Here is a 54669-nt window from a genome sequence, read left to right on the forward strand (position 1 = left end):
GCACACGCAGCGCGTCTTGATCGAATTCGATCGTATAGCGTGCGTCGCCTTCGGTATCGTTCAGCAGACCCTGCAAGCGCGTCATGGCGGACAGCGGCAGGCGGCCTTCGAAACTGCGCCGTGCCGCGACCATGCGCCAAGCATCCAACATCTCGGGCGTATTCGCGGACATAAGCCGCTGAATGTTAAGGACTGCGCGCCGAGCTGTCAAACCTGTCCCATCGCCACAGGATAAGGGATTGCCGGACGCGGCCCCGCTCGGCAGACTGCCCGCCCCTTTCCCCGGTCCGCCACGATGCCCCTGCTGCTCGCCTCGACCTCCCGCTACCGCCGCGAACTGCTGGAACGGCTGCGTCTGCCCTTCCATGTGGCCCGCCCGGACGTGGACGAGACGACCCTACCGGATGAGGCCCCGGCCGCGCTGGCGGCCCGCCTGGCCCGTCTCAAGGCCGCTGCGATTGCCGCCCACCACCCCGAGGCCTGGGTCATCGGCGCCGACCAGGTGGCCGAGGTGGACGGCCAGGCCATCGGCAAGCCGGGCCATCGGGACACCGCCATCGCCCAGCTGACCACGATGTCCGGCCGGGCCATCCGCTTCCACACGGCGCTGTGCCTGCTGCGCGAAGCCCCGTTGCAGGAGGGAACCCCGGCGGAAAGCACCCTCCACGAGGCCAGCGACGTGACCACGGTGCGGTTCCGGGCGCTGTCGGCCGAGGAAATCGAACGCTACGTGGATGCCGAGCAGCCGTTCGACTGCGCCGGCAGCTTCAAGAGCGAGGGGCTGGGCATCACCCTGTTCGAGGGGATCGACTCGCAGGACCCGACCGCCTTGATCGGATTGCCGCTGATCGCCCTGTCGCGGCTGCTGCGCGCGGCCAGGTTCCATCTGCCCTGAGGACCGCACCGGCGCCGCGTGATGGCGGGCGCCGGTCGGCGCGTCAGGGCCGGATGTCGATCGGCCGCTCTTCCCAGTCCTCGACGCTGCCGTCGTTGCCGTGCAGGCGCAGGCCGAGCCAATGACGGCCCGGCGGCAACGCGGAGGCGTCGATCTCGGCACGGAAGCCGACCCGCGGGTGCTGCGGATCGTTGGAGATCCGCCAGAACGCGGCGACCCCCGGTTCGGGCCGCCCGTACTCGGCCTTGGCCACCGGCTTGCCGTCGATCAGCACGTCGACCCCCTTCAGGCCCACGCCTTCCTTGAAGGCCCAGCCCTGCACCGGGACGCGCGGCGGCACGCCCGCGCGCGACACCGGCGTGTCGATCCACGCCATCGCCGGCGCCACGCAGGGCCCCTTCGCTTTTTCCTTCGGCAGGGCGAACAGCAGGAAGCGCTGGTGACCGTGGTCGATGTTGACCACGCGGGGCGGCGGCAGCGGTCCGACCTGCCGGCACAGCGTGTGGTAGTAGTCCAGCAGGTGCTTGTACTGCACGTCGCCGTGGCCGATCACCAGCAGCACCGGGGTATCGCGGGTGCCATCGTCCTGCAGTTTCCAGAGCTGCAACTGTGGCGCGCGGCCGTGCTTGCGGTTGAGCGGATGATCCAGCACGCGGATGTCCGGATCGTCGAGCGCGAAACCCAGTTCCGCACCGACCTTGAAACTGCCGGCCAGCAAGGTAGTTTCGCCAGGCAGGCGGGTGCGCTCCTCGCGCACGGCACGCGCGAGATGCGACCAGCCGGCGAAGTTGTAGGGGTAGTACTTCTCCGCGGCGAAGCGTTCGCGCCAGGTCGGTACCGATGCGATCAGGTAGTAGGCGAGCATCGCCACCACGCCGACACCGGCCAGCGCCCACAGCGCGCGCCGCCAGAAGCGCGGCCAGGTCCCGATCAGCGCGGGCACCGCCAGGATCAGCGCCAGGTAGCCGGGCAACGGCCAGTGGAAACTTACCCGTTCGACGTCGGCAAAGAAGCCCAGCACGAAAAAACCCAGCGTCGACGCCATGCCGAGCAGGCCGAAGTAGCGCCATTGCGGTGGCGTGCCGACGGTGGTGCGGCTGGCGCGTACGCCGGCGATCATCAGGGCCGCGAACAGCAGCGGCGTGACCATCAGCGCCTGGATGACCACGAACCACCCGCCAGTGGGCTGGAATGACCAGGGATGGCGATCGACCAACTGGAAGCGCAGGCCGGCGTCGGCGTACTCCAGGTTCCAGGCCAGCAACGGCGCCCACGCGGCGACGCCCACCGCCAGCGCGATCCAGATCCGCGGATCGCGCAGCAGGCGGCGCCCCTCCGGCAGGCACAGCAGGGCGACGAAACCCACGCCGATCACGCCGAGGAAGCGGTAATGGCTGAGCGCACCGATCGCCAGGCCCAGCGCGAGCTCGGCGGCGGAGATCGCATCGATCTCGCGCAGCAGGCGCGCGCCGGCATCCAGGCAAAGCACCGCCGCCAGCGCCATCGGTACATCCGGCAGCGCCAGCAGTCCCAGGGTGCCGGACAGCGGCATCAGCACGGTCAGGGTGCCAGCCTGCCAGCCGGCGGTTTCGTCGAACCAGCGCCGGGTGATGTGTGCGATCAGCCAGGGAATCAGCGCCGCCATGATCAGGAATGGCGCGCGCAGGGCGAGCCGATGCTGGCCGCCCAGTTCGGTGCCGAGCCGGGTGAGCCAGGCGGTGAGGCCGGGCAGATCCGAGTAGGCCGCGGCCAGGTGGCGCCCCTCCTGCCAATAGAACGCCTCGTCGACGAACAGCGGCAACCGGGCCGCGATCACGACCTTGATCACGGATGCGACCAGCCACACGGCCAGAAACACTTTTCTCGCATTTGCCACGTCCTGCATGCCGCTACACTTCCTCTTCATCCCGACTGTCAGGTCCAGAGCACACGATGCCCACCCCACCCACGCCACCTATGCTATCCGATGCCCTGCGCGACGCCCTGAAGCGCGCGCAGGAACAAGTCAACGCGCTGGTGCTGGGCAAGGCATACGAGGTGCGGTTGGCGTTCGTGGCGCTGCTGTCCGATGGGCACCTGCTGATCGAGGACCTGCCCGGGCTCGGCAAGACCACGCTGGCGCACGCGCTGGCCGCCACGCTGGGATTGGGTTTCCAGCGCGTGCAGTTCACCTCGGATCTGCTGCCCGCCGACGTGCTGGGCGTATCGGTCTACGACGGCGCGGCGCGGCAGTTCCAGTTCCATCCCGGCCCGGTGTTCACCCAGGTACTGCTGGCTGACGAAATCAACCGCGCGCCGCCGCGCACCCAGAGCGCGCTGCTGGAAGCGATGGCCGAACACCAGGTGACGCTCGACGGCGTCACCCACGGCCTGCCGGATCCGTTCTTCGTGATCGCCACCCAGAACCCGGTGGATCTGTCCGGCACCTATCCCCTGCCCGACTCGCAGCTGGATCGTTTCCTGCTGCGGCTCAACCTGGGCTATCCCGGCGCGGAGGCCGAGCGCGCGCTGCTGGCCGGCGAGGATCGGCGCGCGTTGATCGCCCAGACGATGCCGCTGCTGAGTTCGGAGGACGTGATCGCACTGCGCGCCGCGGTGAACCAGGTGCACGCCAGCGAAGCCCTGATTGTCTACGTGCAGGCGCTGCTGGCGCGCAGCCGGCATCATCCGGGCGTGCGCGTGGGGCTGTCGCCGCGTGCCGGCATCGCGCTGTTGCGCGCGGCCCGCGCGCATGCGCTGTTGCTAGGTCGTCAGCATGTGTTGCCGGAAGACATCCAGGCCTTGTTCGGCGTGGTGGCGGCGCACCGGCTGGTCGCCGAGGCGGAAGCCGATTCCACCGTGGCGCTGGCCAAGGCGATCCTGCACGCGGTGGCGGTGGACTGAATCCATGGCGATGACGCTGAGGCAACGCGCGAACCGACGCCTATCGCGGTTCGCGCGACCGCGCCAGCCCGAATCACTGCCGATCCGGCTGGACCGTCGTCGCGTCTACGTGCTGCCTACGGGGTTCGGCCTGTTCTACGCGCTGCTGGTCGGCACCATGCTGGTCGGCGCGCTGAACTACAACAACAACCCGGCGCTGCTGCTGGCGCTGCTGTTGGCTTCGGCGGGACTGGCCAGCCTGATCGTGGCGCACCTGCAGTTGTCCGGCCTGCGCCTGGATGCCCTGTCCGCCGAGCCGGTCGCGGCCGGGCAGCCGTTGCGGGTGCAGATCGCGCTGTCGGCGCGGGATCACCGCGCGCGCCGCGGGCTACGCCTGGCATGCGAGGACGTGACCGGCGTGGTGCCGCCGATGACCGATGCGGTGGTCGCGGAATTGAATCTGCCCACTCACCGGCGTGGCTGGCTGGATCCCGGTCGCCTGCGGATCTGGACGACGCAGCCGCTGGGCCTGGCGCACGCCTGGGCCTGGTTCTGGCCCAGGCAATCCCTGCTGGTGTATCCGGCCCCGGAAGCGCATGGACCGCCGCTGCCCGAAACTGGCGGCGGCGGCACTCGCGCGCGACAACAGGCCAGTGGCGAGGATGTGCACCACCTGCGCGCCTATCGCACCGGAGACCCGCTGCGCGCCATTGCCTGGAAGCCGTCCGCGCGCCGCGACCAGTTGCTGGTACGCGAATTCGAGCAACCGGTGGGCGTGGAGGTGGAACTGGCCTGGAGCGCGCTCGCCGCCTTGCCGGGCGAGCAGCGCATCCGCCGACTGGCGCACTGGGTGGATCTGGCCGAACGCGAAGGCCGCCGTTACCGGTTGCGCCTGCCGGGAGAAACCGTGCTCGGTCCTTCGCAGGGACCCGCGCATCGGCATGCCTGCCTGCGCGCACTGGCGTTGCTGCCCGATGCATAGCACATCGGCCCGCCCCGCTTCGCCGCTGGACCGCGCCAATCGCCTGTGGGTGCTGGCGGCCACCGCTCTGTGCATGCTCGTATTGCTGTTGCAGTTGCCGACCGGATTGGCGTTGGGCACCGCCGCATTGGCCGTGGTCATGACCGGCCTGTCCTGGCGGCGACCGGTGCCTGGCCTGCTGCGGTTTCTGTTGGCGATCGCGATCATCGGTGGCGTGCTGACGGTGATGGGCATGCGCTTCGGCCGCGACACCGGCTGCGCGCTGCTGGCGGCGATGCTCGCGCTCAAACCCGCCGAAACCGTCAGCCTGCGCGACGCGCGCAGCCTGCTGGGTTTCGCCCTGTTCGCGCCATTCTCGGCGTTCCTGCTGGACCAAGGCCCCCTGACCCTGCTGTTGGCGACGCTCGGGGTCAGTGCCGCCCTGCTGGCCTTGTCACGGCTGGCCGATGCGGACGTACCGGCGGGAGGCGCGCCCGCCCTTCCCGCCCGCCAGCACCTGAGGGCGGTCGGGCGCTTGCTGCTGCTCGGCCTGCCACTGATGCTGGCAACCTTCTGGCTGTTTCCGCGTTTCCCCACGCCGTTGTGGGGCGTGCCGGAACGCGCACTCGCGCAACCGGGCCTGTCGGATCGGATGTCGCCCGGCGGTTGGCTGGATCTGATGGCCGACGACACGCCTGCCCTGCGCGTGCAGTTCTTCGGTGCCACGCCCACGCCGGATGAAATGTACTGGCGCGGACTGGTGCTGTGGGATTTCGACGGCCGCGACTGGACCCGCGCGCGCGGGATGCCGCCGCTTTCGGCCAATGCCACGTCCTCGCAGCCATCGCCGCGCTGGGACTACGAAATGATGATTGAGGCGACCGAGCAGCGCTGGCTGGTGGCGCTGGATCTGCCGCTGGCGGCGCCGGCCGATGCCCGCCTGGATCGGGATAGGACCTTGGTCACCCGGCAGCGCATGAACGGCGTGACCCGCTGGCGCGCACAATCGGCGCCGCCGGCCAGCTTCGACACGGATCTGCCACCACTGCTGCGTGAACGCGCGTTGATGCTTCCGGAAGGACTGAATCCACGCACCCGGGCGCTGGCGGCGCAATGGCGCCGCGAAGCCGGCACCGATGATCTGGCCATCGTGCGCCGCGCCATGGCCTGGATTCGCCGCGATTTTGCCTACACGCTGGAAACACCGTTGCCCGGCCGCGACGGCGTCGACGAGTTCCTGTTCGACCAGCAGCGTGGTTATTGCGAGCATTTCAGTTCCGCGTTCACCACGCTGATGCGCTCGGCCGGCATACCGGCGCGGGTAGTGGTGGGCTATGCCGGCGGCTATCGCAACCGTTTCGGTGACTATTGGGTCGTGCGCAAGATGGATGCGCATGCCTGGAGCGAGGTATGGCTGCCACAGCGTGGCTGGGTACGGGTGGATCCGACGGCCGCGGTCGCTCCCGAGCGAATTTTCGACACCCTGGAGGATCGACTGGGTGCCGCCGGCAATGGCGCGTTGCAACGCAATCCGCTGTTCGACGCCAGCGACTGGCTGCGGCGTGGCTGGAACGATTTCGTCCTTGGGTTCGACGCGCGTCGGCAGCAGGACCTGTTGCGTCGCGTTGGCCTGCCTCGCCTGGATACGACCGGCCTGGGCTCGGTGTTCGCCTTGACCGCGCTGCTTGCCCTGGGCGCCATGGCCTGGCTGCTGGCGCGGGGCGAGCGCGAACGCGATCCGCTGCTGCGGGCCTGGCATGCGCTGGGCGCGCGCTACGCCAGGCTGGGACTGGCACGGCAACCACATGAACCCGCGCTGGCATGGGCACAGCGGGTGGCGGCGAGCCATCCCGCCGCAGGCGCGAGCCTCGTTCCGCTCAGCCAACGTTTCGCCGAAGCGCGCTACGCTGCCGCCGTGAGCGACATTCCCGCGCTGGTCCGCGACCTGCGCCGCCATCGGCCCTGAAGGAGATTTCCATGAAGCTTCGTCACCTCTTGCTTGCCGGCGCGGTGGCGGCCCTTGCCGCCTGCGCCACCGCCCCGCAGCCCCTGCAGGGCACGTTTACCCCGGTCACCCCGCGCGATGCCGTCGCCGGCGCGCAGGTGGGTTCTCAGGTCCGCTGGGGCGGCCGCATCATCGACACCAAGCCCGGCCAGGACAGCACTTGCTTCCAGTTGGTCTCGCGCCCGCTCAACGCCACCGGCCGGCCGATGGAATCCGCGCCCGACGCGACCGACGGGCGCTTCATCGCCTGCCGCTCCGGTTTCTATGATCCGGCGGTGTTCGCACCCGGTCGCGAAGTGACCTTCGTCGGCCGCATCAACAGCTACGAAAACACCCGCATCGGCGAATACGACTATCGCCTGCCGAAGGTGGACGCCGACGTGGTCTATCTGTGGCCGGAAGTGCGCGAGGTCGAAGTCCGTCCGTCACCGTTCTACGACCCGTTCTGGGGTCCCTACTGGGGCCCGCGCTGGGGTTATTGGGGCTGGTGGTGAACCGGCCTGTGACCTGACCGGTCACCCGATGCGAAAACGCCGCTCGATGAGCGGCGTTTTCTTTTGGTGTGTTCCCGCGTCCAGAAAGCGCTGCGGTCATCGGGATGCTCTCCGTCGTCATTCCGGCGCAAGCCGGAATCCATTTTACGGAACAGCGAATCACCGCGGATGCACCGGACTCCACGCAGACATGGATTCCAGCCTGCGCTGGAATGACGAATTCGGACATCGGCAAGGTGGGCGGAAACCGGGGAACCACATCACCGCAACTCAGCGACCCGGCACACCGAAATGCCCCAGCGGAGCGCCGGCCAGCAGGTGCAGGTGCAGGTGGAACACGGTCTGCCCCGCATGCTCGCGGCAGTTGATGACGACCCGGTAGCCGTCCTGGGCGAAGCCTTCCCGGCGTGCGTACTCGGCCGCGGCCAGCACCAGCTTGCCGACCAGCGCGGCCTGCTCCGGCAGCAGGTCGTCCATGGTGGGAATCAGCACGTGTTTGGGAATGAACAGCACATGCACCGGCGCCTGCGGTGCGATGTCCTTGAAGCCGAGCACGTCGTCGTCTTCATGGACGATGGTGGCGGGAATCTCGCGGCGGAGGATCTTGCCGAACAGGGTGTCGTTCTGGGTCATGGCGATAAGTTCGGGATTCGGGATTCGGGATTCGGGATTCGGGATTCGGGAAGGATAGCGCCCCTCCGCCCGATGCCGCGAATCCCGTCAGCATGGCCCTGCTATGGCATCTCGCTGCGCGAGCCGAAGGCGTGCGAGAGGGTGCCGCGATCCACGTACTCCAGTTCGCCGCCGAGTGGCACGCCGTGGGCCAGCCGGCTCGGCTTGACGCTGTGCTGGCGCGCCAGTTGCGCCAGGTAGTGCGCGGTGGCCTCGCCCTCCACGGTGGGATTGGTGGCGATAATGAGTTCGCTGACCTCGCCCTGCTTCAGGCGCTCGCCCAGTTGATCCAGCCCCAGCTCGCGCGGGCCGATGCCGTCCAGCGGCGACAACCGGCCCTGGAGGATGAAGTACACGCCGCGATAGCCGGTGGCCTGTTCGATGGCGAGGCGATCCGCCGGTGATTCGACCACGCACAGCAGATGCCGATCGCGGCTGCCACTGGCGCAGATCGCGCAGATTTCGCCTTCCGTGAAATCACGGCACTGCCCGCAATGGCCGATCTGGTCCAACGCCACCGCCAAGGTCCCGGCCAGGTGCTTGCCGCCCTCGCGCTCGCGTTCCAGCAGGTGATAAGCCATGCGCTGGGCGGTCTTCTGGCCCACGCCCGGCAGCACGCGCAGGGATTCGATCAGTTGTTCGAGCAGGGAGGTGGTCACGCGATGGTTTCGTAGCGGGCCCGCTCGCACAGGGGGTACGCGGCCATGAAGCCGGCGATCCGTTCCCGCATCACGTCGACCGAATCGCCGTAAAGGTACAGGGCCGTTTCCGCGGGCCCTTCCCAATAGCTCTGGATGCTGCCGGCACCTTCCAGCAGGCGCTCGATTTCCGACCAGACGTGGTTGACGTCGGATTCGGCGTAGACCTCGGGTTTCAGCTCCGTACCGTTCAAATAGATCGCCAGCCCCTCGAGCTTGCCGAAGGCGACCTGTTGCTGCACGCCTGCATGCTCGAACTCCAGCCGGGATCCCCGCGGCGCCCCCATCTGCTCCAGCAGGCTGCAGATCTGGGGAACCGCCTTGTCCATGTCGTGCACGTCCAGATCGATGCCGCAGTACTCGATTTCGCCGCTTTGCGCCTGCATCGTGCCGCCCCCGGTGACCTCGGCCATCCCGGACTCCTCGAGCGCTTCCTGCAGCGGATCCTCGTAGAGCTCGGCCCTGTCGAGTGGACGAAGGCGCGCATTCAGATGGGCATAGACGAAGGTTGCCGGCGGCGACATGGGCATGCGAATCGACGTGGGGAATTCAGTGGTTCAAAACGGCAGCTTCATGCCCGGCGGCATCGGCATGCCGGCGGTCAGCGCGCCCATGCGCGACTTGGATTCGGTGTCGATCTTGTTGGAGGCATCGTTGAAGGCCGCGGCCACCAGATCCTCCAGCATTTCCTGGTCACCCAGCAGCGACGGATCGATGCGGACCTTGCGGCATTCCTTGGCGCCGGTCAGGGTGACACTGACCATGCCGCCGCCGGCATTGCCGGTGATTTCCAGCTTGGCGATTTCTTCCTGGGCGCGCTGCAGGTTCTCCTGCATCTTCTGCGCCTGCTGCATGAGTTGGGCGATGTTTCCACGCATGTGTGCTTACTCTTCGAATGGACGGATGGAATCCGGTACGACCTTCGCGCCGTGTTGCTGGATCAGGCGCTGCACGTCCGGGTGGTTCATGAAATCCTGCTCGGCGGCGGCCTGCTGTTCGCCGCGCTCGCGATCGGTGCGCTGGCGCAATGTTTCCGACGCCGCCGGCGCAGCCTGGAATACGATCTTGGGCGCGGTTCCATAGCGCTGGGCGATGGCGTCGCCCAGATCGCGCAGGGAACGTTCCGAGCGCAGGTAGTCGAAGCCGGGATCCAGCGACAACTGCAGCACGCCGCTGTCGTAGCCGACGAAGCCGGCATTCTCGACCAGTTGCCGGGTCGCGCCCTTGAGTTCGCTGCTGCCGGCGAAATGCATCCAGACATCGGCGTTGGTGATGCCAATGTCGGAGGAAAAGGCGAAATCGCGATCGGCCGCGCGGTCTTCCGCTGGCGATGCCGCCACCGGAGCCGGAGCGGGAGGAGCAGGCGGCGGCGTCATCGCCTGGGACGGAGCGATTGCCGTCGGCGTCGGGCTCGGAGCCGCGCGCGGCGGCTCGACCGGCCAGGGCGGGGTGTCATCGTTCGGTGCAGAGGCCGGCCGGGTGCTGCCTGCCGTGACCGGGGCCCGCTCATGCGCAGGTTCGGCGACAGGCGCTGCCGGCCTTGCCGGCGCCGCTTCGCGTACGGGTGCGGCCGAGACCGATGCGGGTGCAGGGGTGGATTGGGTCGCCGGGGCGGATTCGACCCTGCCCTCGCCCGCCGGTGCCGGGCGGAACGCCAGCATCCGCAGCACGCTCATCTCGAAGCCGGCGCGCGCACTCGGCGCTAGCGGCAGGTCGCGGCGCCCGCCCAGGGCCATCTGGTACCACAGCTGCACCACTTCCGGGCGCAGCCGCGAGGCAAACCGTTCGGCGTCCCCATGGTCGCCGTCCAGACCAGCGCCGGGCACCAGCTGGCGCACCTGGATGCGGTGCAATGCTTCGGCCAGCGCTTCCAGCACGCCGTCCCAGTCGGGAGAAAAGTCGGCCAGCGCGGCGACCACCTGCAACAGCTTCTCGCCATCGCCTTCGGCCAGGGCCTCCAGCATCGCGCCGACCTGGGTGCGGTCGACGGTGCCGAGCATGGTGCGCACGCCCTCGTCGCGCAGCGCGCCGCCGGCGTAGGCGATGGCCTGATCCAGCAGCGACAGGCCGTCGCGCAGGCTGCCATCTGCGGCGCGGGCGATCTGGCGGATCGCGCCGTCATCGGCCTCGATGCCTTCCGCGCCCAGGATCTTGGCGATCTGGCCGGCGATCTGCGGCTCTTCCAGGCGCTTGAGGTTGAACTGCAGGCAGCGCGACAGCACCGTCACCGGCAACTTCTGCGGGTCGGTGGTGGCGAGCAGGAACTTGACGTGTTCCGGCGGCTCTTCCAGGGTCTTGAGCAGCGCGTTGAACGCCGCCTTCGACAGCATGTGCACTTCGTCGATCAGATAGACCTTGAACTTGCCGCGCGACGGCATGTACTGCGCGTTCTCGATCACTTCGCGGACGTCGTCCACGCCGGTGTTCGACGCGGCGTCGATTTCCAGCAGGTCGATGTAGCGGCCGGCGTCGATGTCCAGGCAGGCGGCGCATTCGCCGCAGGGATCGGCGCTGGTGCCCTTTTCGCAGTTCAGCGACTTGGCGAAGATGCGGGCGATGGTGGTCTTGCCGACGCCGCGGGTGCCGGTGAACAGGAAGGCATGGTGGACGCGGCCGGTATCCAGCGCGTTGCTGAGCGCGCGGACCACGTGTTCCTGCCCCACCAGTTCGGCGAAGCGCTTCGGACGCCACTTGCGGGCGAGGACGAGATAGCTCATCGGTGGATTTTGCCACACCCGGTCTCGGCCCAGGCCGGTTCCCGGCCGCTACACTGCCGGCCAGGACGGACGCCGGACGCGTCCACGACAAGGATCCGCATGTTCCATCGCTTTTCGGCCATTCCGGCCGCGCTTTGCCTGCTGCCCGTGGCGTCTCCCGCGTATGCGGACGGCCCGACGGTCGACAGCCAGGTCAAGGCCCTGCATATCGCCGTCCGCGACGCGTTGCCGCCGCCGCGCGACCCGCAGGTGCTGGAGGAAGGCCATTTCTGCCGGATGCAGGTGATCACGCCGAAGACCTCCGCCGGCCGCGCCGTCGCGGCCCGGGGCTGGTACGTCACCAGCGAGGTCCCGCTTGCCGGCCATACCAGCGTGGGCGCGTTCAGCCGGGGCGGCGAAGGCACCAGCGGCACCTGCTTCATCGCCGACGGCAACATTTTCGTGTTCCGCGGCCCGGCGCTGGCCGCCATCGTCTACGGCGATGCGTCGGATGAAGACAGCGGGGGCCTGATCGGTGGCGTCACCGGAACCACCCTGCCTGACCGGGTCCGGATCACCGATCGCACGCCGCCCGATATCGCCCACGCCGATCTGCAGTTCGGCGCCGACACCATCACGGTGGTGCCGGTGGCTGAACGGGAAACGTTCTGCGGCCGCCTGGAACTGCCCAATCTTCGCGGCAAGGAGATCCCGGAAGTCCGCAAGCTGCTGGCCCGGCAGGGCTGGCGCCCGGATCCGCCCGAAGCTCCCGAGGAAGCCGGATACGACGCCGCCAATGGTTATCGCGCCGAGGGAATGCCGGAATTCGAGACCTGTTCGGGCACCGGATACGGCTTCTGCGCGGTGAACTATGCGCATGCCGGCGGTGCACGGTTGCACGTGACCACGGTCGGCGACGAACCGCCCACCGTGTCGGCCTATGACGTCGAGTGCGCCTCCCGATGAGCCCTCCGGATGCTTTTGCCCTGCCCGGGGAAATTCCGTAGAATGCCCGACTCCCCGCGGGACCGGCAGGTTCCTCGGGGACCCGGAGAGGTGTCCGAGTGGTTGAAGGAGCACGCCTGGAAAGTGTGTAAGCGTCTAAACCGCGCTTCGGGGGTTCGAATCCCCCTCTCTCCGCCAGATCACGCAAACCCCTGACTCGTCAGGGGTTTTTCGTTTCTGGCCCCGACCGGGTGCAGGACACAAATCGGGACACATCTCCCGATGCGCATTCCCCATCATCTGGTTCGTTCCTCTTCAGGGCTCTGGTCGTTTCGTCAGCGCGTTCCTGCTGACCTCCAAGAGCTGCTAGAGCGTCGCCTCATCAAACGCACCCTGCGCACGAGCGACCTCGGCGAGGCCCGCTTGCGCGCCCTTCTGCTGGCGTCCCGGTATGCTCAAGCCTTCATCAAGCTAAGGGACCGGCGGATGGACAAGCTGGGGAAGAAAGAGGCCGAGGAATTGCTCGCCCGGCTGACGCAGACCGAGGGCCTCAAGGACCTCACCCTTCATCGGACGCGAGCCCCTGACGGAAGCGTTACCGAGCGCTGGCAGATCGACTCGGACGAGGACCTGCGCCTCTTTCAGCAAGCCCAACGTCAGTCGAACGACCCCTTGCTGGATGCGGTCAACTCTCCCCTGTCAGCGCGCGACTTCGCCGCGGCCCGGGCGAAGATCACCCCAATCACCCTGGCGGACGCTCGGGACGGGTGGCTGGCCAGCTTGCAGGGCAGCACGCTCCCTAAGACCCTCGTGATCAAGAAAACCGCCGTGGAGGCCCTGGTCCGCTTCCTGGGAAGCAAGACCAAGCTGCACACGGTCACTCGGACGGATCTGGCACGCTGGTATCAGCACATGCGCGACGGGGGTGCCTCTACCCCTACCTTAACCAACAAGCAATCGTATGTAGGCGGTCGCAGTGGCTTCTTCGAATGGGCCCAAGCATCCGGCTATTTCCCCAAGGGCGACAATCCGGCGGCCGGCCATGTCTCGTATTCGATTCGGGAGAAGCGGGCCCGGAAGAAGTTCGGGTTTAAGGCCTATGACGCACACCAAGTCCAGGCGCTGTTCGCTCCGGCGGCCTTCGAGGGCTTAGCGCTGTCCGCCCGCTGGGCTGCCGTCATTGGGCTCTACACCGGCGCCAGGGCATCCGAGGTCGGCCAACTCCTGACCGGCGACGTCATCGAGGAAGACGGCCTGCTGTGTATCCGGGTGTCCGACGAGGGCGAGCACCAGAAGGTCAAGACCGAAGTCAGCCTTCGGACCGTGCCAGTCCATCCAGACTTGTTGGCGCTGGGCTTCCGAGAGTGGGTCGACGGCCTTCGTGCCGCTGGCGCCGAGCGCCTTTTCCCTGCCGCCAAGGCAGACGCGAAAAACGGCCAAGGGAACTGGATCACCAAAGCCTTCGGCCGCCACCTGGAACTGGTGGGAAAGAACTGGCCCGCAGGCAAGCGAGGCTTCCACTCGCTGAGAAAGACCGTGATCCAGTCGCTTCAAGGCGCGGGCGTGCCATCCGAACTGCGCGCTCAACTCGTGGGACACGAACTCGACGACGAGCACCACTCGACTTATAGCCGCGATTTCACTGTGCGTGAAAAACTCGATGGCCCTGGGCCCACCACACCGGGACTTTCCGCGCTTGGTTTCGGATTGAACCTGCCTGCGCTCGCTCAATTGTTACTCGACACCGCACCGAAGCCACGTGCTGGACGCAGGCGCTTGGTAAATAGTTGAACCTGCGGACTAAAGAGAAAAAGTGTGAAAAAGTTCCGGAGCACAAGCTTGCGCAAATCGTAAATGCTGTTTGGCTACGAGTCCCTCCCCGCAACAGGACTGCCCATGCCAGACGCACAAATCCGTATCGCTGCTCAACTCTTAAGCGGAAGCCTCCACCGAGTAAGGGGCCTCAGCGCAGATGAGCGATCTGAAGATCTTCGACTCGCACTTGAACTGGCAGAGGAGCTCCTTCGGCAACGCGGGCACGGCGTTCCGACTTTCGAGAACTCACCGCCCACGTCCGAACTCGGTCCCAGGCTCTCATCAACGAAAGAGCGCGTCATCGAACGCGAGCCGCTCGCCCCCCTCGATACGCTTCTCGCTAACCGCCGTGGGCGAGCGCTAGAGGGCCCTGAGAAGCCAGGGCGCAAAGGACCCACGCTCCACTGAGCTCGCTGCGCCCTTCTCCATAAGGACGCCCCGCTTAGCGGGGCGTTGTCATTCAATGTAAACGAGGCGAACGTGGTGGATGCGTCTTCTGGCTCGCCTTGAGCTTGGACGCATCGAGGGGTCCGAAGGCGGGCGCGAGGGCATCGGACTCGATGGGATAGCTCTTCAGCATCTGCCCGCTCCACTCCTCCACTGCTTCTACAGCGCTCACTAGCCGCTGTTCGCACGCGGCTTCGGCCTCGGGTGACCGGGCCTCCCTGGCGGCCTTTAGCGACGCCAAGCGCTGCTCGATGGCGGCCAGCCTGCGTCCGCGCCGTCTTGCCCAGTCCTTGTCCATCCCGTCGGAGGGCTTCGGGTTGGATTCGACGAACTCTTCCAGAGCGTGCTCCGCGCGGTGAAGCAACTTCAACGCGTGGCGCTCGGCGATTTGCCGCCGCTTCCATTCCGTCGCCCACCGTTTCAGGGTCTTGAGCCGCTTCACGAGTTCCCGCAGGTCGGTGCGCAATCTCGAATGCTCAGCAAAGGTGGCAAGGCGACCGGCGTGATCTTCCAAGAAACGACGGGTGTTCTTGAGCAGATCGAGGACCGCCGCTAGAGCTTCATCGAGCCACAACTGGACTGCCTCACCGAACAGGTCCCGTGCCGAAGGACCTGGCGACCGAGGAGGCACCGCGATCTGTCCGACGGTCAGACCCGCGATCCCGTGGACTCTGCGCATCTGCCCGCCGCCGGGTAGCATCAGGTCGACACCCTGGCGGTTAGCTTTCTGGCGATCATGGCGGGCCTGCTCCGGACCGTGCCCATCCGTCGATTCCATTGCCCTACCCTCATGCTCAAACGCCTCGAGGAGCTTCTCGAACTCCTCATCGTTCTCGTCTTGGATTCCCGCATTGAGTGCGGCGCGCTCGGCGTCTTCGCCTCGCCGGGCCAAGGCCGACGCGTTCTTTCCGACATGTTGCGTGGGCCGGCGGCTCAACAGCGCAGCGGACACTATGTCGCCTCGGGCCATGGCTGCTGCGGCTTGGGCCTCAAGGCTTCGGTGATCCACTTGGGCGCCTACCTGCGCAGCAGCGAGGTGAGCATTGGTCACCCTAGCCACCATTTCCCGCACCCATTCGACCTCTGACTTCCCGGAGGGGCCACCATCCAATTCGCGGGTCTTGTCTGCCAAGCCTTCGGCATCCAGGCGGCGCGTAGTGGAGAGGATGTGCAGATGCCAGTTCAAACCGTCTCTGGCGTCAGGGGAATGGATACTCGCTTGGGCGGCGAACCGGTAGCGTTGCACCAGTGCTCGGGTGATCTCCGCGGCAAGGGCCGACCTTTGGCCGTCATTGAGTTCGTGCGGCAACGCCACCTCGAACTCCCTTGCCACTGTCGCATCCTTTCGGCGTTCTGCGTGTTCCGCAGCCGACCACAGCCGCGCCGGAACCATGGACCACTCGGGCGCGTCGTCAGGGACCACGCAGCGGGTCTCCACGACACCACCGCGCCGGCGGTAGTCGTGTCGTGAACCCGTCTTTTCGTCAACGAGCAGCAGGCCGGCGCGGTAGGCGGCTGCGGCGACAGACGAATGGCCTTTGGCGCGGCTGAAGGTTTTGACGCGAGCGTGGTAGATGGCCATGGGAGCTCCTGCTTGTGCTCCGCTCTTTATGCCTTGGGTTCAGATTTTCGCAAGCCGCTTGCGGCTTGGGGTTCCAGGGGCGAAGCCCATGGCGCACGCGTCACGGAGTGACGCCTAAGTGCGCTCTTGCTTACCAATTTTGCGTCTCGCTCTTCAGGTTTTCTGATTCTCGCGATGAACCAATCTCAAGACTAGAGATAGCTTGACGATAGCCGCTTTCCTGCTTGACTTAGTTTTACGAGAGAGGAGCAACGCATGACCACCACCAATCACTATCACGATCAAATTCAACGAGCGACGGAGCGACTGGCCAAGCTTCAAGCGCGCGAACTTTTAGCGCAACAGCGCCACGCGGCAAAAATCAAAGAAATGCAACGTCGCGAAGAAGGTAAGCGCCGCACGCGGTTGGCAGATCTCGTATTTCTTGCTGGGGCTGAATCGCTAGAGGATGCAGAGCTGGTGGGCGCACTGTTGAAGCACGTGGAAAATCGGAGCGACTCCGCGATCCGTAACCAGGCGCGTTCAATGGGCGCGTCTCTGATGGCGGTCACCAGCGCTGAGGAAAACCGCAGCGCGCTCTAACTTTTGTCGCGATCTCTGCCCAAGCGGACACGCCACGGGGTTACAGTCGTCCAAAGCTGGCTGAGATAGCCGCCGCTGCGGTAGCACTGACATTACGCCAGGAAGGAGTAGCAATCATCTTCACGGGGACCGGCAACGCCGGCGGCTTTATCAATACCCCGGACAGCTTCTGGGAAGAATATGGCTGGTGACCAACTTATCGACCATACGCTGAGCCGCCCCCCTGTTGTAGGTAACCACCGCTTTTGCACAGGATTATCATTTCGCGAGGAGGTCTCGAACACGTCCAGGTAGAGAATCACTCATGACGAGAGCATGACGCAGTTCGAGGGCGGGGGTATCTCTAAGTGCTTGGGGAACGCTGGAGGTTTTGTCCGCGTGCAGTTAATTCCCTTCCAATGATCAAACCTCTTGCCCCGTGCGGCGGCAAGGCCCACTATTTGTGAACGGGGGCGGAGCCTTTCTGGCTTACCGCAAAGCAGAAGGGACGTGATCGATGGCAAAGAAGGATGGGGCAGCCGTGCCCGCGACGCTTGAGGACTGGCTTAACGGTCGTCCAAGTTGGTTGCGAATGGCAGCTGCTGTTGTCATTCAGCACCGCCGTATGCCGACGGAAGAAGAGATGGAGGCAGTGGCTTCCCATTGCTTGGCAGAAGCAGCCAAAACGCTGGAGTCCCCGCACCCACCCTTGGCACCAGGAACTATATTGGGAATGCCAACGGCCGCTGAGCTTCGCATCGACTCGATCTCCTCGATCCGAGGCGTCAACGCCATCGGTGAAGACGCAGTCCTGGATCTTAGCCGGGGCCAGATGACGGTGGTCTACGGGCCTAATGGGGCTGGCAAATCGGGCTACGCTCGCCTGATGAAGCACGTCTGCGGGGCTCGGGCCAAAGGATCTATCCACGGCAACGTGTTCAAGCAGGGCCCCGCTGCCGCTTCAGCCCTGATCAGGGTCACCGCGACACAGACCGACGGCACAACGGCATCTGCCGATCTTGCGTGGGATGAAGCCCACGGCCCCCACTCAAAGTTGAAATCGATCCCTGTCTTCGATTCAGCCACGGCGCTGGAGTTCGGGGACACCGCCACCACTGCCACTCATCTTCCACGCGCCATGCGGTTTGTGGGCATGCTCATCACTATCTCCGATGACATTGCCGCTCGCTTGAAAGCCCGCGCGGCCCGGCTGACCAGCCGCCTTCCCCTCGTGCCCGAGGAACATGCTCAGAGCAATGCACTGGCAATCCTCAAAAGGCTCAGCGCGAAGCTGACCGAAGAGGCAGTCGACGACGCCTGCGCCTTCCCCGCTGCTCTGGACGAAGAGCGACTGGCGTTGGAAACGGCACTGGCGCAGGCCAACCCTGAAATCGCCCATGCCAAAGCAGTCGGTGAGCTGGAGCGATTGTCGCAGATGGCCACGAGCTTCTCTGCCTTGAAGGACAGCATGAGCGATGACCAGGCCCGAGCGCTTATAGAGGCGCGCGTCGGTGCTGAGGTCAAACGCCAAGCCGCCACTGCTTATGCAACGACCTTCCTCAATGGGTTGCCACTCAAGGGCGTGGGAGACGCCGTCTGGCGAACGCTTTGGGAGGCGGCCAAGGCCTACTCAATCGCCCACGCCTACCCGGGTCACTTATTTCCCCATGTCGGTGACGAGGCAAATTGTGTCCTTTGCCAGCAACCATTGGGAGACGACGGAAAATCCCGGCTGGCCAGCTTTGAGCACTATCTCAACGACACACTACAGAGGGAAGCAAAGTCCGCCGAGGATGCGCTAGCGGCAAGGATAAAGGGAGTGCCTAACGCTCCCACTGATGTCGCCTGGCAAGCCCAGTGCGCCGCCATTGGTCTGGAAGCCGAACAAGCCACGCAACTGCTCGAAGCGATCCATGCACGGCTGAAAGCCATGGCGGAGGCGACCTCAGCTCCGAATGTCGATTGGTCGCTGTGGACCCGCGCCTACGATCAGAAGGTCAAGACAACCACCGCAGAGCGCGATGCCTTGGCACTCCTGCTGGATCCAAAGGGTCGTGCCGAGAAGGAATCCCGCTTGGGTGAGCTTAAGGCCCACCAATGGCTGGCTGGCCAGCGTGACGCCGTTTGGGCAGAAGTCGTTCGCCTCAAGCGCGTCGCCACGGTGGACGCTGCTATCAAATCCACACTGACCGGACCGCTGACATCCAAAAGCAATGAGATTGGTCAATTGGAGCTGGCAAAGGGCTACTGCGACCGTTTTAATGCAGAGCTCCAATCGCTTGGTGGCCATGTGCTACCCGTGCGAATGTCCCATCAAACAGAAGGCAAGGGCGCGTTCACCTTTTACGTCGAGTTGAAGGATGCTGCCGGTCGGGCAAAGAACCGTGAGATCTTGAGCGAAGGCGAGCAACGCATTGTAGCCTTGGCTGCGTTCCTGGCAGACGCTACGGGTCTTAAGCAAGGAATGCCAGTGATCTTCGACGACCCTATCTCATCGCTGGATCAACGTTACGAAGAGGCCGTCGCCAGACGCTTGGTGGACTTGGCCGAGCATCGCCAAGTGATCGTGTTTACGCATCGGCTTTCACTGATGGTCCTCCTTCAGAATGCAGCCGAACTGCGCTCCAAAATCGGTCTCTCGCCAATCAAAGTCATGGTCGAATCGATTGCGCGCGATGGGAGCCGAACTGGTGTGCCGGCGCAGATAAACACCTTCTCACTGAAGCCCCAATCCGGATTCGGCCAAATGGTCAACAGCATTGGCGAGCTCAAAAAGCTGGATACATCTCTGAAAGAAATAGCGCTGAAGGCGGCCTGTAGCAACTTCCGAATCCTTGTTGAACGCTCCGTGGAGGACGAGCTCTGCTCTGGTATCGTCAACCGCTACAGGCGCGAGATCAAAACGCTCAATAAGCTTGGGAGACTGAACGCCATCACTCCAGAAGACTGCGCATTGATAGACGGGATGATGACCAAATACTCAGCATTTGAACACTCGCAACCCACGGATACTCCAACTTGGCTCCCAGAGCCGGATGATTTACTGGCGGACGTGAAAGCCATGCTGGCCTGGACCAAAGACTTCAGCCAACGTGCAGAGGCCGCAGCCAAATCAAAAACGTAGCCTCGCTCCGATTCACCGTTCCCGGATACTTGGGGTTTGCTTACCCCTGACGCCCTGTCAGACGCCAAGCTTATCTCCGAGAATGAATGTAGTCGCGGACGCCAAGTCAGGCAATGCGGTGATCGTGGCTGCACCGAAACGTCGAGCTTGGCCTTCTAGCTCAACCCAAAAGCAGGCAAGCAATCCTCATGGCTCTCTACAAAATCGGTGATCACCTCCTTAACGCTAAGGAATTGATAGCCAAAGGCGATGAGACGTCATTGCTCTACGCGACACTCGAACTCCGCTTCTGCTTTGAATCCGTCGCATATCGGAACTTAGATGCGTATGGCGAAGATGTGTCGGCCGAGCTAACTCGCGAGTGGCGGCCGGACCAGATCATCAAGATGCTGGCAACGTTTGACCCGAATTCAGATCAAACCGCCAGCTTCTCCATCTCGATCAGACCCTTACCAGGCGATTTCGATCTCAAATCTGACGACTTGAGAGAGCTTCTCTGCGACAAAGACTTCCTAACCATCGGAGACGCAAAGCGCATTCCGTGGAGGAAGTTCCGCAACTATTACAACGCACTTGGCAGCTTTCTTCACTTGCGCAAGGACCAGACCACTGCGACGCCAACGGTTGAAAAACTTCAGCTACTTATTGACGAGCTAGAAGCGGTCGCGAGCTCCACACTGATCGCAGCGGCCAAAGACATCGCTACTGGTAGGTGCGAATGCGGGCAAATACTGATCCTCGGACCTGCCGAGCAAGCAGGCGACAAGGCCATCGTCTGTTCCAACACGAAGTGCAACGCAAGCTACCGGGCTTACAAAGGTGATCCCGAGCGCAGGGTGGAGAAGATCCAAACCATCGACCTCCGATGCGAATGCGACGCTGTTGTCCCCTTTTCTCCAGAGAAGCTGCTCAAACCTACGATCTGTCCAAACTGTAGATCGTCGGTTTGCGCCGCCATCGGCGCCAAAGTGAGAGTGCTATCTGGCCCACCAGCTAGGGAAGACGAGCCGAGTGCCCAGTAGCACCGCAATGCCTTTTAGAGTTTGGGCGACTCCACCTACATGCCCCACTTCTGGCGCATGCGCGCTAGCGCGCTAAGCGTCACCCTCCAATTTCTTCAATCAGTTTACCTGGTGTACAGAATTAAGCTAACAGATCAATCGCTACGTCGTTAGCATTCTTCATTAAACAGTACAGAAATGACTCCGCGCATCAGTTTGTGACTGCCGACTTAACTTGTTGAATCGCAATAGAACTAACCCTGACTAAAGCTCGGAATATTTCGACCCATCAATCGCATAAGTTTCGGCGGATTGGCAACGCCTAAGGCCATCCACAAAGGCACGGTTTTTCATTGACGAATTCGGCTGGCGTTTTATGACTACTTCCATTGGAACAATGGAAGCAGCAGCGATGACACACCCGACCTCGAAGGCCCTCGAGCACTACCTCACCCAGCCAGGCGACACGCTGCGGATGCTCAACGTCCGCATCGGAAGCTTTCGTGTGGAGGAACTGGTCATCACGGGCCGAGAAGCTGCTATCCACGCCCAAGAGATCCTCAACGCTGCCCACGAGAGAGCCCGCCGCTCGCGAGTGACCAAGAACGGCACGCGCTATCCCGAACCCTTGCCCGTCGGCACCCCCGCACGTCTGCTCTCCGTTGAGATTGCCGACTACCTGCGGGACCGCGATAACCGCGGCTTAGCACGAGACACGGTGGACGCCACGGCGCGCACGCTGGCACTTCTCCAGATGGCCTGCGGCGACATCCCCGTCTCCCGCATCGACCACGCACACATCTACCGCCTTTGGGACCTGATGCGGTGGTCTCCGCCCCTTCTGCTGTCCGATAAGCTGTATCGCAATTTCACTTTCGAGCAAGCCGTGGCTCGCGGGAAAGAACTGCGCGTGGAGCCGCCCGCCCCTGGCACGTTCGAGAAGCACCGGCGTTTCTTATCCACCTTCTTCAAGAGACTGACCAAGACAAAAGCCATCCCGGCATCGCCCATGGATGCATTTGATGAGGTCAAGAAGGACCTGGTGACTGATCCCAACAAGCCGGAGCGCTTGTTCGACGAAGCCGACCTCCAACGCATCTTCGCACCCGAAACTTACATCCCATGGGCGATGAAATATCCACACCGTTGGTGGCTGCCAATGATTGGACTCTATACCGGCGTCCGAATCAACGAGGCCGCGCAACTGAAGCTGACGGACGTTATCCAGGAAAGTGGCGTCTGGTGCATCCGCATCCAGAAGACGGTTGATCCGGACTTGGCCCACAGGAACCGGGGACGGAGCCGGCAAAGCGTGAAGGGAAAGGCTGCCATCCGGACCCTTCCTGTCCCGCAACCCCTTCTGGACGCCGGCTTTCTAGATTTCTTGGCAGACATACGCCAGTGCGGCCACCCGCGCCTCTTCCCCCACCTCTCGGCCGGCATCAACAAGAAGACTGGCGAAACCAACGCCCGATACAGCCAAGCCGCGCTGAACCAGTTCAGCGCTTACATGAAGACACTCGGGTTTCCGAAGGGTGTTGGCTTCCACGCTTTCCGCCACACCATTGCCACTGAGTTGCACCATCAGGGCGTGTCCGACGAAGACATCGCGCTGGTCACTGGTCATTCGCTCAGCAGAAGGGTGCCCGTTCTGCATGAGGCCTACTTCCACAAGAAGCCTGCATTGGCACGGACGAGACAGATCAAAGTCTTGGCGGCCTACCGCCCACCCGTAGAATTGCCTCAGTATCACCGGGGGCAGTTCCAGGAACAGTTGCGCGATCCGAGCAAGTTCTACCCTTGAGATTGCCCGCCAGGGGGATGCCGATTGATAATTTGATATCCCCTTGAGGCACTTGGATGAACCTTCCAAAGTCGCAGAAGATAGGACGTCTTGCGGAGCTAGCTGTGGACGACGTTTTCACCTCCTGGGGTTGGAACGTTGGACAAGACCATATCGACATCGGCTACGATCTCTGCGTAACCCCTGACTACAACACCTATCAGGGCGTTCGCTTTCTGGTTCAGGTCAAAGGAACCGCCTCCTTTGCCGAGAAGAGCCCAAGCGCACCCGTCTTTAGAAGCAGGCTGCGCCAATATGCCACCGACGTGCTCCCAGTATTCATCCTCCGGGTGGCCGCTGATTCGACGATCTACTGGATTCATGCTCAAGCATGGGCAGCGAACAATCAGGAGGCGCTAAAGGGCAAAGGAAAGGGACGGGTCAACTTCGACCCATCTCAGACACTGGCTGAAAGAGCAACCTTCGAGAAGTATCTGAAAGCGGTCTGCGAGCCTCTGCTTCTGACAAAGGATCGTCTCTCCATCGACCAAAGCGAGCGCCCCTTTACTCCCATGGGCCCTGGTCGGCCCGCCCGCAAGCAACCTGCGTCAGCTGCGACCAGGAATCAAGCCGCAGAAGCCCGCCTCTCGTTTCGCCCTGTGCGGACGCCGGAGAACATCGCGCGGCTTCGGGATGCGTTTGACTATGGCCTGCCCCGCTCATTCGACGTTGATAGCTTCAATATAGAGCCCCCTGTGGGGTTTCCCGAGCATCTCAAGCCGCTCGATCTGTCGCAGGGGAAGCTAACAATGAAGCGCCTGGAATCTCAACCGGGCCACGTGTTCATTTGCTCAGGACGGGAGTATTCGGTCCTGTCGCAGGAACTCAAAGTTCCCGCTGATCTCTTCAGAGGCGCAAAGGGTATTGGGATCTCGAATGAGCTCCATTCATCGCCGATAGATGTAACGCTGCGCATTACTCAAGAAGGCGATCGATTCAAGGCAGACCTCAACTTGGCGATTAGGGCAAAGGCGATTTATGGAAAGCCCTTGCACCACTTCTACGATCTGGCCCCGCTTGCCAACTGGGCGGAACATGTCGCCGCCGAGGATGCCATGGTGCTTTCATTGGATTTCGGCGGCGCCAGAGAAGAGCTGAAGACTTCGGTAGACACACTTTCAAACCTGTTGCCGGTGTTCCAGCGCATTAGGAGCTTGAGCCGGCTCCATATGGTCGCGCGGGCACTCAAGTCGGATTTTACGTTGAGGGATGCCGACGTCTTCTCTGTAGAGGATTTTCAGGACATCGACTTTGCTTACGAGCTTCTTCGCGGCGCGCGACGCTCTGTCAGTCTCGGCCCCATGGAAGTCGACCCCATCAGTCGCGAAGCCCGTGACCTGGTGAAGTCCCCTGGCGCCTTGTATTGCCGCACGCAATGGTTGTTCGAGGTGGCAGGACGCTCTGTGGGCGAGATCCCAGTTGAGATCGACATGAGCGGCTACGTGATGGAGGAGATCCCTGGCACCAACAAGGTCCTGATCTCTAAGGGCGAGGATGCTCAGGCGTGGGTGATGCATGAAAAACACACTGACGCGAGCAGCCGCATTGTGCGTAACCGTCCTTCCTAGCGCTTGGTCGCTTTATCCGCGATCTGGCGAAGGTGCTCCAGTGCCGCCTTCTGCTTTGACGCCGGGAGCTGAGAGACCACAAGGATGATCTCAGCCAACACGTCTGACGTGGCGTGGAAATAAGCCAGGGGCAGACCGAGGGCTTTCGCTAGCGCCTCCGCGGTAGCCGGATCCGGATCATGTGTTCCGGTCTCGTAGCGGCTCACGCGCGTTGCCCCGGACACGGTGTCCACCATGCCAATGCGCTTGGCCAAGTCGGCCTGCGTCCAGCCCTTGGCAAGCCGCGCACTTCGAAGGCGCTTGCCATAGACCGTTGCCGGCGTTTTGGGCTGGGGCATGTCGAAAATTGCACGGCAGCTGAATTCCCCTAAGTGTGCCGGTTGGACCCCGCTTGCACATCTGCGATTATCGTAAATGCCGACGGCTCGTCGGTCTACAGGGGCCACACCAATGAAGCACGCAGGACTCGGAGCCCTGGCGCTCCTGACGCTGGCACTGGCCAGCTTTCCCACCCTCGCTCAGGACCAACCCGAGAAGAAGCCCAGCTTCTTCCGGCAACTCGGCGACAGCCTGAAAGACGCAGGCGAGCGCATGGTCGGGGCCAAGCCCCGCTCCGGCTCCAGCACCCAGGCGGGCCCGCTCTATACCCCTATCAGTGGGGCCGGCCGTATCAATGGGCTCTACAAGAACGAGGACCATCAGGCCGCCCAAATGGGCCGCCTGGACTGGCCCCGGCTCGCGCTGACTTATAAAGAATGGGGCGCGTCCCTGCCCTGCTGGACGGTCGAGGCTATCATCTGGACCAGCCCCAAAGCATCCAGCGTGGAGACGTTCCAGGCCTGTGCGGACGCCCCTCTGACCATCCGGGACGACCTCGGCGAGGAAGCAGAGCTCAACGTCAACGCCCGCACGAAAGCCACCAGCGATCTCATGGTCGGTCTGCGGGTGCGCCCTGGGAAGCCCAACACGGGGGACCAGCGCACCACCGGCCCTAACCCGCCCCGCGAGCCGTTTAACGTCGTTACGTCCCGAGATGGGGTGGCCGAGCAGGCACGGAAGGTCGCGCTGAGCGTCGCCTGGGTATCCGGCTACCTGCGGGCCGAAGACCTCTACCCCGGCCCCTCGGGAATCCTCACGCCCTTCCGGGACGCCCGGATGTGGATCGGCGGGTTCGATCCGGCCGGCAACCGCGACAAATAACCATGCCCCTCCAACTCAACCAGGAAGAGACTATGACCATCCTTCGCAACACTGTCCTCGCCCTCTCTGCCGCGTTGGCGTTGACCGCCTGCAGCAGCAATCAGCCTTCGGATGCCGACGCCCAGAAAGCCATCAAGGCGACCTTTAAGCAGGCGATGGGTTCTGCTGTCCAAGTTCAAGAATTCCAGGACTTCGAAGTTCGTAACTGCCGAAAAGCCGAGGCGACCGATGATGTCGTGTGCGATCTGGGCGGTGCGATCGTCCTCAATATCGCTGGCACGCCGCAGACCCGTCTTTTCATTGAGCCTGTGCGCTTCTCGAAGGCATCTGGCGAATGGACCGCCCACAAGCCCTGAGCACCTATGACAACCACACGCTCATACGCGCACGTTGGCTGCGCGACGGTCTTGCTCGGCGGGGCCAGCCTGGTCTTCGTTGGTGGGGGCTTCGAGGCGATCCAGCAGGGATATTCCCTCGGCTGGCTCGCCATTGCGGGCGCGATGGGGCTGCTCTTGGTCCTCGGCTTCCTGTATTGGATCAGCCACCGTGCCTACCGGCGGCGTGAATGGATCGAGCGACAGCCCTACTCCCACTTCGCACAGCAAGGCTTGAAGCGTGGCGGGTTCTGGAAGGGATTCTTCGTCACCTGGGCCGTGGTGCTGGCCGCCCACGTGATGGCCTTTCTCGGCATGGGATTTGCGCCAGCGCTTCCGTATCCAGAGCAAACCGGAGCGGTCTTCAGCCTGGCGGTGTTGGCCTTGGTGCCGGCGCATGTGGTGGTGCCGTTACTCGGAGGCGTTGCTTACAGCCTAATTCGTTCGACCGCCGTTCCCCGTTAGAACCGACACAGCATGCGACTTGCTACCTCTCATTCAATCGCCGACACCAACTCTGACGCTAGTCTCCAAGCCCGGACCCACTACTCCTCGATAGAATCAGGGTAAGGATCCCCGTCTACACTTACCCAGCCCTCTCGCTTGGGCGCAGAACCACCCCAACAATGAATGGTGCGGCTTTCCGTTGCGATGAACCGAGCGCCACGATGAATGTAAGCGCGCCTCACGGCGTTACGTGGATGGGCCTCATCGAGCTTTGCGGAACTGCAGTATGCAGTCCATGTTTCCTTGCCTTCCTCAACCTTCTCGTCTAGGCGCGGACCGAACAGCTCATCCAGAAGCTCGGTAGTTAGATTGCGCCTTGATCCGTGATGCGGGACCTGCGCCCTGGTGAAACCAGGCAGCGCCAGCCCTGCATGGGGAGCGAAATCGATAGCCTCTCGCAAGGCACCACGTCCAGCATCTCCTGTAAGCAGGATCTTGTGCTGGTTCATAAATGCCCACTGCACCACGCTCATCTCGTTCTCAGCGCTTGTGTCCTGCGGGGAAAACACCTCATCCTTCCAGGCGGCCGCAACGAGATTGACCGCCTTTTTCAGGGCTTCGCGGACTATCCAGAACGCCCTGTCCGCCACAGTCGCAGCAGCCTCCTCGACCGTTTCAGGCGTCTTGTCGGACTCCACGATCAAGTCGAGATACCTGGCACGACTGGGCGCCAATACCTTGAATGCACCAATTTCCGCACCCTGAAAAGGATCCAGAATAGGCACGCCCAACTCGATTGCCTTCTTCTCAATGTCGACGAGCTGCCAGTAGATCTGCCTAAGGCGTCGTTTCAGCCCATCGACTGTTCCAACCTCAAACCTGTCGAGGAGCTCTTCGGCATAAAGCCACGGCCGCAGCATCCACAGGTTACGCACCTTCAGATTCTCAAGCACATGGACGGCGCCACCTGTATGGTCACCGTCGCAGTGAGTGATCACCAAATGATCGACTGCATCTGTTTCGCAATACGTCGTCACATGCTTTACAAGGCCGGGACCGGTGGCCTGGTAGCCAGTGTCGACGATGTGGACGGTGCGCTGACCATTCAACTCGTAACGCACAACGATCGCATCGCCGCTCTTCTTTGTCTCTACGTCGAGAAAGTCTATCTCGTAAAAGTCAGCCATTCTTCCGCTCCTGGGATGCTATTGCCATCGTGTTTTTTACAAGACGAATCGCGTGGTTACGCGCCGAATTTGCTGCCAGCACGTATTGCAGAATCAGAACTGCGATGTATCCAATGCACACCAACGGCGCATTGATGAGAACCAGGGAAAGCCCCCCAAAAATGATGATGGCTAGCACCATCAACACGGCGTAGTCGCGGCCAAACAAATAGCCTTTACTGGCATCGGCGACCGCCGGCGCATCACGAACCGTTTGGTAAATTCCATACCAACATCTGTTTTGCTCGTCGGGCTCTTCCGGAAATGGCCCGAACCGCCGCTCCAAGTGCGCCGCGTCTATGCGATTGTCGCCGCGAAGGTATTCGCTGAATGCCCGACAACCTGGCAATGGGTGCTGCCAATCCAGAAAGACCATCCTCGCCTTAGTGAGCGGGGAGATTTGGGAGTTGAGAATGCCCGTCAGAGCCAGCGCCAATGCGATCGGCAAGCTGCCTTTCAAGTTGCCTTGAAAAGACCCAATCCAAGCAGCTGGATCAACCTGCTGGGTGGTCACTAGCCCCCAAAATACTGCGGCGTTAACGGTGAGCATCACCATTAAGGGGAAACGATTCGCATCCTTTTGGGACGTTGCCATAGCGGCACCCTCTTCCTTGTGGATGCCTCAGTGTTCGGCTTTGTGAAGGCTGCGTCAAGTCACACTAGAAAAGTGATCATGTAAGCGTTTTCATGCAGTCGTGCGAGTGTCCAGGACCTGATCCGTCCCCTCAAGTCGTCCCAGCAGGGACACCGCTGCAGTTGGAATATCTGAGATTGAGACGGAGCCCATGTATGGTTCTGCGGTAACAGGACAGGGGAACCCGAATGGATCTAGTGGGCTGGGTCGCGAGCAAGGCAACAGCAGGACACGCGTGGTGGAAAGAGAGGAGCGGCGTTCACAAGCTCTACCTTTGGGCGACCGCCATAGCATTAGCCGGCGTCATTCTTTTCATGTGGAATCCGGAAAGCGACGCCGCTGGAATACTCGGGCGCGTCGGATTCACGATGTTCGCCTTAGCCTATTTGCGAGAGGCATACCTCTGGACCCTTCCGAAGCTTGAACTCCCCCTCGTCAAGTTGGCCATTGCTGCCTTGGGCGTGATGGCAGCAGCCGCAGCTACGGGCGTCAGTCGTATGGCGGTGAACGACGCTACGGGACAAGATCCTGCTCACTTTGCGACCACAGTGACACTTCTTGTGCCGATCTCTTTCGTTCCAGTTGTCGCAGCCACGGTGTCGGTCGGCGGAATCATCGTCGTCCTGGTCACCATATTCTGGACGCTTCTTCGATCGCTCTGGACCTGGACTAAACCAGCCGACCTGGACCTTCTCTTGGGAGGGGTTCGGGTATTTTCCTGTCTCGTGATTATTGGTGCAGCAGCCTCTCTTCTGAAGTCATCTTCTCCACTCTTTCCCACGATGAGTTCGCTCGCCAGTTACAGCGCCTACCTGTTCGATGCCCAACCCAATTCGGTTTGCAGCCCGACGCAAGAGGACCGCGTGCTGCGCCTCAACGATGAATTAGTCATCGTCGCCCGCACTACAGTCGACGGCCTCCAGTTTGTGCGCCGGGCATGTGCATTGGCGGCAGAGGAAACCCCACTCCAAGATCCGAAACCTGCTGACAGGGCCAATCCACCACCTACGCACAGGTGAAGACTTTCTACAAGGAATGCCGCGTGATCACCCCGGAAACTTAGGGAACTTCTCATCCGGGTGCCGAGCCTTCCACTCCTTGTAGGCAGCGGTTCCCTCCCAGGCGGTGAAGGACCGCGGTGGGCGGCCCCGCCCGCTCCAGGTCTCCTGCGTGTGCGGCAGCCAATACTTCGGGGCCACCTCTCTGGTTCCCGTCTCCTTCTTCGCCTTTGCTGGGCTACTCGCACCCACGGCCGTCACGAGCTCCGCTTTCTGCTTAGCACTGAAGTGCTGACCATACTGGCCGAGCAGGCTCACAACTTCAGCGAAGGCATCGGCGGCCTGCTGCTGGCGGAGCTGGCTCTCTTGTTCTTCGAGCTTCCGGAGTTCTTCCTCCAGCTTAGCCTTGGCGGTGGCGATGGAATCCAGGGTTGGCTTACTCATGCGTTGCGTTGACCTCTTTCAGATGACGGACCTGATGGCCGACAGCCCCCGAGTTTAATTGAACCGGCGGCGAAGCGGCCTACCTAAGGCTTGGCTAGAATCAGCCCTAACGGGCCGGAGGGCCCAGCCGACTTGGGGTTTACCTTGCCAACCGTCTTCTTCTCCTACTCCCATGCCGACGAGGACCTCCGCGACCAGTTGGAGAAGCAGCTGGCCATGCTCAAGCGTCAGGGGGTGATTGAGACTTGGCACGATCGCCGTATCGGCGCCGGTCAGGAGCTCGGGCAGGTCATCGATGACCACATCAACACCGATGACATCATTCTGCTTTTGGTGAGCCCAGACTTCATCGCGTCGGATTACTGTTACGACATCGAGATGAAGCGGGCCATGGAGCGTCACGACGCCGGCGAAGCCATCGTGATTCCCGTCATCCTGAGGGCCTGCGATTGGCACCATGCGCCCTTCGGAAAGCTGCTCGGCACGCCCAAGGACGGAAAGCCTGTCACCCAATGGTCGGACCGGGATGAGGCCCTCCTGCATGTCGCCAGAGCGGTCCGGGACGCCGCCGGACGCCTTTCTGGTAGCAAGGCCCCTGCCACCATAGGACCTCCTCGCCCACAGGCATCGATCACCGCAGGTGATGTCACCCCGTCGAGACTTGGCCCTCGCTCGAGCAACCTGCGGTTGTCCAAGACCTTCACTCAGCGGGACAAGGACCAGTTCAAGGCTGACACGTTCGAATACATCGCCCGCTACTTCGAGAACTCGCTCGCGGAACTCGAGGCCCGGAATCCCGGCTACCAAGGCTCCTTCCGACGCGTGGATGCCAACCGCTTCTTTGCCACGATCTACAAGGATGGCAAAGACGTTGCCCGGGCGACGGTCTACCTAGGTGGCATGCTCGGCGGGATCAATTACCTCCAGGGCGAGACCACCAGCAGCAACTCGTCCAACGAGTCGCTTTCGGTCGACGCTGACGACCAGATGCTCTTTCTGACCAGCATGGGCATGTCATCGTTCGGGCGCGAACGAGATCAGAAGCTGACCCAAGAGGGCGCGGCGGAACTCTTGTGGGGCTTGGTCATAGATCCCCTTCAACAACGCCACAGCTGGTAGGTGCGGCATGCTCTCAGCAAGCGAATTCACGGTCGGCAGCATCGGTCAGGCAACCCCGCTGTCCTTGGTTCTTCCACGCCATGAGCATGAGGAGACCATCTTGATCGCTCAATGTCAGAGCGGCCCTGCGGCCTTCTTCCTGAGCGAAGGACAGCGTTTCAAGTGGTTCGAGTCGTCCGGCAACAACCACTGGCATGGCCTGATTGTTCCTAACGTTCGCATCGAAGTGGATGAGACCAGTGTCTTCGATCCAAGCCGCATAGAAGCGAGACCCGGAACCGTCATACGCCACGGAACCCAACTGGTTGCTAAAGCAAAAGGTCTCCGGGCCTTCAGCGGCGTAGATTCGATAATCCTCAACGATGGGTTGGCAGAAACGTCAAGCGAGAGCGCCGGATTCTCTCGATGGCAGGTGGTGCTAGGAGTTGGGCCGGAGAAACGCATGTTGTGCGCGCTATCGATCACTTAGCCGACCTGGCATTACGTCGAGCGCCTATCGCGGCATACGCCCAATCACTAGCGCTAGATTAGAAACGAAACAAGCCTCGAACTAAAGCCCGAGGCTTGCCTTTGCAGTAAAGAGTGAACGCCTACCAGGCCAAACGACATCCTCAGGCAACTTCTAAACGCACTTTCTTCCCTGCTCTTCCGACCAAATCCAGCAGCGTATCAACGCTAAATTTTTCAACCTTTTTTCTGTAGATATCAGACACCCTAGGGCGCGAGATCTTCAGAATGGCCGCTGCATCGGCCTGCTTCAGGTTTTCCTCGTCTATCCAGCCCACCAATGCCCCCGCGAGGCTCTCACGGATAGCTTGCCTCTGCAGGATGGCAGCGTCGGTTTCCTTCAGGAGTTGCGTTGCAGCCTGGTCATCGAAACCGAGATCAGCGAACACATTCCCAGAGCCTTTGGTGATGTGTCGCACCCCATGATTGTCGCCCGCATTTTTCTTCATTTCATTTAACTCCTGCATGTCTCTTCGCCTCGCCATACCGAACAATCGCTAGGTCAATGTCGGTTTGAGGCGTGGCGTTGGTTTTTTTTGAAAACGAATGAAGCACATACACGGCCTTCTCGAACTTTGCCACGTAGATAACCCGATACCATCCCGCTTTGTCACGAAAGCGGAGTTCGTAACATCCGGCGCCAACTCGTGACATGGAATCAGCATCATCAGCATCTTCGCCAAATTGAACCTTTCGAAGTTGCTGTCCGGCGAGCCTACGAATCTCTTCTGGAAACTCGATCAGATCCTCTTTGGAGGACCCCATCCACGCGATGTCCTTCGCCACTTCCCTTTTCCGGGGAGTCTTCTGAGCTCTTGCTGCCATTGTATAAATACTTATACCAAAGTCAAGGGCTTGGTTTCACTAAGGTGAACTTACCATGATCTACCCACACCCTCCTCTTGGGGCTTTGGCCGCATCGCAAGCGTAATCATCAGTCAGCAGCCAAAATCACGTCTAGGCGCAGTGGCAGGCAACGAGCTACAATGACCGGACACAAAACAGGACACATCCTGGTTTGCGTTCTGCTAAGAGAATCAGGGACTTAGAGTCGCGTAGACTCGATCCCCCTCTCTCCGCCAGATTGAATGACGTAGTGAAGGCTCCATGTCCGTGACGTTTCGCCGGGACATGGGGAGGGGGTGAGAACCCCCGGGTTCGACAAACCGCGTAGCGGTTTGCACGGCGAAGCCGCCCGCAGGGCGAGGTGCGCAGCGCCGAGTGAATCCCCCTCTCTCCGCCAGATTTCGAGCAGTTCACGGGCCGCGCGCAGCGCGGCCCTCGTCTATGGTGACCCCGTCGGTCCCTCGCGACGCTAGGTTGAAAACCCCGCCAGGGCCGGAAGGCAGCAACGGTATCGACTGATGCGGGCGCCGAGGTCAACCGGCGGGGTCATCGCCCTTTGGGGATGTGGAAAAGCCACTTCCCGGTCATTCATTGCTTGCTGCCGTTGCGACGGCCTCATTGCCTTTGGCGGGGAGTTACCGCGAGGCGCGGCGCCGAGGTCAACCGGCGGGGTCATCGCCCTTTGGGGATGTGGAAAAGCCACTTCCCGGTCATTCATTGCTTGCCGCCGTTGCGACGGCCTCATTGCCTTTGGCGGGGAGTTACCGCGAGGCGCGGCGCCGAGGTCAACCGGCGGGGTCATCACCCTTTGGGGGGCGCAAAAAAGCGCGGCCTTGGCCATTCACTGCTTCCCGCCGTTGCGACGGCCTCGTTGCCCATGGCGAGGAACCATCATGGGGCGCGGCGCGGCGCCGAACTACGGGAACAGCACCACCGCGCCGGGTTCGCGACCGGTGACCCAGTAGTCCACGACCTGCCATTTCTGCGTGTCGACCACGGCCACGCGATCGCCCCCACTGAGCGCCACGTAGGCGCGGGGCTTCACCGGATCGATGCTGATGCCGATCGGCAGCGTGCCACGGCCCAGTGCGGTGTCGCGGATGTCCATGCCTTCGCGCGTCAGCGGCACCCGGCTCAACGCCAGCTTGGTGCGCGCGTCAAAAATCTGCAGTTCGGCGCTGCGGGCATTCACCACGCAGGCGTGGCGACCATCCGGGGTGAACGCCACGCGCAGCGGAAAGCCCCTGCTGGACATCCGCCGCCGCACCACCAGGGTCTTGGGGTCATGGACGGTCACGGTGCCTTCGTCGCGATTGGCGACCCACAGCTCCAGTCCATCCGGGCGCAACGCGATGCCTTCGGCGCCCTTCCCGGCCGGTCGTTCCAGCAACATCCTGCCGGTGACCAGATCGATGCGGCTGACCGTGCCCCGGCCCAGTTTGCTGACATAGCCGATGCGCCGGTCCGCGTTGAGCGCGAGCATGTGTCCGATGCCGTCACCGATATCGATGGTTCGCGCGACCTTGCCCTCGTCCACGTCCACCACCAGCACGCTCGCGCTGCCTTCGGTGGTCACGGCGACATTTCCCGCGTCCAGGAAGTGCAGGCCGTGGGGCGCGCCGTGGCTGCCCAGATCGATGGTGCGGGTCGGGCGTCCGCGCTGCAGATCCAGCACCGACAGGCTGCTGCCGGCCACTTCGCTGCCGTAGTTGCTGACCACCGCCGTCTTCCCGTCGGGCGAGACCGCGATCTCGTGTGGCGAGTCGCCGGTGCGGTATTCCCCGCGCTTGCGTCCGTCCTGCGCGGACAGCCGCCAGACGCTGTCGGCGGACTGGTTGCTGACCAGCAGGTCCGCGCACCATCCGGACAATGGCGCGCACAGCGCCAGCCACAACAGCAGACATCCCTGTTCCGTGTTTCGCTTGAGCATCCTTTCCTCAATCCGTCGGGGGTGACGGGTGCAGCCAGCCGGCATCACCGGCAACGTAGCGTTCGTGCTTCCAGATCGGAACGCGTGATTTCACTTCATCGATGATCCAGCGGCAGGCGGTGAAGGCGGCGTCGCGGTGGCCCGCGCTGGCCCCCACCCAGACCGCGAGCTCGCCGATGGCCAGATCGCCGATCCGGTGCACGCAGCGCGCTTCGTGGATGGCGAAACGTTCGCAGGCCTCGGCCAGGATCCGCTCGCCTTCCTTCTCCGCCAGTTCCACATAGGCCTCATAACGCAAACCGTCCACGGCGCGGCCATCGTTGTGGTTGCGCACCCAGCCCTCGAACGCGGCAAACGCACCCGCGCGTTCGTCCAGCAGCACCGCGCGCAGTGGCGCGGGATCGAACGGAACCTCGCTCAAGGCGAAACGCGGCATCGCTCAGCCCCCGCTCACCGGTGGAATGAAGGCGACTTCGCTGTCCTCGCGCGGCGCCTCGTCCCAGCGCGCGAAGTCGCCATTGACGGCCACCCGCAGATGGGCGACCGGCAAGGCGAAGCCATGCCGTGCCTGCAGTTCGGCATAGAGTCCGCGCAGATCCGGCGCGGTGGTCTGCAGCGACTCCTCGCCGAGCCCGGCGGCATCACGCAGGCTGGCGAAATAACGCACGGTCAGCCGGGTCATGCGATCGCCCCCATGTCGCGCTTGCCGCCGCGCTTGCCGATCAGCTGCGCCGGCCCCAGCACGATGGCGTGGGACAGCGCCTTGCACATGTCATAGATGGTCAGCGCGGCCACGGTCGCTCCGGTCAACGCCTCCATCTCCACGCCGGTGCGGTGGGTGGTACGCACCGTGCAGCGGATGTCCAGGCTGCGTTCGTCGTGCCAGTCGATGGCGATGCGGCAACCGTCGATGGGCAAGGGATGGCAGAAGGGAATCAGTTCGTGGGTGCGCTTGACCGCCATCGTGCCGGCGATGACGGCGGTATCGACGATGCCGCCCTTGGCGCTGCGCAGGCCATTGGCGCGCAACTGCGCGGCCACCGCGGCCGGGAATTTCACCCGGCACTCCGCGCTGGCTTCGCGCGCGCTCACCGGCTTGGCGGACACGTCCACCATCGCCGGGCGTCCGTCGGCGTCGAGATGGGTCAGCGCGGGAGTCGGTTTCTTCATGGCACCGGCGGGGTTTCCAGGCCGCTCATGGTAGCGTCCCGCGCGCGCCGCGCCCATCGGGGCCTAGCCACCGATCAGGTACATCTCGACCGGCCGCCCATGGCGGGCGCCTGTGTCGTCGCGCTGTTCGCTGTAGCGATCCTCGCGCTGCCGCCAGAGCGTGGCGGCGTGCGCGGCCAGCGCCTGTTCGCCCTGGGCCAGGGCCGGACGCAGGTCCGCTCCTTCGCTGGCGAACAGGCAGGTGTACAGATGCCCGTCGGCCGAGACCCGGGCACGATGGCAGTCGCCGCAGAACGGCGTACTGACCGAGCTGACGAAGCCAATTTCACCCTGTCCGTCGTCGAAAGCGTAACGTTCGGCGACCTCGCCCCGGTAGTTGGCCCGCACCGGGTGCAGCGGCCAGCGCGCGCCGATGCGTTCGCGCAGTTCCGCCGACGGCACCATCTGGTCGCGCCGCCAGCCGTTGCGGGTGCCCACGTCCATGTATTCGATGAAGCGGACCACGTGGCCGCTGCCGCGAAAGTGATCCAGCAGCGGCAACACCTGCTGCTCATTGAGGCCGCGCTGGACCACGCAGTTGATCTTGAGTCGCTCGAAGCCGGCCGCGACGGCGGCATCGATGCCCGCCAGCACGTCCTGCACCCGGCCACGGCCGCCGGACATGGCGGCGAACACACCGGCATCGAGCGCGTCCAGGCTGACGGTCAGCCGGCGCAGGCCGGCCTGTTTCAGCGCCGCCGCCTGCGCGCGCAGCAGCGCGCCATTGGTGGTCAGCGCCACATCGTCCAGGCCCGGCAGCGCGGTCAGGCGCGCGACCAGATCCGGCAGGCCCTTGCGCAGCAGCGGTTCGCCGCCGGTCAGGCGCAGCTTGGACACGCCCAGCCGCACAAATGCCCGCACCAGGGTTTCGATCTGATCGAAGGAGAGCCGCGACGCGGCGTCCAGCCCGTAATCGTCCGGCACGCGATCGGCGGGCATGCAGTAACCGCAGCGGAAGTTGCACGCCTCGATCACCGACAGGCGCAGATCGTGCAGCGGGCGATCGAGACGATCCATCGGCAAGGGTGTCAATCCGGGCACGGCGTTCACGGCACGGTCTCCGCGATCTCCAGCGGCGCCTTCAACGGCAGGACCTGGCCCGGCTCGGCGACCCGGTGTCCGCGTTCGCGCATCGCCGCGCCATCGTCGATGCTGGCGTAGTGGTACAGCACGCAGCGCGCCAGCAACGCGGGCGGATACTCGCGTTCGAGATCCTCCACGCCGCTGTGCGACGGGTTGCCGTGCAGGGCGCAGTCATGGGCGATCACTTCATCGGCGTCGGCGAAGCGCGCCAGCATCTCGGGAATGGGGCGGGTGTCGCCGGTCCAGACCAGGCTGCCGGGCACGCGCAGGCCGAACGCGGTTTCCGGCCAATGGTGGCGCACCGGGAACACTTCCAGCCGCACGCCTTCGTGCCAGAACGCGCCGCCGACGGGTATCAACTGGAACGCATCCCAGAAATTGGCGCCGCCCTCGGCCAGCACGTTCGGATACTCGCCCACCCGCTGGTGCAGCAGCGGCACCACCGGCGCGGGTACGTACAGGCGTACCCGGCCGCGCCGCGCGGAATCGAAATAGTGGCCGACGAACAGGCGCTCGAAACCGGCCACGTGATCCAGATGGACGTGGGTCACGAACAAGGCCTGCGGCCATTCGCCGTAGTGTTCAAGGAACGCGGTCAGTCCTTCGCCGCCGCAGTCGACGGTGAGCCAGGGGCGGCCCTCGCGCTCCACCGTGGCCATGGCCGAGCCCAGCGCCACCGCGCTCGCGCTGCCGACGCCATGGAAACGCAGCCGCCAGTCCATCTCAAACTCCCCGTGCCCAGGCCTGATCATAGGCCCGGCGCAGGCGGACGAAGTCGTTCCGCACCTCCTCGCCGGGACGCGGGCCGCGCAGTTTCAGCAGCGAGCGCAGCAGGCGCGCCAGGTTCTGCTCGCGCCAGCCGGTCGCCGGGATGCGCAGGCGACCGCGATCGAAGTCGATCAGCCAGGCTTTGCCCTGCTCGTCGAACAGGATGTTGTGGGCGTTGAGGTCGGCGTGCTGGAGCCCGGCGCGATGGAAGCGTGCGATCAGCCGGCCGGCCTCCTCCCAGGGGCCGCGCAGTTCCTGCGCCAGCGTGGCCAGCGAGGTCACGCCCGCCAGCCGCTCCATCAGCAGCGCCGCGCGGTAGAACATGCCCTCGTGGACGTACTGGGCCGCGATCGGCTGCGGCACCGGCAGGCCGCGCGCCAGCAGGGCGCGCATCAGCCTGAACTCGGCGAAACTGCGGGTCTTGTCCGGTCCCCGCCACAGGTAGCGGTCCCGGCTGGCGCGCGCGGCCAGGCCGCCGCGCAGGTAGCGCCGCAGCACGCACTGGCTGGACGGCGCATCGATGAACCAGGCCCCGCCACGCCCGCCCTCGCCGACCGGCTGGGCGCGATCGCCCCACTTTTCCGGCACGAACCAGTCCGGATTGGCTTGCCGCAGGTGCTGGCGGTCGAACAGAATCGCACCGTATCCGCGGCCTTCGCGGAACGGCGTCAGGGATTCCGTGGCGTCGAAACTGACCATCCAGCGAGTCTAACAACTCTTGTCCGCCATCCCCCAATCGATCTGCCTGCTGCGCCTGTCGGCGCTGGGCGACGTGACCCACGTGGTGCCGCTGGTCCGCACCCTCCAGCGGCAGTGGCCGCGGACCCGCCTGCACTGGGTCATCGACAAGGTCGGCCACAAGCTGCTGGACGGCCTGGAAGGCGTCACCTTCCACACCTACGACAAGCGCAGCGGACTGGCCGGCATGCGCGCCCTGCGCCGCGAACTCCCGGCCGGCGGCTTCGACGTGCTGCTGCAGATGCAGGTCGCGCTGCGCGCCAACGTGCTGTCGGCCTTCATCCCGGCGCGGCGGCGCATCGGCTACGACCATGCACGCTCCAAGGACCTGCATGGCCTCTTCATCAACGAGCGCATCCCGGACCGGCCCGGCATCCACGTGCTGGACGCGATTGGCAGCTTCTGCGAGCCGCTGGGGCTCAGGCAGGATCAAGTGATCTGGGACCTGCCCTATCCGCAGGAGGCACGCGACTGGGCGGCGGCGCAGTGGCCGCAAGACGGCACGCCGGTGCTGATGATCTCGCCGTGTTCCAGCCACGTGCGCCGCAACTGGCATGCGGATCGCTACGCCGCCCTGGCCGACCATGCCGCCGGCCACGGCTGGCGCATCGTGCTGTGCGGCGGCCGCAGCGACCTGGAGCGCAGCACCACCGACGCCATCCTCGCCGCGATGCGCGCGCCCGCGCTGGATCTGGTCGGCAAGGACACCCTGAAGCAGCTCCCCGCCCTGCTGGAACGCGCCGACCTGCTGGTCACGCCGGATTCCGGTCCCATGCATATCGCCAATGCGGTGGGCACGAAGGTGCTGGGCCTGCACGCGGCCAGCAATCCGCGCCGCAGCGGCCCCTATTCGGATATCCGCTACTGCGTGGATCGCTATGACGCCGCGGCCCGCAAGTACCTGGGCAAGCCCGCCGATGCGTTGAAATGGGGCACCAAGATCGAGTTCGACGACGTGATGGACCTGGTCACCGTCGAGGATGCAATGGCCGCGTTCGAGCGCTATCGGGCCGACCGCACGCGCTGAGGAAAGCACGGGCGCATAATTCCGGGCATCGCGTCCGGAGTTTCGCTTGCCCATGTCACTGGCCACGCTGCTGGGAACCGAACTGCCGCTGCTGCAGGCACCGATGGCCGGCGTGCAAGGCAGCCGGCTGGCGATCGCGGTGAGCCAGGCCGGCGGACTCGGTGCCCTGCCCTGCGCGATGCTGTCGGCGGAGGCTATCCGCGCCGAAGTCGCGGCCATCCGTGCGCAAGTCGCGCATCCGTTCAACCTCAATTTCTTCTGCCATGCGCCGCCCGCGCCGGATCCGATACGGGAGGACGCCTGGCGACGGAAACTGGCCGGCGACCATGCGCGCTTCGGCCTGGATGCTTCGCACGTGGCGGCGGGCGGCGGACGTCGTCCCTTCGATGCCGACATGCTGGCCCTGCTCGGCGAACTGCGCCCGGCCGTGGTCAGTTTCCACTTCGGCCTGCCGGAGGAAAGCCTGCTGGCGCCGCTGCGCGCATGGGGCTGCCGGATCCTCTCCTCGGCGACCACGGTGGACGAAGCCCGCTGGCTGGAGGCCCGCGGCGTCGACGCGATCATCGCCCAGGGCCTGGAAGCCGGTGGACATCGAGGACTGTTCCTCGACGACGACCTCAGCACCCAGCTCGGCACGTTCGCGCTGGTACCGCAGGTGGCGGCGGCGGTGCGCTGCCCGGTGATCGCCGCGGGCGGCATCGCCGATGCGGCCGGCGTTGCCGCGGCGATGGCGCTGGGCGCGGCGGGCGTGCAGGTGGGCACCGCGTTCCTGCTGTGTCCGGAAGCGGATACCGGCCCGCTCCACCGCAGCGCCCTGCAAAGCCCGGCGGCGGCGCACACCGCGCTGACCAACGTCTTCACCGGCCGTCCCGCGCGCGGCATCGTCAACCACGCGATGCGCACGCTGGGGCCAATGGCCGATGACGCGCCCGCGTTTCCATTGGCGGGCGCCGCGATGGCGCCGCTGCGCAAGGCCGCCGAAGCCGTCGGCAGCAGCGACTACTCACCGCTGTGGGCCGGCCAGAACGTCTCGGGCGCGCGGCCCGAGCCGGCGGCACAACGGGTCTGGGATCTGGCGCGCGGGTTCGGACCGCAGGAGCCCCCCTGTCTGGTCTGAACGGCGCGCCGCCGACAGGCGACGGGCGTCACGCGGATCGTTATCATTCCGCCCGCGTTGTCCCTGTCGGGCCCCGCCGTAAGCGTTTACGTCAATCAACGCGCCATAGCCGCCGGATACGTCCGGGGCTGTTTCCCGGCACATGCCGGGTGGCGCCTTTGATCGACCGGCTTACGAAGATGTCATGAAGCCCGACGCAACACCCTTCCGGCGCGGCTTCCCGCGCAAACTCCCCGCCCGCTGCGCGCCATGGCTGATGCCGTTGCTGCTTTCCGTGCTGATGACCTGCGTGGTCTCGATGATCAGCACGCTGCGCAGCGCCGGCCTGCATCCACACCTGGGATGGCTGTGGCTCAGCGCCTGGGGCCTGTCCTGGCTGATTGCATTCCCGACCTTGCTGGTAATGCTGCCGCTGGTGCGACGCCTGACCGCGTGGATGGTCGAAAGCCCGCGTGCGTGAACAAAGCCACCGGGACGCCCAGGCGTCCCCGTGCGCCGGCACGGCTTACGGCGTGGCGCCGGTGCGGTAGTCCTGGTAGGACTTTTCTTCCACGTAGCTGGAACCCAGCGCCAGGTTGATGTCTTTCTTGATGCGCGCGCGCTCGTCGTTCTCGAAGTAGACGCTGCGCGCCAGGCGGACGAATTCTTCGTCGAACGCCTGCGCCTTTTCCTTGATGCGGATGTCGTCCTCGATCACCCACAGGCGCTCGTTGACGGCCTTGAGCTGGGCGCGCAGTTCACTGATGTTGTTCACCGCCGCCGGATGCGCCATCCAGGTCTTTTCCAGCGCGCTCAGTTCGTTGCGCACGTTGGCCAGCTTGGCCGGGTCGCTCATCCGCTCGGACTTGATCTGCAGGATGGCGATCTTGTCGAGCAGTTCGCCAAAGGAGACGGGGACGAGGATTTCGGACATGGGGCGATACCGCGGAAACGGGACCGCCAGTGTACCGGATGGCGGATACACGCCCTGTCGCGCGGCGCTACCATGGCGGCTTTCCGCATCAGGACGCTTTCCATGAATTCATCGTCGGCCCAACGTGTTGTCGTCACCGGCGCCTTTGGTGCGCTCGGCCGCGTGGTCGTGCGATCGCTGGCCGCCTCGGGCGCCGCGATCGCGGCGTTGGACCACGCGCCGGCCCCGACCGACGTGCCCGCCGGCGTGCATGCCTTCGGCGGCATCGATCTGGCCGATGGCGCCGCGGCGCGGGACGCCGTGGATCGGGCCAGCCAGGCGCTGGGCGGAATCGACGCGCTGGTGAACATCGCCGGCGGTTTTCGCTGGGAAACCCTGGCGGACGGTCACCTGGAGACCTGGGACCAGCTCTACCGTCTGAACCTGCGGACCGCCGTGGCCGCCAGCCAGGCGGCGCTGCCGTTCCTGCTGGCCGGTGGCGGCGGTCGCATCGTCAACATCGGCGCGGCCGGCGCGGCCAAGGCCGGCGTGGGGATGGGCGCCTACGCGGCGTCCAAGGCCGGCGTGGCCCGCCTGACCGAAGCCCTGGCCGAGGAATTCAAGGATCGCGGCATCACGGTCAACGCGCTGCTGCCCAGCATCATCGACACGCCCGCCAACCGCGCCGACATGCCGGACGCGGACGCCTCGCGCTGGGTGACGCCGGAACAGTTGGCCGGGGTGGTCCGGTTCCTGCTGTCCGAACCGGCCGCCGCCATCACCGGCGCCCTGATTCCGGTGACCGGTCGGGTCTGAGAGGACGCCGGAACCCTTCAACGCAAAAACCCCCTTGCGGGGGCTCTTGCGTCTCTCTCCAGATCCCCGCACTCCGCCAGATACGCAAAAGCCCCCTTGCGGGGGCCCTTGCGTATCTGGCGGAGAGGGGGGGATTCGAACCCCCGATACGCTATTAACGTATGCCTGATTTCGAGTCAGGTACATTCAACCACTCTGCCACCTCTCCGGTGGTCCCCGGCACTTGGCCGGGGGCGTGAATGATACGGGTCGGCCCCTCCGCCGACAAGCCGAAGCTGAAAATCCCGGCAGGTTTCATGCCCTTCCACTGAACGGAAACGCTCACCGACCCGCTTTTGCTTGCCGGTTGTCCGTTTCGTCCGGATCATTCCGTATCAACCAGCAGGGAAAACTCCCTCCGCTCCCACCATCAGGATTTCAATGATCGAATTCGGGCATATCACCCACGTAGGCCTCAGAAGGGAGCTGAACGAGGACACCTACTACGGCGACAGCGAGCTGGGGCTGTGGTTGGTGGCCGATGGCATGGGGGGGCACGCTTGCGGCGAGGTGGCCAGCGCGCTGGCGCGCGAGACCATCGTGCGCGAGATTCGCGACGGCACGCCGCTGCACCAGGCCATCCGCATCGCCGACGAGGAGATCATCCGCACCTCCCGTCGTCGCAACGACACCCTGCCGATGGGCACCACCGTGGTGGCCGCGCGGGTCCAGGGCAATCGGTTCGAGGTCGCCTGGGTCGGCGACAGCCGGGCCTACCTGTGGCGAGACGGCCAGTTGGCCCAGCTCAGCCAGGACCACAGTTACGTGCAGGAACTGATCGCCCAGGGCTCGCTGACCAGCGAGCAGGCGCGCACCCACCCGCATCGCAACGTGGTGACCCAGGCGCTGGGGGTGACCGATCCGACCCACCTCAACGTGGAAACCCTGACCGGGGAGCTGCGTCCGGGCATGCAACTGCTGCTGTGCAGCGACGGGCTGACCGAGGAAGTGGACGACCGCAGCATCGCCGAGACGCTGCGCCTGGGCGAATGCAGCGCGCAGGAATGCGTGGACTGCCTGGTCGCGGCGGCACTGGATGGCGGCGGCTCGGACAACGTCACCGCGATCCTGGTCCGCTGCCACTGAGGCAGGCTCCCATCGGGCAAGTCGCTTAGGGCAGGGCCTGCTCCGCCGCCCTTGGCCTTCCCGCTCCCGATCCGCCAGGCAGGCCCGGCGCGACCAGGAAGCGTGCCCGCGCTGCTCCGGGATTCAGGCGATGGCGGTTTCCGCCGTCACCGGCGCATCGAGTTCATCCCACAACGCCTTGCCGGCCTTCTTGCGCAGTTTCTCCAGGCGCGCCTCGTGCGCGGCCTGCTCGGCTTCGCCAATCTGCACGCGCGGACGCGGCCCGCTGGCCAGGCCACTGAAGTCGGCCGTCACCACCGCTGCTCCGGAGGTCGGTTCGTCGAGCCCGGCGAATCCGATTTCCCGCTGGCCGGCGGTCAACGCGAGATAGACGTCGCAGAGCAGTTGGGCGTCGAGCAGCGCGCCGTGCAGCTGCCGATGGGTATTGTCCACGCCCAGGCGCTTGCACAACGCATCCAGTGAATTGCGCTGACCGGGGAAGCGCTGGCGGGCCAGCAGCAGCGAATCCTCCACCGTGACCCGATCCAGCAGGCGTCCATAGCCGTCGCCGAGCAGCGACAGTTCATAGTCCAGGAAGCCCACGTCGAACGCGGCGTTGTGGATGATCAGTTCCGCGCCATCGATGAAGGCCAGGAACTCATCGGCGATCTGCGCGAACAGCGGCTTGTCGGACAGGAAGTCCAGGCTCAGGCCGGTGACTTCCGCCGCGCCCTGTTCGAATTCGCGCTGCGGGTGGATGTACTGGTGGTAGGTGCGGCCGGTGGGGCGGCGTTCGAGCAGTTCGACACAGCCGATTTCCACGATGCGGTTGCCCTTCTTCCATTCCAGGCCGGTGGTTTCGGTGTCGAGGATGATTTGTCGCATGCGTTTGTCTTGCCTATTGCGGTTGCTTGTCGGATTGCCAGGCGAACAACTTCAGTTCGATGTCGTCCGCCGCCAGCCGGACCCTGTCACGGTACTCGAAACCCAGGCCCCGCAGGGTCCGGATCGAGGCCGCGTTGTCCGGGTCCACCACCGCCAGGACGGTGGTCATGCCCCGTGTCTGCGCCGAAGCCAGCACCGCCCGGGCCGCTTCCGCGACGTAGCCGTGCCCGCGGAATCGCGGCAGCAGCGCGTAACCCAGATCGACATGGGCCAACGGCGGCCGCTTGATCAGCCCGCACAGGCCCACCGCCGCGCCATCCTCGCGCCGCTCGACCCGGTACAGGCCGAAGCCGTTGAGCCGGTAGCTCGCCACCGGGCCGTCGCGCAGGTAGTCGGCCGCCTGCGCCAGGTCATGCACGCCGCGATCGCCGATGTAGCGGAGGAAGTCCGGATCGTTGAGCAGTTCCAGCACGAAGGCGGCATCGCCGGGCGCGTGTTCCGACAGTTCGTACAGGCGCAGGCGCCCGGTTTCGAGCACGGGAGACAGGTTCATGCGGGGCTACCTTACCGCCGCCGGATCCCGGAACCTGAGCGCCTGGGCGCGCGCCAACTGATCCACTCGCTCGTTGTCGGGATCGCCGTTGTGGCCCTTCACCCAGTGCCATTCAATCCGGTGGCGGCGGGTCGCTTCGTGCAGGCGTTCCCACAGATCACGGTTCTTGACCGGATCCCCGGCGGCGGTCTTCCAGTTGCGCCGCACCCAGTTGGGCATCCATTCGGTGATGCCCTGGCGGACGTACTGCGAATCGATGTAGAGCGCGATGTTGCAGCTCTCGGTCAGCGTCTCCAGCGCCACGATGGCCGCCATCAGTTCCATGCGGTTGTTGGTGGTCTGCGCCTCGCCGCCGTACAGCGCGCGCTCCTTGTCCTGGTAGCGCAGCAGCGCGGCCCAGCCGCCCGGGCCGGGATTGCCCAGGCATGAGCCGTCGGTGTGGATGGTGATCTCTTTCATTGAATCCTGTTGGTTGCTCAGGCGGGGGCCGCGCCGGTATTCCAGTGACGCCTGGCCGGCGCGGGCGGAATCAGGGCGGCGACGCGTTTTTCGGCTTCCAGCACGCAGACCGCGCGGAGCCGGTTGGAGGAAGGTGGGGACGCTGCGGCGGTACCCCGCAGCACCGGGCCCAGATAGGTCGCCCCGGTGGCAATTGGATGCAGGCCGGCCCGGCGGAGCGCGGCCTGCCATGCCGCGGCGTCGCGCACGCGCAGGGCAGTACCCCGCCAGCGCAGCCGGTAGGGGCTCACCGGGTTGAGCACGTACAGGCGCAGGCGTCCCCCGGGGGCCAGCGTGCGTGCGCATTCGCCCAGCAGGTCCGAGGCGGCGGGGCCCTCGACGGCATGCTGGATGACCATGCTGCCAAAAGCCTCGCTCGGCAGCGGCAGCGGCAGCTCGCAGCGCAGATCGCCGCTGAAGCCATCCGGATGCCGCCACAGCCACAGCTGGCGGCTGAAGCCGTGCAGGACCACCGGTGGCTGCGGCGCCGGGGCCGGGGTCAGCCAGAGTGCCGGCTGGGTAGGCCTGCGGGCCAGCCATAGCCCGGCCGTGGCCAGCTCGGCGGCCAGCAGCGCCTGGCCACGGCCGGCACCGAACCACGCCAGGGCTTCGGGTTGACGGCGGAATGCGAAGGCAGGCATGTTCAAATTGTAGTGGACGACCCCGCCAGCGTCCCTCCCAACCCGCCATCGCCCATGCGCCTGACCGCCCTGACCGCTTTCGACGACAACTACATCTGGGCGCTGGCCGACGACGACGGCGATGCGCTGATCGTGGACCCGGGCGACGCCGCGCCGGTGCTGGCCGCCGCGGGCCAGGGCCTGTGGCCGGCCGCGGTCCTGCTGACCCACCATCACAACGACCACATCGGCGGCGTGGCCGCGCTGCGTGCGCGCTGGCCCACCCTGCCGGTCTACGCCCCGGAGGACGAGCGCATTCCCTTCGCTTGCGATCGAGTGGTCGACGGCAACCGGCTGACGCTGAAGAACTGGAACCTGGAAGTGATGTCCGTTCCCGGCCATACCCGCAGCCACATCGCCTATCTGGGCGGCGGCCAGGACCAGGACCACCTCTTCTGCGGCGATACCCTGTTCAGCCTGGGCTGTGGGCGGATGTTCGAAGGTACGCCGTCCCAGATGCTGGCGTCGCTCGACCGCCTGGCCGCCCTGCCCGGCCCCACCGCGGTCTGTTGCGGCCACGAATACACGCTGGCCAACGCCGCGTTCGCCCGCACGGTGGACCCCGCCAACGACGCCCTGCGTCGCCGAACCGAGGAAGTCCACGCCATGCGCCAAGCCGGTCGCCCGACCCTGCCGTCGACCCTGGCCCAGGAAACCGCGACCAACCCGTTCCTGCGGGTGGACAGCGACGCCGTGCGTGCGGCCGTGGCCCACCACCTGGGTCGCGCGCCCGCGGACCGGGTCGAGACCTTCGCCGAGCTCCGGCGCTGGAAGGACCAGTTCCGCGCATGAGCCGGCGCGGCCCGCACCCTGGCCGACGCACCGGACGGCTGGCATTGGCCTGCAGTCTGGCCCTCGGATGGGCACAGGTCCCTTCCGCGATTGCCGCCGCCCCGGCGCAGCCCCCCATCGAACTGGTCACCGTACCGCCCAGCGGACGGGAAAGCGGCCTGGAGATCTACCAGCGCTTCCGTGCCGGCCTGGCCGAACCACAGTGCGATGCCGCCGCCACCGGCCCCCGCTGGAAGAAGCAGTTCGCCCACGCGCCGGGACAACTGGTCAAATCGGACGACGTGCTGCCGTTGTTCGGCTATGTGGTGGATGCGTTGCGCGAGGCACACCTGCCCACCGAATTCGCCCTTATTCCGTTCGTCGAAAGCGGCTACAAGCCCGGCGCGCGCAACGCCAGTGGTCCAGCTGGCCTGTGGCAATTCATCGGGGTGACCGCGCGCAATCACGGCGTACCGGTACGTGCGGGCTACGACGGCCGGCTCTCGCCGGTCGATTCGACCCAGGCGGCGGTGCGCTACCTCAAGACCCTGCACGGCATGTTCGGCGGCGACTGGCGGTTGGCGGTGATGGCCTACAACGCCGGCGAGTACCGCGTGCTGCAATCGATGCGGCGTGCCGGCATGAACGCCCAGAACGCGCGGCCCGCCCAACTGCCGGGCCTGTCCAGCATCACCTACGCCTACGTGGAGAAGCTGCATGCGCTGGCCTGCATTTTCGAACAGGCCGACGACCGCGGCGAATGGCTCAGGCGGCTGGACCGCCCGGTTCCGCGCCTGGCAGTGCACGCCCTGCCCCGCGATGCGGCCAGCCTGGAACGCTGGGCGACGGTCAATGGACACGACAGCCTGCTGCTCAAGCGATTGAACCCAGGCCTGGGCCAGGGCATCCCGAAACTGGACAAGCCCGTCCGGATACTCGCGCCCACCCCGCTCGGCACGGCCTCCGACACCGCGATGTCCCTGCAGGTGATCTCGGCATCCGCCGCCGGGGAATCCGTCTCCGCGGAAAGCGGGATCGGCGCCGCCACCGCATCCACCATCACGGACCCGGAGTCCGCCACCAGGACGGTGGCCGCGACGGCGCGACGCTCGCATACCGTGCGCAGGGGTGAATCCGCCTGGACCATCGCCCGCCGTTATGGCCTCAAGCCGCAGCAGCTGCTGTCGCGCAACGGGCTCAAGCCCGATGCGGTGCTGCGCCCCGGCATGGTCCTGGCGGTGGACGAAAACCGGCCTTGAGCGCCAGCGCGGCGACGCGCCCCGAAGTCCGCCGACACCCAATCTCGAAAACAAAAAGCCCGGCCAAGGCCGGGCTTTTTTTGGTCGACGTCGTGACGAACGCCTTACAGGCGATCTTCCATCACCGTGACCTTGTACTGCTTGCGCATGGATTCGATGAAGGCCTGGGTGGCGACACCGCCGCCCAGCTGCATCAGCTGCTGCTTCATGCCGTCGCGCTGTTCGGCCGGCACCTTGCTGGCCTCGCCGTCGGTAACCTTGGTAACCGCGAACACCGCGAACGCGCCGCCGCCCAGCGCCACCTTGCCCGCAGACGCCTTGCCGGCGGCCGGACGCGGCGCCGCGAAGATCGCCTCGTTGCCCTCGGCGGTCGGAACCGGCATGCCGCGCGGCATGCCCGGCATTTCGTTGAACTGCAGCTTGTCGGCGGTGGCGATGGCCTGCAAGGTCTCGCCCTTGCCGATGCGCGCGAGAATCGCGTCGGCGGTCGCGGCGGTCGCCTTCTCCTGGCGGTCGGCGCGGATCGCGGCAATCACCGCGTCACGCACCTGCGCCAACGGCTGCGGCTGCTCGGGCGTATGCCCGACCACGCGGATCACCACGCTGTGGCTGGGTGCGATCTCGATCGGATCGCTGACCGTGCCGTCCTGTACCAGCGCATCGGAGAACGCGCTGCGCAGCACCGCCGGATTGGCGGCGATGCCGCCGGCGGTGGCACGGGAGAACGGACCCACCTTCTGCACCGGCAGGCCCACGGCCTTGGCGGCGGGCTCCAGCGCGGTCGGGTTCTTCAGCACTTCGTTGACCAGCTTGCCAGCCAGTTCGTTGTAGGCGCGTTCGGAATCGGCCGAAGCCTGTTCGCGAGCCAGCTCGTCGCGTACTTCCTCGAAACTCTTGCCATGGCCAGGCTTGATCTCGCCCAGCTTGAGCACGTGGTAACCGAAGTCGGTCTTCACCGGACCACGGATCTCACCGGCCTGCATCGCGAACGCGGCGTCCTCGAACGGCTTGACCATCGAGCCATCACGCGCGAACGCCGGCAACAGGCCGCCGGTGTCCTTGGAGCCCGGGTCTTCGGAATTGGCCTTGGCCAAGGCAGCGAAGTCCGCGCCCTGCCTGGCCTGCGCGGCCAGCGCCGCGGCCTTGTCCTCGGCCTTCTTCAGGGTCGCGGCGTCGGCTCCTGCGGGCGCGGAAATCAGGATGTGCGAAACCACGCGCTGTTCCGGCGCCACGAACCGGCTCTTCTCGGCTTCATAGCGCTTGCGCAGGGTTGCCTCATCCGGCGCCGCTGCGCCCGGCAGGCTGGCACCGTTGACCTCGACGTACTCCAGCGACACCGTTTCCGGCTGCCGGTAGCTGGCCTTGTGGCCGTCGTACCACTTCTGGATATCGGCATCCGACACGGGCGCGGTGTCCGGGGCGGCCGGCGGTACCAGCGCCAGGCCCACGTCGCGGGTCTGCGCCAGCAGCTTGAACAGGCGATCCAGCTCACCCGGGGTGACGAAATCCGAAGTGCCGATGCCTTCGGGCATGACCATCATCTTCAGCCGCTCGCGCTCCTGCTCCTGGAACTTCAGTGGCTGGATGGCCGGCACCTGCGAGGCCAGCACCAGCTGGTAGCGCTCGGCATTGAACTTGCCATCGACCTGGAAGGCCGGTTCGGCGGCGATGGCCTGGTTCACGGCGGCATCGCCGATGACCACGCCGGCGCGCTCGGAGGCCAGCGCCAGCACGCGCTGGTTGATCAGCTGTTCGAGGACCTTGAGCTTGTTTTCCTTGGTCTCGAACTCACGCGCATCGAAGTTCTCGCCCAGCATCTGCCGTTGCTGCTGCCGCGCCGTCTCGAAGGTGTTGCGGAACTCGTCGACGGTGATTTCCTTGCGCTGCCATAGCTTGGACACCGGCCACCAGTGCGGCGCGGACTGCCACCAACTGGGCGGCGCCTCGACGGTCGCGACATCATTGGCCGTGCCGCCGGTCATGTACTCGTTCACGCCGACGAAGGCGAACGGAATGATCAGCAGGCCCAGGATGAGGGTGGCGATCCACCCGGACGTCTTATCGCGGAGTTTTTGCAGCATCGATGCGTGGCTCGATTTCGGTTAGCCAAGCAGTTTACCGTGCTTCGGCGAGGTTCGCCTCACGCCGGCCGGATCGGCCCCGCCCGTTCATTTCCCTGGGGGGGCGGGAACGCCGGAAAGCAGAAAGCCCGCTTTCGCGGGCTTTCCGGGATAAATGGCGGAGTGGACGGGACTCGAACCCGCGACCTCCGGCGTGACAGGCCAGCATTCTAACCGACTGAACTACCACTCCGCGCTGAGACGGCTATTGTAAGGGGCTTCCGGGGATTCCGCTAGACCGGCCGAACAGATTTCCAGGTTCGGCTTCTCTTCGCCCCGCGCCGAGGGTCCGCCGCCTGGGCCCACCTGCGACGGCCGGCATCCACGATCGCCGCCGGCCGTTTCAGCCACGCTTCCGGCCACCCGCCACCCGGTCAGAGCGGCCCCGGCAATCGCGGTCACGCCCGGGCGAGCGTCCACCACCATCCCGGCCACACCCGCGAATGGAAGATCCGTCAGATCGTCTTCATCAGGGAACCCGCCCTTCACCGCTTCCCGCCCGAACCCGGCCATCGTGGCGCACCGCGGCTCCCACCGGCCGACAGGATTCGCTTGCGGCGCAACGCGGAAGCAACGGGTACGTCCCGTAGGCCGGGGTTCCTTTTTGGCTGTGCCCGGTGCTTCCCGCATGGAACCGGACCGAACCCGTTCGCTGCGTTTACTGCCGGGGAAAGCGATTTCCCGATGGGGCGGACGGCGTCCTTTCCTGAGAACAAACAACGCAAAAGGGCTGCGGAATCATCCCGATAGAATCAACCCCTGATCGTACTGCCATTGCGTTTGTGTCATGCCGCCGCCTCGCCTGCTTCGATGCCTCACCTGGCTACTCCTGCCCATGCTGCCCCTCGTCTTCGGTGACTCCATCGCCGCTGCCGCCGGGAGCGAGTATCCGGTGAACACCGCGACTTCCTTCATCCCCTACCTCCATGCCGATGGCCGGTTCGGCTTTGTCGACAGCGAGGGGCAGGCGCCGTTCGCGAAAACCTTCGAGGATGCGCAGCCGTTTACCGAAGGCCGGGCCGCGGTGAAATCGGGCGGGAAATGGGGCTACATCGATCTCCGGGGCCGTTGGATCGTGCGTCCGCGGTTCACCGAAGCCGAGCCATTCAGAAACGGCGTGGCTTGCGGCGCCATCGTCAAGCCGTCGACCCGAAGCGGATTCATCGATCTGAATCCATTTCATTCCCTGGGAAGCCGGAAGTGTTATCTGATCTCTCCCGATGGCCACACACGATCCTGTAGAAGCGACTATCCGAATAGCGATGAGTACGACGTGGCATCCAGCCGCATCCGGAAGCCGCCGTCGGATTCGCCGGAGCTTCGCGTGGTACGCGCCCCGGACCGCAAGAGCGTCGGTGTGCTCGGTACCGACGGCCGGCAAATCGTCCCGTTCGGCATCTACGACGCTCTGGAAAATCAGCGCGGCCACCTTTTCATGGCTCATCGCGCGGAAGGCTGGGGCGTTCTGGATGCGACGCGCAATGTGGAGGTCGTGAGGCCAAGCTCGGTGCAGTCCGAGTACCTGGGATATATCGAGCCGCCCGATCTTTCTCCCCCTCTTCTGAGAGTGCGGCGCGACGATGCCTGGTGCCTCCTCGATCACACGGGGGCGGAGCTCCGGTGTGGTCTGCATGAGGTATGGGAGTGGGGAGATGGTCTGATCCCGGCCAGCAATCAGCAAAAGCAATGGGGAGCGCTCGATACGCGCGGGCGACTGGTCATCCCGTTCCAGTATGACTGGAGCTTCAGGTTCCGCGATGGACACGCACGCGTGCGTGTCGGCGGCAGTGAGTTCTATATCGATCCGCAGGGGCGCGAGTACCGGGCTTCCTCCATGTCGGACTGATCAGGTTTCAAACCGCACGACAGGTGCGACAGCACCGACATGTCAGGGAGTCGCGCCCCGCAATGGCTCCGCATCGAGCATGGCGGGCTCACCGGAAAAGGCGCATCGCGCCACAACGCTGCCGTTGGCGGGGCAATAAAAAAAACCCCTGATTTCTCAGGGGTTTTTCATGTTCGTGGCGGAGTGGACGGGACTCGAACCCGCGACCTCCGGCGTGACAGGCCAGCATTCTAACCGACTGAACTACCACTCCGCGGAAACTGAAACCATTGATCCGGTTTGGTGGGTGCTGAGGGTTTCGAACCCCCGACCCTCGCCTTGTAAGGGCGACGCTCTACCGCTGAGCTAAGCACCCGTTAGATCGATGGGACTCACTCGGCAGCAGCGAGTCGATTAGTTTACGGCATCCTTCAGGGCTTTGCCAGCCTTGAAGGCGGGATTCTTGGAGGCCTTGATCTTGATGGTGTCGCCGGTCTTCGGGTTGCGGCCGGTACGGGCGGCGCGCTTGCGCACCTGGAAGGTACCGAAGCCCACGAGGGTCACGCTGTCGCCCTTCTTCAGGGCCTTGGTGATGCTGGAGATCACGGCGTCGACGGCGCGTCCAGCTTCAGCCTTGGACATTTCGGCTTCGTCGGCGACGGCATCAACCAATTCGGTTTTGTTCATGTAAAAACTCCTTTTGCGGAACAACCGCGGAATGTGTAACCGGAATGCGCCGGACCTGTCGCCACGGTGCTTCCGATCGTCTTCCACGAACGTGGGAGCACGCTGCCCACCACGCTCACGGGTGACGCCGTTATACCAGTGGGTATACAGGCACGCAAGCCGAAAACCCAATAATGACGCGGGTTTTGCGGCTTTTTTAACTTGTGCGTCAGCTGCGTTTCAGTGCTTGACGTCGGGCTGCACGGGCGGCTTCCGGCGAGCCGGCACGCGTCGTGCCTTGCCCCCCTCGGTCGGTGCCGCGCTGGGCGCCAGTGGCCGCTCCAGCGCCAGATCCAGTACCTCGTCGATCCAGCGCACGGGAACGATCTTCATGCCCTGGGTGACATTGGCGGGAATGTCGGCGAGATCCTTGCGGTTCTCTTCCGGGATGATCACCGTGGTGATGCCGCCACGCAGCGCCGCCAGCAATTTCTCCTTCAGCCCGCCGATCGCGGACACGCGTCCGCGCAGGGTGATTTCACCGGTCATCGCGACATCCGCGCGCACGGGAGTGCGGGTCAGCGTGGACACCAGCGCGGTCACCATCGCGGCGCCCGCGCTCGGACCATCCTTCGGCGTCGCGCCATCCGGCACGTGCAGATGCACGTCGTGCTTCTGCAGGTACTCGGCATCGATGCCCAGCGCGGTGGCGCGCGCGCGCACCACCGACATCGCGGCGGCCGCGGATTCCTTCATCACGTCGCCCAACTGGCCGGTCAGGGTCAGCAGGCCCTTGCCCGGCACCAGCGCGACTTCGATCTGCAGCAGGTCGCCGCCCACCTCGGTCCAGGCCAGGCCGGTGACCAGGCCGATTTCGTTCTGTTCCTCGGCGCGACCGAAGTCGAAGCGGCGCACGCCGGAGTATTTGTCCAGGTTCTTCGAACTGACCTGCACCAGCGCGCCCTTCTTCTTCTTCTTCGCCGGCTGCGGCCCGGCCAGCGCAATCTCCTTGACCACCTTGCGGCAGATCTTGGCGATTTCACGCTCCAGGTTGCGCACGCCGGATTCACGCGTGTAGTAGCGCACCAGGTCGCGGATCGCGTCCTCGGCGATCGTCAACTCCTCCGGCTTCAGGCCATTGGCCTTGATCTGCTTGGGCAGCAGGTAGCGCAGCGCGATGTTGAGCTTCTCGTCCTCGGTATAGCCCGGGATGCGGATGACTTCCATGCGATCCAGCAGCGGGCCCGGGATGTTGAGCGAATTGGAGGTCGCCACGAACATCACTTCGGACAGGTCCAGATCCACTTCCAGGTAGTGATCGTTGAACGCGCTGTTCTGTTCCGGATCCAGCACCTCCAGCAACGCCGACGACGGATCGCCGCGGAAATCCATCGACATTTTGTCGATTTCGTCCAGCACGAACAGCGGGTTCTTGCTGCCGGTCTTGTTGAGGTTCTGCACGATGCGGCCCGGCATCGAGCCGACGTAGGTGCGACGATGGCCGCGGATCTCGGCCTCGTCGCGCACGCCGCCCAGCGACATGCGCACGAACTTGCGGTTGGTCGCCTTGGCGATCGACTGGCCCAGCGAGGTCTTGCCCACGCCCGGCGGTCCGACCAGGCACAGGATCGGTCCACGCATCTTCTGCACGCGCGATTGCACGGCGAGGTACTCGAGGATGCGCTCCTTCACCTTGTCCAGTCCGTAGTGATCGGCGTCCAGGGTCTCCTGCGCGACCTTCAGATCCTTGCGGACCTTGCTGCGCTTCTTCCACGGCACGCCCAGCAGCCAGTCCAGGTAGTTGCGCACGACCGCCGCTTCGGCGGACATCGGCGACATCTGCTTGAGCTTGTTGAGCTCGTTCTTGGCCTTGGTCTCGACCGCCTTGGGCATGCCGGCCTCGGCGATCTTGCGGGCCAGCTCTTCCTGCTCGTTCGGCGCATCGTCCAGCTCGCCCAGTTCCTTCTGGATGGCCTTCATCTGTTCGTTGAGGTAGTACTCGCGCTGGCTTTTCTCCATCTGCGACTTGACCCGGCCACGGATGCGCTTTTCCAGCTGCTGCACGTCGATCTCGCCGTCGACGAAACCGACCAGCAATTCCAGCCGCTCGCCGATGCCGATGGTTTCCAGCAAGCGCTGCTTGTCGCTCAGGCGCACGCCCAGGTGAGCGGCGATGGTGTCGGCCAGGCGACCAGGCTCGTCGATGCCGGCCAGCGTCTGCAGCAGTTCCGGCGGCAGCTTGCGGTTGGTCTTGACGTACTGTTCGAACAGGCCCATCAACGAGCGCGCCACGGCTTCGATTTCACGCGGCTCGCGGCCTTCGGTGGCCTCGATCTCCTCGCCAGCGCCATACAGCGAACCGTCGCGCTCGACGACGTTGGAGACCTTCACCCGCGAAACGCCTTCGACCAGCACCTTGATGGTGCCGTCGGGGAGCTTCAGCAATTGCAGGACCTGGGCCAGGGTGCCGATGTCGTAGAGATCGGCGGCGACCGGATCGTCGGTTTCGGCCGACTTCTGGGCAAGCAGCAGGATGCGCTTGTCCGCTTCCATGGCCTGCTCCAGCGCGCGCATGGATTTGTCGCGGCCGACGAACAGGGGAATGACCATATGCGGGAACACCACTACGTCGCGCAGCGGCAGGACCGGCAGGTCGAGGACTTCGGTGGGGGTACGGCGGGGCATGGGGGCTCCAGCGGAATGCGGAATTACGGGGGCTGAAAAAGCCAATGGCCCCGTTATGGGGCCATTGGCAGGAGGATGC

Annotated in this window: 55 protein-coding genes, 5 tRNA genes and 2 other RNA genes (1 of these 62 only partly in view); 29 read left to right on the forward strand and 33 right to left on the reverse strand. The window is 64.6% G+C overall.

The genetic code is table 11. The features are described from left to right. Positions 1-172, reverse strand: the 5' end (the start) of a protein-coding gene (locus AC3DE2_RS14145) for a YceD family protein (RefSeq protein ID WP_295376571.1). 335 nt of this gene lie to the left of the window's left edge; 172 of the gene's 507 nt are visible here — the first part of the coding sequence; it begins with the start codon at positions 170-172; its stop codon lies off the left edge, out of view. A gap of 123 nt (positions 173-295) precedes the next feature. On the opposite strand from AC3DE2_RS14145, the gene AC3DE2_RS14150 reads away from it, so the two are divergent. Next, positions 296-895, forward strand: coding sequence for a Maf family protein (locus tag AC3DE2_RS14150; protein WP_488426736.1), 600 nt, complete (start codon positions 296-298; stop codon positions 893-895). Between the two features lie 43 nt (positions 896-938). Here the strand turns inward: AC3DE2_RS14150 and AC3DE2_RS14155 are convergent, their stop codons facing one another. Beyond that, positions 939-2780, reverse strand: a complete 1842-nt coding sequence (locus AC3DE2_RS14155; RefSeq protein WP_488426737.1) for an ArnT family glycosyltransferase — start codon at positions 2778-2780, stop codon at positions 939-941. A gap of 47 nt (positions 2781-2827) precedes the next feature. On the opposite strand from AC3DE2_RS14155, the gene AC3DE2_RS14160 reads away from it, so the two are divergent. From AC3DE2_RS14160 to AC3DE2_RS14175, 4 genes are read left to right on the forward strand one after another with little or no spacing between them, the layout of a single operon-like run. Next, positions 2828-3778: an AAA family ATPase gene (locus AC3DE2_RS14160; protein WP_295376564.1), complete on the forward strand. Its 951-nt coding sequence runs from the start codon at positions 2828-2830 to the stop codon at positions 3776-3778. A gap of 10 nt (positions 3779-3788) precedes the next feature. Then, positions 3789-4739 (forward strand): DUF58 domain-containing protein, encoded by a 951-nt coding sequence (locus AC3DE2_RS14165; RefSeq protein WP_295376573.1) that lies wholly within the window; start codon positions 3789-3791, stop codon positions 4737-4739. After that, positions 4732-6684 carry a transglutaminase TgpA family protein gene (locus AC3DE2_RS14170; protein WP_488426738.1) on the forward strand — a complete coding sequence of 651 codons (1953 nt, stop codon included), beginning with the start codon at positions 4732-4734 and terminating at the stop codon, positions 6682-6684. The genes AC3DE2_RS14165 and AC3DE2_RS14170 overlap by 8 nt, the downstream gene beginning before the upstream one ends. An 11-nt stretch (positions 6685-6695) precedes the next feature. Then, positions 6696-7217 carry a Slp family lipoprotein gene (locus AC3DE2_RS14175; protein WP_295376562.1) on the forward strand — a complete coding sequence of 174 codons (522 nt, stop codon included), beginning with the start codon at positions 6696-6698 and terminating at the stop codon, positions 7215-7217. A gap of 270 nt (positions 7218-7487) precedes the next feature. Here the strand turns inward: AC3DE2_RS14175 and AC3DE2_RS14180 are convergent, their stop codons facing one another. The 5 genes from AC3DE2_RS14180 to dnaX all read right to left on the reverse strand — a co-directional run bounded on the left by AC3DE2_RS14180 (position 7488) and on the right by dnaX (position 11304). Next, the gene (locus tag AC3DE2_RS14180) at positions 7488-7850 is read right to left on the reverse strand and encodes a histidine triad nucleotide-binding protein (RefSeq protein ID WP_295376559.1); all 363 of its coding nucleotides are present in this window, start codon (positions 7848-7850) and stop codon (positions 7488-7490) included. 101 nt (positions 7851-7951) lie between these two features. Next, positions 7952-8548 carry a recombination mediator RecR gene (gene recR, locus AC3DE2_RS14185; RefSeq protein WP_295376557.1) on the reverse strand — a complete coding sequence of 199 codons (597 nt, stop codon included), beginning with the start codon at positions 8546-8548 and terminating at the stop codon, positions 7952-7954. Next, positions 8545-9117 (reverse strand): hypothetical protein, encoded by a 573-nt coding sequence (locus AC3DE2_RS14190; protein ID WP_488426739.1) that lies wholly within the window; start codon positions 9115-9117, stop codon positions 8545-8547. Before AC3DE2_RS14190 ends, recR begins: the two co-directional genes overlap by 4 nt. 27 nt (positions 9118-9144) lie before the next feature. Further along, a complete protein-coding gene (locus AC3DE2_RS14195; protein ID WP_295376553.1) occupies positions 9145-9465 on the reverse strand; it encodes a YbaB/EbfC family nucleoid-associated protein in 321 nt (106 codons plus the stop codon). A gap of 6 nt (positions 9466-9471) precedes the next feature. Then, a complete protein-coding gene (gene dnaX / locus AC3DE2_RS14200; protein ID WP_488426740.1) occupies positions 9472-11304 on the reverse strand; it encodes a DNA polymerase III subunit gamma/tau in 1833 nt (610 codons plus the stop codon). A gap of 99 nt (positions 11305-11403) precedes the next feature. Between dnaX and AC3DE2_RS14205 the strand changes: the two genes are divergently transcribed. The 3 genes from AC3DE2_RS14205 to AC3DE2_RS14215 all read left to right on the forward strand — a co-directional run bounded on the left by AC3DE2_RS14205 (position 11404) and on the right by AC3DE2_RS14215 (position 14019). Next, the gene (locus AC3DE2_RS14205; protein ID WP_488426741.1) at positions 11404-12249 is read left to right on the forward strand and encodes a hypothetical protein; all 846 of its coding nucleotides are present in this window, start codon (positions 11404-11406) and stop codon (positions 12247-12249) included. Between the two features lie 84 nt (positions 12250-12333). Next, a tRNA-Ser gene (locus tag AC3DE2_RS14210) sits at positions 12334-12426 on the forward strand. Between the two features lie 84 nt (positions 12427-12510). Next, a complete protein-coding gene (locus AC3DE2_RS14215) occupies positions 12511-14019 on the forward strand; it encodes a DUF6538 domain-containing protein (protein ID WP_488426742.1) in 1509 nt (502 codons plus the stop codon). A 484-nt stretch (positions 14020-14503) separates the two neighbouring features. Here the strand turns inward: AC3DE2_RS14215 and AC3DE2_RS14220 are convergent, their stop codons facing one another. Continuing rightward, positions 14504-16072 carry a MobA/MobL family protein gene (locus AC3DE2_RS14220; RefSeq protein WP_488426743.1) on the reverse strand — a complete coding sequence of 523 codons (1569 nt, stop codon included), beginning with the start codon at positions 16070-16072 and terminating at the stop codon, positions 14504-14506. Between the two features lie 255 nt (positions 16073-16327). Between AC3DE2_RS14220 and AC3DE2_RS14225 the strand changes: the two genes are divergently transcribed. The 5 genes from AC3DE2_RS14225 (at position 16328) to AC3DE2_RS14245 (ending at position 24169) form a co-directional block, all read left to right on the forward strand. After that, positions 16328-16654 carry a hypothetical protein gene (locus AC3DE2_RS14225; protein WP_488426744.1) on the forward strand — a complete coding sequence of 109 codons (327 nt, stop codon included), beginning with the start codon at positions 16328-16330 and terminating at the stop codon, positions 16652-16654. Between the two features lie 496 nt (positions 16655-17150). Continuing rightward, positions 17151-19757 carry an AAA family ATPase gene (locus AC3DE2_RS14230; RefSeq protein WP_488426745.1) on the forward strand — a complete coding sequence of 869 codons (2607 nt, stop codon included), beginning with the start codon at positions 17151-17153 and terminating at the stop codon, positions 19755-19757. Positions 19758-19945: 188 nt separating this feature from the next. Next, positions 19946-20779 carry a hypothetical protein gene (locus AC3DE2_RS14235; RefSeq protein WP_488426746.1) on the forward strand — a complete coding sequence of 278 codons (834 nt, stop codon included), beginning with the start codon at positions 19946-19948 and terminating at the stop codon, positions 20777-20779. Positions 20780-21170: 391 nt separating this feature from the next. Beyond that, a complete protein-coding gene (locus AC3DE2_RS14240) occupies positions 21171-22562 on the forward strand; it encodes a site-specific integrase (RefSeq protein ID WP_488426747.1) in 1392 nt (463 codons plus the stop codon). Positions 22563-22618: 56 nt separating this feature from the next. Beyond that, positions 22619-24169 carry a DUF4365 domain-containing protein gene (locus AC3DE2_RS14245; RefSeq protein ID WP_488426748.1) on the forward strand — a complete coding sequence of 517 codons (1551 nt, stop codon included), beginning with the start codon at positions 22619-22621 and terminating at the stop codon, positions 24167-24169. Here AC3DE2_RS14245 and AC3DE2_RS14250 read toward each other — a convergent pair. Next, positions 24166-24507, reverse strand: coding sequence for a helix-turn-helix domain-containing protein (locus AC3DE2_RS14250; RefSeq protein WP_488426749.1), 342 nt, complete (start codon positions 24505-24507; stop codon positions 24166-24168). The genes AC3DE2_RS14245 and AC3DE2_RS14250 overlap by 4 nt on opposite strands. A 112-nt stretch (positions 24508-24619) precedes the next feature. On the opposite strand from AC3DE2_RS14250, the gene AC3DE2_RS14255 reads away from it, so the two are divergent. From AC3DE2_RS14255 to AC3DE2_RS14265, 3 genes are read left to right on the forward strand one after another with little or no spacing between them, the layout of a single operon-like run. Continuing rightward, on the forward strand, positions 24620-25369 hold the full coding sequence (locus AC3DE2_RS14255) for a hypothetical protein (protein ID WP_488426750.1): 750 nt from the start codon (positions 24620-24622) through the stop codon (positions 25367-25369). A gap of 32 nt (positions 25370-25401) precedes the next feature. After that, positions 25402-25725, forward strand: coding sequence for a hypothetical protein (locus AC3DE2_RS14260; RefSeq protein ID WP_488426751.1), 324 nt, complete (start codon positions 25402-25404; stop codon positions 25723-25725). Between the two features lie 6 nt (positions 25726-25731). Continuing rightward, positions 25732-26208 carry a hypothetical protein gene (locus AC3DE2_RS14265; protein ID WP_488426752.1) on the forward strand — a complete coding sequence of 159 codons (477 nt, stop codon included), beginning with the start codon at positions 25732-25734 and terminating at the stop codon, positions 26206-26208. 80 nt (positions 26209-26288) lie between these two features. Here the strand turns inward: AC3DE2_RS14265 and AC3DE2_RS14270 are convergent, their stop codons facing one another. Together AC3DE2_RS14270 and AC3DE2_RS14275 are read right to left on the reverse strand one after the other, a co-directional pair. Beyond that, a complete protein-coding gene (locus AC3DE2_RS14270; RefSeq protein ID WP_488426753.1) occupies positions 26289-27377 on the reverse strand; it encodes an MBL fold metallo-hydrolase in 1089 nt (362 codons plus the stop codon). Next, positions 27370-28011: a hypothetical protein gene (locus AC3DE2_RS14275; RefSeq protein WP_488426754.1), complete on the reverse strand. Its 642-nt coding sequence runs from the start codon at positions 28009-28011 to the stop codon at positions 27370-27372. The genes AC3DE2_RS14270 and AC3DE2_RS14275 overlap by 8 nt, the downstream gene beginning before the upstream one ends. 227 nt (positions 28012-28238) lie before the next feature. On the opposite strand from AC3DE2_RS14275, the gene AC3DE2_RS14280 reads away from it, so the two are divergent. Continuing rightward, on the forward strand, positions 28239-29069 hold the full coding sequence (locus tag AC3DE2_RS14280) for a hypothetical protein (protein WP_488426755.1): 831 nt from the start codon (positions 28239-28241) through the stop codon (positions 29067-29069). Positions 29070-29096: 27 nt separating this feature from the next. Here the strand turns inward: AC3DE2_RS14280 and AC3DE2_RS14285 are convergent, their stop codons facing one another. Then, the gene (locus tag AC3DE2_RS14285) at positions 29097-29492 is read right to left on the reverse strand and encodes an H-NS histone family protein (protein ID WP_488426756.1); all 396 of its coding nucleotides are present in this window, start codon (positions 29490-29492) and stop codon (positions 29097-29099) included. Between the two features lie 144 nt (positions 29493-29636). Between AC3DE2_RS14285 and AC3DE2_RS14290 the strand changes: the two genes are divergently transcribed. After that, entirely contained in the window at positions 29637-30611 is a 975-nt protein-coding gene (locus AC3DE2_RS14290) for a TIR domain-containing protein (protein ID WP_488426757.1), read from the forward strand. Positions 30612-30618: 7 nt separating this feature from the next. Next, positions 30619-31080, forward strand: coding sequence for a hypothetical protein (locus tag AC3DE2_RS14295; protein WP_488426758.1), 462 nt, complete (start codon positions 30619-30621; stop codon positions 31078-31080). A 142-nt stretch (positions 31081-31222) separates the two neighbouring features. Here AC3DE2_RS14295 and AC3DE2_RS14300 read toward each other — a convergent pair whose 3' ends face one another. Together AC3DE2_RS14300 and AC3DE2_RS14305 are read right to left on the reverse strand one after the other, a co-directional pair. After that, entirely contained in the window at positions 31223-31585 is a 363-nt protein-coding gene (locus AC3DE2_RS14300) for a helix-turn-helix domain-containing protein (protein ID WP_488426759.1), read from the reverse strand. Beyond that, positions 31569-31904, reverse strand: coding sequence for a type II toxin-antitoxin system RelE/ParE family toxin (locus AC3DE2_RS14305; protein WP_488426761.1), 336 nt, complete (start codon positions 31902-31904; stop codon positions 31569-31571). The genes AC3DE2_RS14300 and AC3DE2_RS14305 overlap by 17 nt, the downstream gene beginning before the upstream one ends. 336 nt (positions 31905-32240) lie before the next feature. On the opposite strand from AC3DE2_RS14305, the gene AC3DE2_RS14310 reads away from it, so the two are divergent. Both AC3DE2_RS14310 and ffs read left to right on the forward strand, forming a co-directional pair. Then, a non-coding RNA gene (locus tag AC3DE2_RS14310) (RtT sRNA) lies at positions 32241-32361 on the forward strand. A 53-nt stretch (positions 32362-32414) separates the two neighbouring features. Further along, an RNA gene (ffs, locus tag AC3DE2_RS14315) (signal recognition particle sRNA small type) lies at positions 32415-32511 on the forward strand. Between the two features lie 369 nt (positions 32512-32880). Here ffs and AC3DE2_RS14320 read toward each other — a convergent pair. From AC3DE2_RS14320 to AC3DE2_RS14350, 7 genes are all read right to left on the reverse strand, one after another. Beyond that, positions 32881-33894 carry a YncE family protein gene (locus AC3DE2_RS14320; protein ID WP_488426762.1) on the reverse strand — a complete coding sequence of 338 codons (1014 nt, stop codon included), beginning with the start codon at positions 33892-33894 and terminating at the stop codon, positions 32881-32883. Between the two features lie 7 nt (positions 33895-33901). Next, positions 33902-34330, reverse strand: coding sequence for a molybdenum cofactor biosynthesis protein MoaE (locus tag AC3DE2_RS14325; protein ID WP_488426763.1), 429 nt, complete (start codon positions 34328-34330; stop codon positions 33902-33904). Between the two features lie 3 nt (positions 34331-34333). Then, positions 34334-34576 (reverse strand): MoaD/ThiS family protein, encoded by a 243-nt coding sequence (locus AC3DE2_RS14330; protein WP_488426764.1) that lies wholly within the window; start codon positions 34574-34576, stop codon positions 34334-34336. Further along, positions 34573-35064, reverse strand: coding sequence for a cyclic pyranopterin monophosphate synthase MoaC (gene moaC / locus AC3DE2_RS14335; RefSeq protein ID WP_488426765.1), 492 nt, complete (start codon positions 35062-35064; stop codon positions 34573-34575). Before moaC ends, AC3DE2_RS14330 begins: the two co-directional genes overlap by 4 nt. 63 nt (positions 35065-35127) lie before the next feature. Beyond that, positions 35128-36120 (reverse strand): GTP 3',8-cyclase MoaA, encoded by a 993-nt coding sequence (gene moaA, locus AC3DE2_RS14340; protein WP_295383296.1) that lies wholly within the window; start codon positions 36118-36120, stop codon positions 35128-35130. 29 nt (positions 36121-36149) lie between these two features. Beyond that, positions 36150-36908, reverse strand: coding sequence for an MBL fold metallo-hydrolase (locus tag AC3DE2_RS14345; protein ID WP_488426766.1), 759 nt, complete (start codon positions 36906-36908; stop codon positions 36150-36152). Position 36909: 1 nt separating this feature from the next. Continuing rightward, entirely contained in the window at positions 36910-37653 is a 744-nt protein-coding gene (locus tag AC3DE2_RS14350) for a 3-deoxy-D-manno-octulosonic acid kinase (RefSeq protein WP_488426767.1), read from the reverse strand. A gap of 28 nt (positions 37654-37681) precedes the next feature. Here AC3DE2_RS14350 and AC3DE2_RS14355 point away from each other — a divergent pair, with 28 nt between their 5' ends. The 3 genes from AC3DE2_RS14355 (at position 37682) to AC3DE2_RS14365 (ending at position 40296) form a co-directional block, all read left to right on the forward strand. Further along, complete coding sequence (locus tag AC3DE2_RS14355) at positions 37682-38719, forward strand: glycosyltransferase family 9 protein (RefSeq protein WP_488426847.1); 1038 nt, start codon at positions 37682-37684, stop codon at positions 38717-38719. Positions 38720-38771: 52 nt separating this feature from the next. Further along, positions 38772-39836, forward strand: coding sequence for an NAD(P)H-dependent flavin oxidoreductase (locus AC3DE2_RS14360; protein ID WP_488426848.1), 1065 nt, complete (start codon positions 38772-38774; stop codon positions 39834-39836). A gap of 184 nt (positions 39837-40020) precedes the next feature. Further along, the gene (locus AC3DE2_RS14365) at positions 40021-40296 is read left to right on the forward strand and encodes a DUF2798 domain-containing protein (protein WP_488426769.1); all 276 of its coding nucleotides are present in this window, start codon (positions 40021-40023) and stop codon (positions 40294-40296) included. 45 nt (positions 40297-40341) lie between these two features. On the opposite strand, the gene AC3DE2_RS14370 is transcribed toward AC3DE2_RS14365, so the two are convergent. Then, positions 40342-40749, reverse strand: a complete 408-nt coding sequence (locus AC3DE2_RS14370; RefSeq protein ID WP_295383276.1) for a DUF6165 family protein — start codon at positions 40747-40749, stop codon at positions 40342-40344. A gap of 102 nt (positions 40750-40851) precedes the next feature. Between AC3DE2_RS14370 and AC3DE2_RS14375 the strand changes: the two genes are divergently transcribed. Then, positions 40852-41544: an SDR family NAD(P)-dependent oxidoreductase gene (locus tag AC3DE2_RS14375; RefSeq protein ID WP_488426770.1), complete on the forward strand. Its 693-nt coding sequence runs from the start codon at positions 40852-40854 to the stop codon at positions 41542-41544. A gap of 117 nt (positions 41545-41661) precedes the next feature. On the opposite strand, the gene AC3DE2_RS14380 is transcribed toward AC3DE2_RS14375, so the two are convergent. Continuing rightward, positions 41662-41752 (reverse strand) — tRNA-Ser (locus AC3DE2_RS14380). A 212-nt stretch (positions 41753-41964) separates the two neighbouring features. Between AC3DE2_RS14380 and AC3DE2_RS14385 the strand changes: the two genes are divergently transcribed. Further along, entirely contained in the window at positions 41965-42669 is a 705-nt protein-coding gene (locus tag AC3DE2_RS14385; RefSeq protein ID WP_295374559.1) for a PP2C family protein-serine/threonine phosphatase, read from the forward strand. A 123-nt stretch (positions 42670-42792) separates the two neighbouring features. Here the strand turns inward: AC3DE2_RS14385 and dnaQ are convergent, their stop codons facing one another. The 4 genes from dnaQ to AC3DE2_RS14405 are packed head-to-tail and all read right to left on the reverse strand — an operon-like array spanning position 42793 to position 45225. After that, a complete protein-coding gene (gene dnaQ, locus AC3DE2_RS14390; RefSeq protein ID WP_295374562.1) occupies positions 42793-43533 on the reverse strand; it encodes a DNA polymerase III subunit epsilon in 741 nt (246 codons plus the stop codon). 13 nt (positions 43534-43546) lie between these two features. Continuing rightward, positions 43547-44086 carry a GNAT family N-acetyltransferase gene (locus AC3DE2_RS14395; protein WP_295374565.1) on the reverse strand — a complete coding sequence of 180 codons (540 nt, stop codon included), beginning with the start codon at positions 44084-44086 and terminating at the stop codon, positions 43547-43549. Positions 44087-44092: 6 nt separating this feature from the next. Then, the gene (gene rnhA, locus AC3DE2_RS14400) at positions 44093-44545 is read right to left on the reverse strand and encodes a ribonuclease HI (RefSeq protein ID WP_488426771.1); all 453 of its coding nucleotides are present in this window, start codon (positions 44543-44545) and stop codon (positions 44093-44095) included. A 17-nt stretch (positions 44546-44562) separates the two neighbouring features. Further along, positions 44563-45225 carry a hypothetical protein gene (locus tag AC3DE2_RS14405; RefSeq protein ID WP_488426772.1) on the reverse strand — a complete coding sequence of 221 codons (663 nt, stop codon included), beginning with the start codon at positions 45223-45225 and terminating at the stop codon, positions 44563-44565. Between the two features lie 54 nt (positions 45226-45279). On the opposite strand from AC3DE2_RS14405, the gene gloB reads away from it, so the two are divergent. Both gloB and AC3DE2_RS14415 read left to right on the forward strand, forming a co-directional pair. Further along, positions 45280-46056 carry a hydroxyacylglutathione hydrolase gene (gloB, locus tag AC3DE2_RS14410; protein ID WP_488426773.1) on the forward strand — a complete coding sequence of 259 codons (777 nt, stop codon included), beginning with the start codon at positions 45280-45282 and terminating at the stop codon, positions 46054-46056. Then, entirely contained in the window at positions 46053-47294 is a 1242-nt protein-coding gene (locus tag AC3DE2_RS14415; RefSeq protein ID WP_488426774.1) for a lytic transglycosylase domain-containing protein, read from the forward strand. Before gloB ends, AC3DE2_RS14415 begins: the two co-directional genes overlap by 4 nt. 104 nt (positions 47295-47398) lie before the next feature. Here the strand turns inward: AC3DE2_RS14415 and AC3DE2_RS14420 are convergent, their stop codons facing one another. Further along, a complete protein-coding gene (locus tag AC3DE2_RS14420) occupies positions 47399-49375 on the reverse strand; it encodes a peptidyl-prolyl cis-trans isomerase (protein ID WP_488426775.1) in 1977 nt (658 codons plus the stop codon). A 155-nt stretch (positions 49376-49530) separates the two neighbouring features. Beyond that, positions 49531-49607: transfer RNA gene (locus AC3DE2_RS14425), tRNA-Asp, on the reverse strand. Positions 49608-50249: 642 nt separating this feature from the next. On the opposite strand from AC3DE2_RS14425, the gene AC3DE2_RS14430 reads away from it, so the two are divergent. Continuing rightward, positions 50250-51260 carry a WG repeat-containing protein gene (locus tag AC3DE2_RS14430; RefSeq protein WP_488426776.1) on the forward strand — a complete coding sequence of 337 codons (1011 nt, stop codon included), beginning with the start codon at positions 50250-50252 and terminating at the stop codon, positions 51258-51260. A gap of 176 nt (positions 51261-51436) precedes the next feature. Here AC3DE2_RS14430 and AC3DE2_RS14435 read toward each other — a convergent pair. The 4 genes from AC3DE2_RS14435 to lon form a co-directional block, all read right to left on the reverse strand. Further along, positions 51437-51513: transfer RNA gene (locus AC3DE2_RS14435), tRNA-Asp, on the reverse strand. A gap of 27 nt (positions 51514-51540) precedes the next feature. Continuing rightward, a tRNA-Val gene (locus tag AC3DE2_RS14440) sits at positions 51541-51615 on the reverse strand. Positions 51616-51653: 38 nt separating this feature from the next. Further along, positions 51654-51926, reverse strand: a complete 273-nt coding sequence (locus tag AC3DE2_RS14445; protein ID WP_141456262.1) for an HU family DNA-binding protein — start codon at positions 51924-51926, stop codon at positions 51654-51656. Between the two features lie 219 nt (positions 51927-52145). Next, entirely contained in the window at positions 52146-54590 is a 2445-nt protein-coding gene (lon, locus tag AC3DE2_RS14450; RefSeq protein WP_488426777.1) for an endopeptidase La, read from the reverse strand. Positions 54591-54669 lie beyond the last annotated feature (79 nt).

The sequence above is a fragment of the Pseudoxanthomonas sp. 68-E7 genome (assembly GCF_057773145.1).

Coding starts and splice junctions, on each gene's coding strand:
- AC3DE2_RS14150 (WP_488426736.1), top strand. CDS start 296: ATGCCCCTGCTGCTCGCCTCGACCTCCCGCTACCGCCGCGAACTGCTG.
- AC3DE2_RS14155 (WP_488426737.1), bottom strand. CDS start 2,780: ATGCAGGACGTGGCAAATGCGAGAAAAGTGTTTCTGGCCGTGTGGCTG.
- AC3DE2_RS14160 (WP_295376564.1), top strand. CDS start 2,828: ATGCCCACCCCACCCACGCCACCTATGCTATCCGATGCCCTGCGCGAC.
- AC3DE2_RS14165 (WP_295376573.1), top strand. CDS start 3,789: ATGACGCTGAGGCAACGCGCGAACCGACGCCTATCGCGGTTCGCGCGA.
- AC3DE2_RS14170 (WP_488426738.1), top strand. CDS start 4,732: ATGCATAGCACATCGGCCCGCCCCGCTTCGCCGCTGGACCGCGCCAAT.
- AC3DE2_RS14175 (WP_295376562.1), top strand. CDS start 6,696: ATGAAGCTTCGTCACCTCTTGCTTGCCGGCGCGGTGGCGGCCCTTGCC.
- AC3DE2_RS14180 (WP_295376559.1), bottom strand. CDS start 7,850: ATGACCCAGAACGACACCCTGTTCGGCAAGATCCTCCGCCGCGAGATT.
- AC3DE2_RS14190 (WP_488426739.1), bottom strand. CDS start 9,117: ATGCCCATGTCGCCGCCGGCAACCTTCGTCTATGCCCATCTGAATGCG.
- AC3DE2_RS14195 (WP_295376553.1), bottom strand. CDS start 9,465: ATGCGTGGAAACATCGCCCAACTCATGCAGCAGGCGCAGAAGATGCAG.
- dnaX (WP_488426740.1), bottom strand. CDS start 11,304: ATGAGCTATCTCGTCCTCGCCCGCAAGTGGCGTCCGAAGCGCTTCGCC.
- AC3DE2_RS14205 (WP_488426741.1), top strand. CDS start 11,404: ATGTTCCATCGCTTTTCGGCCATTCCGGCCGCGCTTTGCCTGCTGCCC.
- AC3DE2_RS14215 (WP_488426742.1), top strand. CDS start 12,511: ATGCGCATTCCCCATCATCTGGTTCGTTCCTCTTCAGGGCTCTGGTCG.
- AC3DE2_RS14220 (WP_488426743.1), bottom strand. CDS start 16,072: ATGGCCATCTACCACGCTCGCGTCAAAACCTTCAGCCGCGCCAAAGGC.
- AC3DE2_RS14225 (WP_488426744.1), top strand. CDS start 16,328: ATGACCACCACCAATCACTATCACGATCAAATTCAACGAGCGACGGAG.
- AC3DE2_RS14230 (WP_488426745.1), top strand. CDS start 17,151: ATGGCAAAGAAGGATGGGGCAGCCGTGCCCGCGACGCTTGAGGACTGG.
- AC3DE2_RS14235 (WP_488426746.1), top strand. CDS start 19,946: ATGGCTCTCTACAAAATCGGTGATCACCTCCTTAACGCTAAGGAATTG.
- AC3DE2_RS14240 (WP_488426747.1), top strand. CDS start 21,171: ATGACACACCCGACCTCGAAGGCCCTCGAGCACTACCTCACCCAGCCA.
- AC3DE2_RS14245 (WP_488426748.1), top strand. CDS start 22,619: ATGAACCTTCCAAAGTCGCAGAAGATAGGACGTCTTGCGGAGCTAGCT.
- AC3DE2_RS14250 (WP_488426749.1), bottom strand. CDS start 24,507: ATGCCCCAGCCCAAAACGCCGGCAACGGTCTATGGCAAGCGCCTTCGA.
- AC3DE2_RS14255 (WP_488426750.1), top strand. CDS start 24,620: ATGAAGCACGCAGGACTCGGAGCCCTGGCGCTCCTGACGCTGGCACTG.
- AC3DE2_RS14260 (WP_488426751.1), top strand. CDS start 25,402: ATGACCATCCTTCGCAACACTGTCCTCGCCCTCTCTGCCGCGTTGGCG.
- AC3DE2_RS14265 (WP_488426752.1), top strand. CDS start 25,732: ATGACAACCACACGCTCATACGCGCACGTTGGCTGCGCGACGGTCTTG.
- AC3DE2_RS14270 (WP_488426753.1), bottom strand. CDS start 27,377: ATGGCTGACTTTTACGAGATAGACTTTCTCGACGTAGAGACAAAGAAG.
- AC3DE2_RS14275 (WP_488426754.1), bottom strand. CDS start 28,011: ATGGCAACGTCCCAAAAGGATGCGAATCGTTTCCCCTTAATGGTGATG.
- AC3DE2_RS14280 (WP_488426755.1), top strand. CDS start 28,239: ATGGATCTAGTGGGCTGGGTCGCGAGCAAGGCAACAGCAGGACACGCG.
- AC3DE2_RS14285 (WP_488426756.1), bottom strand. CDS start 29,492: ATGAGTAAGCCAACCCTGGATTCCATCGCCACCGCCAAGGCTAAGCTG.
- AC3DE2_RS14295 (WP_488426758.1), top strand. CDS start 30,619: ATGCTCTCAGCAAGCGAATTCACGGTCGGCAGCATCGGTCAGGCAACC.
- AC3DE2_RS14300 (WP_488426759.1), bottom strand. CDS start 31,585: ATGCAGGAGTTAAATGAAATGAAGAAAAATGCGGGCGACAATCATGGG.
- AC3DE2_RS14320 (WP_488426762.1), bottom strand. CDS start 33,894: ATGCTCAAGCGAAACACGGAACAGGGATGTCTGCTGTTGTGGCTGGCG.
- AC3DE2_RS14325 (WP_488426763.1), bottom strand. CDS start 34,330: ATGCCGCGTTTCGCCTTGAGCGAGGTTCCGTTCGATCCCGCGCCACTG.
- AC3DE2_RS14330 (WP_488426764.1), bottom strand. CDS start 34,576: ATGACCCGGCTGACCGTGCGTTATTTCGCCAGCCTGCGTGATGCCGCC.
- moaC (WP_488426765.1), bottom strand. CDS start 35,064: ATGAAGAAACCGACTCCCGCGCTGACCCATCTCGACGCCGACGGACGC.
- moaA (WP_295383296.1), bottom strand. CDS start 36,120: ATGGATCGTCTCGATCGCCCGCTGCACGATCTGCGCCTGTCGGTGATC.
- AC3DE2_RS14345 (WP_488426766.1), bottom strand. CDS start 36,908: ATGGACTGGCGGCTGCGTTTCCATGGCGTCGGCAGCGCGAGCGCGGTG.
- AC3DE2_RS14350 (WP_488426767.1), bottom strand. CDS start 37,653: ATGGTCAGTTTCGACGCCACGGAATCCCTGACGCCGTTCCGCGAAGGC.
- AC3DE2_RS14360 (WP_488426848.1), top strand. CDS start 38,772: ATGTCACTGGCCACGCTGCTGGGAACCGAACTGCCGCTGCTGCAGGCA.
- AC3DE2_RS14365 (WP_488426769.1), top strand. CDS start 40,021: ATGAAGCCCGACGCAACACCCTTCCGGCGCGGCTTCCCGCGCAAACTC.
- AC3DE2_RS14370 (WP_295383276.1), bottom strand. CDS start 40,749: ATGTCCGAAATCCTCGTCCCCGTCTCCTTTGGCGAACTGCTCGACAAG.
- AC3DE2_RS14375 (WP_488426770.1), top strand. CDS start 40,852: ATGAATTCATCGTCGGCCCAACGTGTTGTCGTCACCGGCGCCTTTGGT.
- AC3DE2_RS14385 (WP_295374559.1), top strand. CDS start 41,965: ATGATCGAATTCGGGCATATCACCCACGTAGGCCTCAGAAGGGAGCTG.
- dnaQ (WP_295374562.1), bottom strand. CDS start 43,533: ATGCGACAAATCATCCTCGACACCGAAACCACCGGCCTGGAATGGAAG.
- AC3DE2_RS14395 (WP_295374565.1), bottom strand. CDS start 44,086: ATGAACCTGTCTCCCGTGCTCGAAACCGGGCGCCTGCGCCTGTACGAA.
- rnhA (WP_488426771.1), bottom strand. CDS start 44,545: ATGAAAGAGATCACCATCCACACCGACGGCTCATGCCTGGGCAATCCC.
- AC3DE2_RS14405 (WP_488426772.1), bottom strand. CDS start 45,225: ATGCCTGCCTTCGCATTCCGCCGTCAACCCGAAGCCCTGGCGTGGTTC.
- gloB (WP_488426773.1), top strand. CDS start 45,280: ATGCGCCTGACCGCCCTGACCGCTTTCGACGACAACTACATCTGGGCG.
- AC3DE2_RS14415 (WP_488426774.1), top strand. CDS start 46,053: ATGAGCCGGCGCGGCCCGCACCCTGGCCGACGCACCGGACGGCTGGCA.
- AC3DE2_RS14420 (WP_488426775.1), bottom strand. CDS start 49,375: ATGCTGCAAAAACTCCGCGATAAGACGTCCGGGTGGATCGCCACCCTC.
- AC3DE2_RS14430 (WP_488426776.1), top strand. CDS start 50,250: ATGCTGCCCCTCGTCTTCGGTGACTCCATCGCCGCTGCCGCCGGGAGC.
- AC3DE2_RS14445 (WP_141456262.1), bottom strand. CDS start 51,926: ATGAACAAAACCGAATTGGTTGATGCCGTCGCCGACGAAGCCGAAATG.
- lon (WP_488426777.1), bottom strand. CDS start 54,590: ATGCCCCGCCGTACCCCCACCGAAGTCCTCGACCTGCCGGTCCTGCCG.